At 66.0% G+C, this 57,671-nt stretch carries 48 protein-coding genes (2 of these 48 cut by a window edge); 22 read left to right on the top strand and 26 right to left on the bottom strand.

Going from position 1 to position 57,671, the window contains the following annotated elements; translation table 11 throughout:
• Positions 1–944 carry the 5' portion of an alkene reductase gene (locus tag C4S73_RS11850; RefSeq protein WP_103872700.1) on the bottom strand. Its footprint begins 166 nt before the window's first position, so only the first 944 of its 1,110 coding nucleotides appear in the window; it begins with the start codon at positions 942–944; its stop codon lies beyond the left edge, outside the window.
• Positions 945–1,124: 180 nt separating this feature from the next.
• Here C4S73_RS11850 and C4S73_RS11855 point away from each other — a divergent pair, with 180 nt between their 5' ends.
• The 4 genes from C4S73_RS11855 to C4S73_RS11870 all read left to right on the top strand — a co-directional run bounded on the left by C4S73_RS11855 (position 1,125) and on the right by C4S73_RS11870 (position 5,071).
• Positions 1,125–1,940 (top strand): ComF family protein, encoded by an 816-nt coding sequence (locus tag C4S73_RS11855; protein WP_103872701.1) that lies wholly within the window; start codon positions 1,125–1,127, stop codon positions 1,938–1,940.
• Positions 1,941–1,983: 43 nt separating this feature from the next.
• A complete protein-coding gene (gene grxC, locus C4S73_RS11860) occupies positions 1,984–2,241 on the top strand; it encodes a glutaredoxin 3 (protein ID WP_103872908.1) in 258 nt (85 codons plus the stop codon).
• Positions 2,242–2,390: 149 nt separating this feature from the next.
• Positions 2,391–2,882: a DUF1178 family protein gene (locus tag C4S73_RS11865; RefSeq protein ID WP_103872702.1), complete on the top strand. Its 492-nt coding sequence runs from the start codon at positions 2,391–2,393 to the stop codon at positions 2,880–2,882.
• Positions 2,883–3,043: 161 nt separating this feature from the next.
• A complete protein-coding gene (locus C4S73_RS11870; protein WP_103872703.1) occupies positions 3,044–5,071 on the top strand; it encodes a protein meaA in 2,028 nt (675 codons plus the stop codon).
• Between the two features lie 216 nt (positions 5,072–5,287).
• Here C4S73_RS11870 and C4S73_RS11875 read toward each other — a convergent pair whose 3' ends face one another.
• A complete protein-coding gene (locus C4S73_RS11875) occupies positions 5,288–5,905 on the bottom strand; it encodes a J domain-containing protein (RefSeq protein ID WP_103872704.1) in 618 nt (205 codons plus the stop codon).
• A gap of 112 nt (positions 5,906–6,017) precedes the next feature.
• On the opposite strand from C4S73_RS11875, the gene C4S73_RS11880 reads away from it, so the two are divergent.
• A complete protein-coding gene (locus C4S73_RS11880; protein ID WP_103872705.1) occupies positions 6,018–6,290 on the top strand; it encodes a BolA family protein in 273 nt (90 codons plus the stop codon).
• 170 nt (positions 6,291–6,460) lie between these two features.
• On the opposite strand, the gene C4S73_RS11885 is transcribed toward C4S73_RS11880, so the two are convergent.
• From C4S73_RS11885 to C4S73_RS11895, 3 genes are all read right to left on the bottom strand, one after another.
• Complete coding sequence (locus C4S73_RS11885; RefSeq protein ID WP_103872706.1) at positions 6,461–7,657, bottom strand: MFS transporter; 1,197 nt, start codon at positions 7,655–7,657, stop codon at positions 6,461–6,463.
• Positions 7,658–7,737: 80 nt separating this feature from the next.
• Positions 7,738–8,907 (bottom strand): acetyl-CoA acetyltransferase, encoded by a 1,170-nt coding sequence (locus C4S73_RS11890; protein WP_103872707.1) that lies wholly within the window; start codon positions 8,905–8,907, stop codon positions 7,738–7,740.
• A 144-nt stretch (positions 8,908–9,051) separates the two neighbouring features.
• Positions 9,052–9,957 carry a DMT family transporter gene (locus C4S73_RS11895; protein ID WP_244595568.1) on the bottom strand — a complete coding sequence of 302 codons (906 nt, stop codon included), beginning with the start codon at positions 9,955–9,957 and terminating at the stop codon, positions 9,052–9,054.
• A 207-nt stretch (positions 9,958–10,164) separates the two neighbouring features.
• Between C4S73_RS11895 and C4S73_RS11900 the strand changes: the two genes are divergently transcribed.
• The 4 genes from C4S73_RS11900 to C4S73_RS11915 all read left to right on the top strand — a co-directional run bounded on the left by C4S73_RS11900 (position 10,165) and on the right by C4S73_RS11915 (position 15,066).
• On the top strand, positions 10,165–11,751 hold the full coding sequence (locus C4S73_RS11900) for a D-alanyl-D-alanine carboxypeptidase family protein (RefSeq protein WP_160115749.1): 1,587 nt from the start codon (positions 10,165–10,167) through the stop codon (positions 11,749–11,751).
• Between the two features lie 43 nt (positions 11,752–11,794).
• Positions 11,795–12,658 carry an EamA family transporter gene (locus C4S73_RS11905; RefSeq protein WP_103872710.1) on the top strand — a complete coding sequence of 288 codons (864 nt, stop codon included), beginning with the start codon at positions 11,795–11,797 and terminating at the stop codon, positions 12,656–12,658.
• Positions 12,659–12,678: 20 nt separating this feature from the next.
• Positions 12,679–13,788 (top strand): CobW family GTP-binding protein, encoded by a 1,110-nt coding sequence (locus tag C4S73_RS11910; RefSeq protein ID WP_103872711.1) that lies wholly within the window; start codon positions 12,679–12,681, stop codon positions 13,786–13,788.
• Positions 13,789–13,917: 129 nt separating this feature from the next.
• The gene (locus tag C4S73_RS11915) at positions 13,918–15,066 is read left to right on the top strand and encodes a GNAT family N-acetyltransferase (RefSeq protein WP_103872712.1); all 1,149 of its coding nucleotides are present in this window, start codon (positions 13,918–13,920) and stop codon (positions 15,064–15,066) included.
• On the opposite strand, the gene C4S73_RS11920 is transcribed toward C4S73_RS11915, so the two are convergent.
• From C4S73_RS11920 to C4S73_RS11930, 3 genes are all read right to left on the bottom strand, one after another.
• Positions 15,035–16,651, bottom strand: a complete 1,617-nt coding sequence (locus C4S73_RS11920) for an acyl-CoA synthetase (RefSeq protein WP_103872909.1) — start codon at positions 16,649–16,651, stop codon at positions 15,035–15,037. The two genes, C4S73_RS11915 and C4S73_RS11920, sit on opposite strands and share 32 nt — an antisense overlap.
• A 111-nt stretch (positions 16,652–16,762) precedes the next feature.
• The gene (locus tag C4S73_RS11925; protein ID WP_103872910.1) at positions 16,763–17,827 is read right to left on the bottom strand and encodes an ABC transporter substrate-binding protein; all 1,065 of its coding nucleotides are present in this window, start codon (positions 17,825–17,827) and stop codon (positions 16,763–16,765) included.
• A 181-nt stretch (positions 17,828–18,008) separates the two neighbouring features.
• On the bottom strand, positions 18,009–18,464 hold the full coding sequence (locus C4S73_RS11930) for an Lrp/AsnC ligand binding domain-containing protein (protein ID WP_103872713.1): 456 nt from the start codon (positions 18,462–18,464) through the stop codon (positions 18,009–18,011).
• Between the two features lie 130 nt (positions 18,465–18,594).
• On the opposite strand from C4S73_RS11930, the gene putA reads away from it, so the two are divergent.
• Positions 18,595–21,714, top strand: coding sequence for a bifunctional proline dehydrogenase/L-glutamate gamma-semialdehyde dehydrogenase PutA (gene putA / locus C4S73_RS11935; RefSeq protein ID WP_103872911.1), 3,120 nt, complete (start codon positions 18,595–18,597; stop codon positions 21,712–21,714).
• Positions 21,715–21,772: 58 nt separating this feature from the next.
• Here putA and C4S73_RS11940 read toward each other — a convergent pair whose 3' ends face one another.
• Positions 21,773–22,873: an NADH:flavin oxidoreductase/NADH oxidase gene (locus C4S73_RS11940; protein ID WP_103872714.1), complete on the bottom strand. Its 1,101-nt coding sequence runs from the start codon at positions 22,871–22,873 to the stop codon at positions 21,773–21,775.
• A gap of 92 nt (positions 22,874–22,965) precedes the next feature.
• Between C4S73_RS11940 and C4S73_RS11945 the strand changes: the two genes are divergently transcribed.
• Both C4S73_RS11945 and C4S73_RS11950 read left to right on the top strand, forming a co-directional pair.
• Positions 22,966–23,271 (top strand): ArsR/SmtB family transcription factor, encoded by a 306-nt coding sequence (locus tag C4S73_RS11945; protein WP_103872715.1) that lies wholly within the window; start codon positions 22,966–22,968, stop codon positions 23,269–23,271.
• Positions 23,272–23,320: 49 nt separating this feature from the next.
• Entirely contained in the window at positions 23,321–23,836 is a 516-nt protein-coding gene (locus tag C4S73_RS11950) for an RNA pyrophosphohydrolase (protein WP_103872716.1), read from the top strand.
• A 103-nt stretch (positions 23,837–23,939) separates the two neighbouring features.
• On the opposite strand, the gene C4S73_RS11955 is transcribed toward C4S73_RS11950, so the two are convergent.
• From C4S73_RS11955 to C4S73_RS11975, 5 genes are all read right to left on the bottom strand, one after another.
• Positions 23,940–24,353 (bottom strand): F0F1 ATP synthase subunit epsilon, encoded by a 414-nt coding sequence (locus C4S73_RS11955; protein WP_160115750.1) that lies wholly within the window; start codon positions 24,351–24,353, stop codon positions 23,940–23,942.
• Between the two features lie 478 nt (positions 24,354–24,831).
• On the bottom strand, positions 24,832–26,304 hold the full coding sequence (gene atpD / locus C4S73_RS11960) for a F0F1 ATP synthase subunit beta (RefSeq protein ID WP_103872718.1): 1,473 nt from the start codon (positions 26,302–26,304) through the stop codon (positions 24,832–24,834).
• Between the two features lie 74 nt (positions 26,305–26,378).
• The gene (locus C4S73_RS11965; protein ID WP_103872719.1) at positions 26,379–27,248 is read right to left on the bottom strand and encodes a F0F1 ATP synthase subunit gamma; all 870 of its coding nucleotides are present in this window, start codon (positions 27,246–27,248) and stop codon (positions 26,379–26,381) included.
• A gap of 44 nt (positions 27,249–27,292) precedes the next feature.
• A complete protein-coding gene (gene atpA / locus C4S73_RS11970) occupies positions 27,293–28,822 on the bottom strand; it encodes a F0F1 ATP synthase subunit alpha (RefSeq protein WP_103872720.1) in 1,530 nt (509 codons plus the stop codon).
• Positions 28,822–29,391, bottom strand: a complete 570-nt coding sequence (locus C4S73_RS11975) for a F0F1 ATP synthase subunit delta (RefSeq protein ID WP_103872721.1) — start codon at positions 29,389–29,391, stop codon at positions 28,822–28,824. The genes atpA and C4S73_RS11975 overlap by 1 nt, the downstream gene beginning before the upstream one ends.
• Positions 29,392–29,730: 339 nt before the next feature.
• On the opposite strand from C4S73_RS11975, the gene C4S73_RS11980 reads away from it, so the two are divergent.
• Positions 29,731–30,078: a hypothetical protein gene (locus C4S73_RS11980; protein WP_103872722.1), complete on the top strand. Its 348-nt coding sequence runs from the start codon at positions 29,731–29,733 to the stop codon at positions 30,076–30,078.
• Between the two features lie 3 nt (positions 30,079–30,081).
• Here the strand turns inward: C4S73_RS11980 and C4S73_RS11985 are convergent, their stop codons facing one another.
• Positions 30,082–32,268, bottom strand: a complete 2,187-nt coding sequence (locus tag C4S73_RS11985; RefSeq protein WP_103872723.1) for a primosomal protein N' — start codon at positions 32,266–32,268, stop codon at positions 30,082–30,084.
• A 47-nt stretch (positions 32,269–32,315) separates the two neighbouring features.
• On the opposite strand from C4S73_RS11985, the gene C4S73_RS11990 reads away from it, so the two are divergent.
• Together C4S73_RS11990 and C4S73_RS11995 are read left to right on the top strand one after the other, a co-directional pair.
• A complete protein-coding gene (locus tag C4S73_RS11990; protein WP_103872724.1) occupies positions 32,316–33,254 on the top strand; it encodes a tyrosine recombinase XerC in 939 nt (312 codons plus the stop codon).
• Between the two features lie 85 nt (positions 33,255–33,339).
• Complete coding sequence (locus tag C4S73_RS11995) at positions 33,340–33,903, top strand: DUF4337 domain-containing protein (protein WP_103872725.1); 564 nt, start codon at positions 33,340–33,342, stop codon at positions 33,901–33,903.
• 7 nt (positions 33,904–33,910) lie between these two features.
• On the opposite strand, the gene C4S73_RS12000 is transcribed toward C4S73_RS11995, so the two are convergent.
• The 4 genes from C4S73_RS12000 to C4S73_RS12015 all read right to left on the bottom strand — a co-directional run bounded on the left by C4S73_RS12000 (position 33,911) and on the right by C4S73_RS12015 (position 38,790).
• Entirely contained in the window at positions 33,911–35,290 is a 1,380-nt protein-coding gene (locus C4S73_RS12000) for an amidase (RefSeq protein WP_103872726.1), read from the bottom strand.
• A 20-nt stretch (positions 35,291–35,310) separates the two neighbouring features.
• Complete coding sequence (locus C4S73_RS12005; RefSeq protein WP_103872727.1) at positions 35,311–36,171, bottom strand: ABC transporter permease; 861 nt, start codon at positions 36,169–36,171, stop codon at positions 35,311–35,313.
• Entirely contained in the window at positions 36,168–37,115 is a 948-nt protein-coding gene (locus C4S73_RS12010; protein WP_103872728.1) for an ABC transporter permease, read from the bottom strand. Before C4S73_RS12010 ends, C4S73_RS12005 begins: the two co-directional genes overlap by 4 nt.
• Before the next feature lie 184 nt (positions 37,116–37,299).
• Positions 37,300–38,790 (bottom strand): ABC transporter substrate-binding protein, encoded by a 1,491-nt coding sequence (locus C4S73_RS12015; protein ID WP_103872729.1) that lies wholly within the window; start codon positions 38,788–38,790, stop codon positions 37,300–37,302.
• A gap of 214 nt (positions 38,791–39,004) precedes the next feature.
• On the opposite strand from C4S73_RS12015, the gene uxaC reads away from it, so the two are divergent.
• The 3 genes from uxaC (at position 39,005) to C4S73_RS12030 (ending at position 42,943) form a co-directional block, all read left to right on the top strand.
• Complete coding sequence (gene uxaC, locus C4S73_RS12020) at positions 39,005–40,420, top strand: glucuronate isomerase (protein ID WP_103872730.1); 1,416 nt, start codon at positions 39,005–39,007, stop codon at positions 40,418–40,420.
• Entirely contained in the window at positions 40,417–41,889 is a 1,473-nt protein-coding gene (locus C4S73_RS12025) for a mannitol dehydrogenase family protein (protein ID WP_103872731.1), read from the top strand. Before uxaC ends, C4S73_RS12025 begins: the two co-directional genes overlap by 4 nt.
• Before the next feature lie 193 nt (positions 41,890–42,082).
• Positions 42,083–42,943, top strand: a complete 861-nt coding sequence (locus C4S73_RS12030) for a transporter substrate-binding domain-containing protein (protein WP_103872732.1) — start codon at positions 42,083–42,085, stop codon at positions 42,941–42,943.
• Positions 42,944–43,053: 110 nt separating this feature from the next.
• Here the strand turns inward: C4S73_RS12030 and C4S73_RS12035 are convergent, their stop codons facing one another.
• The 3 genes from C4S73_RS12035 to C4S73_RS12045 all read right to left on the bottom strand — a co-directional run bounded on the left by C4S73_RS12035 (position 43,054) and on the right by C4S73_RS12045 (position 47,885).
• Positions 43,054–44,646, bottom strand: coding sequence for a bifunctional aspartate transaminase/aspartate 4-decarboxylase (locus C4S73_RS12035; protein WP_103872733.1), 1,593 nt, complete (start codon positions 44,644–44,646; stop codon positions 43,054–43,056).
• A gap of 25 nt (positions 44,647–44,671) precedes the next feature.
• Positions 44,672–46,360 (bottom strand): aspartate-alanine antiporter, encoded by a 1,689-nt coding sequence (gene aspT, locus C4S73_RS12040; protein WP_103872734.1) that lies wholly within the window; start codon positions 46,358–46,360, stop codon positions 44,672–44,674.
• A 349-nt stretch (positions 46,361–46,709) separates the two neighbouring features.
• Positions 46,710–47,885: an amidohydrolase gene (locus C4S73_RS12045; protein WP_200827989.1), complete on the bottom strand. Its 1,176-nt coding sequence runs from the start codon at positions 47,883–47,885 to the stop codon at positions 46,710–46,712.
• A 170-nt stretch (positions 47,886–48,055) separates the two neighbouring features.
• On the opposite strand from C4S73_RS12045, the gene C4S73_RS12050 reads away from it, so the two are divergent.
• Together C4S73_RS12050 and C4S73_RS12055 are read left to right on the top strand one after the other, a co-directional pair.
• On the top strand, positions 48,056–49,765 hold the full coding sequence (locus tag C4S73_RS12050) for a lysine--tRNA ligase (protein ID WP_103872736.1): 1,710 nt from the start codon (positions 48,056–48,058) through the stop codon (positions 49,763–49,765).
• A 113-nt stretch (positions 49,766–49,878) separates the two neighbouring features.
• Positions 49,879–50,559 carry a nitroreductase gene (locus tag C4S73_RS12055; RefSeq protein WP_103872737.1) on the top strand — a complete coding sequence of 227 codons (681 nt, stop codon included), beginning with the start codon at positions 49,879–49,881 and terminating at the stop codon, positions 50,557–50,559.
• A gap of 17 nt (positions 50,560–50,576) precedes the next feature.
• On the opposite strand, the gene C4S73_RS12060 is transcribed toward C4S73_RS12055, so the two are convergent.
• From C4S73_RS12060 to C4S73_RS12070, 3 genes are all read right to left on the bottom strand, one after another.
• Positions 50,577–51,572 (bottom strand): DUF808 domain-containing protein, encoded by a 996-nt coding sequence (locus tag C4S73_RS12060; RefSeq protein ID WP_103872738.1) that lies wholly within the window; start codon positions 51,570–51,572, stop codon positions 50,577–50,579.
• Positions 51,573–51,675: 103 nt separating this feature from the next.
• Entirely contained in the window at positions 51,676–52,863 is a 1,188-nt protein-coding gene (locus tag C4S73_RS12065) for an acetyl-CoA C-acyltransferase (RefSeq protein WP_103872912.1), read from the bottom strand.
• 73 nt (positions 52,864–52,936) lie between these two features.
• The gene (locus C4S73_RS12070; RefSeq protein ID WP_425290340.1) at positions 52,937–55,021 is read right to left on the bottom strand and encodes a 3-hydroxyacyl-CoA dehydrogenase NAD-binding domain-containing protein; all 2,085 of its coding nucleotides are present in this window, start codon (positions 55,019–55,021) and stop codon (positions 52,937–52,939) included.
• A 222-nt stretch (positions 55,022–55,243) separates the two neighbouring features.
• Between C4S73_RS12070 and C4S73_RS12075 the strand changes: the two genes are divergently transcribed.
• Together C4S73_RS12075 and C4S73_RS12080 are read left to right on the top strand one after the other, a co-directional pair.
• The gene (locus C4S73_RS12075) at positions 55,244–55,987 is read left to right on the top strand and encodes an enoyl-CoA hydratase-related protein (protein WP_103872739.1); all 744 of its coding nucleotides are present in this window, start codon (positions 55,244–55,246) and stop codon (positions 55,985–55,987) included.
• 3 nt (positions 55,988–55,990) lie between these two features.
• On the top strand, positions 55,991–56,818 hold the full coding sequence (locus C4S73_RS12080) for an IclR family transcriptional regulator (RefSeq protein ID WP_103872740.1): 828 nt from the start codon (positions 55,991–55,993) through the stop codon (positions 56,816–56,818).
• 18 nt (positions 56,819–56,836) lie between these two features.
• Here C4S73_RS12080 and C4S73_RS12085 read toward each other — a convergent pair whose 3' ends face one another.
• Positions 56,837–57,671: the 3' portion of a tripartite tricarboxylate transporter permease gene (locus tag C4S73_RS12085; RefSeq protein WP_103872741.1), read on the bottom strand. It continues 668 nt past the right edge of the window; the window shows 835 of its 1,503 coding nt (coding positions 669–1,503); the start codon falls outside the window, past its right edge — the gene reads right to left on this strand; the stop codon is at positions 56,837–56,839.

Raw genomic sequence — 57,671 nt, forward strand, 5'->3', positions numbered from 1 at the left:
CCGGCCTCAATGGTCTCGATCGCGAGTTCGCGGTCGAAGCCGTTATTGGCGATGTAAGCGCCCTTGAAGGCCTTGCGCAGCGCGTCATAGTCGAAGGGCAGGAAGTCGCGCGCCTCGCGCGTCGCACCCTCGACAACATGGATGAAGGCGATGCCGGCCTGGCTCAACCGGCTGGCGAGATGCTCGAACAACGCCTGGGGATCGGAGTCGCGCGCATCATTGGCCGGGCTCACCGGGGAGATGCGGATGCCGACGCGGCCCTTCGAGAAAACCTTGGACACCGCCTCGACCACCTCCAGGGCGAAGCGCACGCGATTCTCGATCGAGCCGCCATAGGTGTCCGTCCGCTTGTTGGAATCGTCGCGCAGGAACTGGTCGATCAGATAGCCATGGGCGCCGTGCAGCTCGACCCCGTCAAAGCCGGCCGCCTTGGCGTTCTCGGCCGCCGCGACGAACTCGCCGATGACGGCCGGAATTTCGTCGATGCCGAGTTCGCGCGGCGTCGAGACATCGGCGAAGCCGGATTCGATATAGGTTTTGGTCTTGGCGGGGATCGGCGAGGGGCTGACGGGCGGCAGATTGCCGGGCTGCAGGGAGACATGGCTGACGCGCCCGACATGCCAGAGCTGCGCGACGATCTTGCCACCCTTGGCATGCACCGCATCGGTCACAGCCTTCCAGCCGGCGATCTGCTGCTGGCTGTACATGCCGGGTGTCCAGACATAGCCCTGGCCCTGCTGCGACACTTGCGTCCCTTCGGAGATGATCAGGCCCGCGCCGGCGCGCTGGCTGTAATATTCGACATTCAGCGGATTGGGCGCGTCATTGCCGCGCGTCGCACGATTGCGCGTCAGCGGCGCCATGACGACACGGTTGCGGATCGCAATGTCGCCGATCTTGAACGGGGTAAAAAGCGCGGGAACGGATTCGATAGGCTGGCTCATCGGAATTGTCCTTCGGATCGCATGGCCTGATGGTAGATGGATGGCAGTGCTGGCTTTGCAGGCTCGCCTCGCCGCGCCGGTCGGGGGAGTAGATAGGCGCGGGCAGGGCGCCATGGCAGGGGGGCGGATGCGCGCTTGCATCAACAAGGTCGAATATTCCCGCAAAAGCACCGAGGACAGATGATACCTGTCGAGCAAGACGGACCTCCGGAGCATAAATTCCCTTTTCGCGCCCTGCCCTTCCGCGCCGCCCGCTGGAGTGCCGCGGCGCTGCGCAGCGGTCTGCGCGGTGTGATCGGCATCGTCTATCCGCCCAGCTGCATCGCCTGCCAGGCCGCCACGGGAGAGGCTCAGGCACTCTGCGCGACCTGCTGGGGCGATATCGGCTTCATCGAGCGGCCCTATTGCGAGAGACTGGGAACGCCCTTCGCAGTCGACCTGGGCGCCGGCCTCCTCTCCCCCGCGGCCATCGCCGATCCGCCGGTGTTCACGCGGGCGCGGGCGGTATGCCGCTTCGACGGCACCGCGCGCGAACTCGTGCACCGGCTGAAATATGGCGACCGGGTCGAGCTGGGACTGACGCTGGGCCGGATGATGGCACAGGCCGGGCGTGAATTGCTTGGTGATGCCGATCTGATTGTGCCGGTGCCCCTGCATCGTACGCGGCTATGGAGCCGCCGTTTCAACCAGGCCGCCGTCCTGGCGAGGGTCGTGTCCAACGTCAGCGGCGTCGCGCTGTCGCCGCTCGCTTTGGCGCGCGTCAAACGCACACGTCAGCAGGTCGGGCTGACGCGGCCCCAGCGCGCCGACAATCTACAGGGCGCGTTCAAGGTCCCGGCCGGCGCGAAGCCGCAGATCGAAGGCCGTCGCATCCTGCTGATCGACGATGTGCTGACGACGGGCTCGACCGCCAACGCCGCCGCACGCGCGCTGCTGCGGGCCGGAGCACGCGATGTTGATATGCTCACCTTCGCCCGGGTCGTGACGGATGCATGACGAGTGACTACATAGGTTTCAGCGCAATCACATGGACGCCCCGATGCCTCCCGTCACGATCTACACCACCTCCTGGTGCCCTTATTGCACCGCCGCCAAGGCGCTGCTGACGAAAAAGGGCATCGCCTTCGACGAAATCGGTGTCGACGGCAAGCCGGAACTGCGCCAGGCGATGACCGCTAGAGCGGGCGGCCGGACATCGGTTCCGCAGATTTTCATCGGCGACCACCATGTCGGCGGCTCGGATGATCTTCATGCGCTCGAGGCGCGGGGCGAACTCGACACGCTTCTGGCGGCCTGAGGCCATCGGAACGCGTTCGCCAGTGCCAAAGCATCGGCAGGACGTCTCGGCATGCCCAGAGGGCGCAGCGCCGCGATACAGGACTTGTAGAGACCGGGCATGTGCTTATCTCCCGGAGTCGCGGCCTGTCGCCGCCCGGTTGAAGTGAGATGATCCGATACACCCTGATCTGCGACAACACGCACGACTTCGAAAGCTGGTTTTCGACCTCAGCCAGCTTCGAGGAACAGGCCGCGCGCGGTCTCGTGTCCTGCCCGGTCTGCGGCAGCGTCAAGGTCGAGCGTGCGATCATGGCGCCCAATGTCGCCCGTACCGATCGCGAGCGCCGGATCGCAGCCCCTGCCGCGCCCCCGGCGGCATCGGGGGACACGGCGGTAGCGGCGGGAGCGTCCGCGCCCGTCGCCCTGATCGGTGAGAAGGAGATCGCCTTCCGCGAGATGCTCAGCGCCCTGCACAAGCATGTCACCGAAAATGCCGAGCATGTCGGCCCGCGCTTTGCCGAAGAGGCGCTGAAGATCCATCATGGCGAGAGCGACGGTCGCGCCATCTATGGCGAGGCGACGCAGGAAGACGCCCGCATGCTGCATGAGGAAGGCGTCGAGTTCATGCCGCTGCCGCGCCTGCCGGGTGCGCGCAACTAGGGCTGCGGCGGACCGCAAGTTTGCATTTCGGTCGCTGACGTCGCGACATCGTCACACAACGACGCCCCTAGCCTAACGTCTCGTTCGACCTTTCGGCCGCTCTGGCGTTATTCTCGCCGCAGTGCAACATTGAGATTGCTTTGCGAAGAGGGTGGAACGGCATGAATGCGATCAACCCCGCCGGCGACACGTCCACGTCCCGCGAGAAGGCGGCGCCGCGCGACAAGCCCATTCCTCGCGATAAGCCCTGGATCTTCCGCACCTATGCGGGACATTCCGATGCATCGGAATCCAACAAGCTCTATCGCAACAACCTCGCCAAGGGGCAGACGGGCCTCTCGGTCGCCTTCGATCTGCCGACGCAGACCGGCTACGACCCCGACCATGTCCTGTCGCGTGGCGAGGTCGGCAAGGTCGGTGTCCCCGTCAGCCATCTCGGCGATATGCGGGCCCTCTTCGCCGACATTCCGCTCGCCCAGATGAACACCTCGATGACGATCAACGCGACGGCGGCCTGGCTGCTCTCGCTCTACATCGCGGTGGCCGACGAGCAGGGCGCACCGCGCCATCTCCTGCAGGGCACGACGCAGAACGATCTCGTCAAAGAATACCTCTCGCGCGGAACCTACGTGTTCCCGCCCCGCCCCTCGATGGCGCTGACCACCGATATCGTCGTGTTCACGGCTCGCGAACTGCCGAAATGGAACCCGACAAATGTCTGCTCCTACCATCTGCAGGAAGCTGGCGCCTCGCCGGTGCAGGAACTCTCCTTCGCGCTTGCCACCGCCATAGCCCTGCTCGATTCGATCCGCGCCCGGCCCGAGGTCAGCGCCGAGGAGTTTCCCGATGTCGTCGGGCGCATCTCCTTCTTCGTCAATGCCGGCATGCGCTTCGTCACCGAACTCTGCAAGATGCGGGCTTTCGTCGAGCTCTGGGACGAGATCACCCTGGGCAGATATGGCGTCGCCGACGATGCCATGCGCCGGTTCCGCTATGGCGTGCAGGTCAATTCGCTGGGGCTGACAGAGCCGCAGCCCGAGAACAATGTCTACCGCATCCTGATCGAGATGCTGGCGGTGACGCTGTCGAAGAAGGCGCGCGCGCGGGCCGTTCAGCTCCCCGCCTGGAACGAGGCGCTCGGTCTTCCCCGCCCCTTCGACCAGCAATGGTCGCTGCGCATGCAGCAGGTGCTGGCCTATGAGACCGACCTGCTCGAATTCGGCGATATATTCGACGGCTCGACCGTGATCGACGCCAAGGTCGCCGACCTCAAGGCTGCGGCTCTCGAAGAACTCGCCAAGATCGACGACATGGGCGGCGCGCTGGCCGCGATCGAGACCGGCTACATGAAGCAGGCACTGGTCGAGAACGGCGCGCGCCGCATCGAAGCGATCGAACGCGGCGAGCAGATCGTCATCGGCGTCAACAAATTCACCAACACGGAGCCCTCCCCGCTCTCGGCCGGCGAAGGCAATGTCGTCACCGTCCCGGATTCCGTCGAGTTGGAGGCAATCGGCCGGCTCAAGACCTGGCGCTCGGCCCGCGACGGCAAATCGGCCGAAGCCGCGCTGGCTGAACTGGCGTCGGCCGCCAAGGAGGCGCGCAATGTGATGCCGGCCTCGATCGCCTGCGCCAAGGCGGGCGTCACCACCGGCGAATGGGCGCAGACCCTGCGCGAGATTTTTGGCGAGTACCGTGCTCCCACCGGGGTCGATACGACGAAGCTCGGCGACGATGCCGGCCTTGCGACCGTCAAGGCTGCCGTCGCCCGCGCCACCGAAAAGCTCGGCCGCCCGCCACGCTTCCTCGTCGGCAAGCCCGGACTGGACGGCCATTCCAATGGCGCCGAACAGATCGCCGTCAGGGCGCGCGACGCCGGCATGGCGGTGAGCTATGGCGGCATCCGCCAGACGCCCGACGAGATCGTGACGCAGGCGCAGGAGACGAAGGCCGACATCATCGGCCTCTCGATCCTGTCAGGCTCTCATCTGCCACTGGTCCGAGACGTCACCGCGCGGCTGCGGGTCGCCGGCATGAATATTCCCGTGGTCGTTGGCGGCATCATTCCGCCCGATGATGAGAACGCGCTGCGCAATATGGGCGTGGCGGCGGTCTATACGCCCAAGGATTTCGCGCTGGACGGCATCATCGCCGATGTCGCGGGGCTCGCGGCCAAGGGGCGGGACTAGCCGTCATTCTCCGTGCCCATTTCCGTCATGGTCGGGCTTGTCCCGACCATCCACGTCTTCGTTGATCGAATGCGGTGTTCAAGACGTGGATGCTCGCCACAAGGGCGAGCATGACGGCGATAATCTCAGACCATGCTACTGTCTTGAGTTCCGTGAGCACCGGAAGCGCAGGCGGGCGCGTCAGGCGGCCGCCCCAGTAGAATTCGCGCCCTCGGCTCAGACCATACCCACCATCTTGAGCTGCTGATACGCCTTCAGGATCTCCTGCAGCGTGCCTTCGCGCGAGCGGTCGCCGCCATTGGCGTCGGGGTGGAAGCGCTTCACCAGCTCCTTGTAGCGCGCCTTGATCGCAGCGGAATCGGCGGTGAAGTCGAGATTGAGAGTTTCCAGCGCCTTGCGCGCGACGACACCGACGCGCGGCTCCGGATTGGCCGCTTCCTGGGTCCGGCGCGAACCGAAGATGTTGAAGGCGTCCTGCACGTCGGGAGCCTCGCCGCCGCCCGCCACGCGTCCGCGCTGCGCCATGCGCGCCGCCTTGGAATTGACGCCGAGCTTCCAGGTCGGGCGATGGCCGATCGCGGCATCCTTGGCGTATTCCGCCAGCGCCTCGTCGTTCATGCCCGCAAAATAATTGTAGGTCGCGTTGTAGGCCTTCACATGCTCCATGCAGAATAGGAAGAACTTGCCTTCGCGGCCGCGGCCCTGCGGCGCGCGGAATTCGCCCGGCCGCTTGCAGCCGGGATGGTCGCATGGCGTGGCATGCGTCTCCTCGACCGCTTCCGGTCCGGAAGGGCCAATTCTGATACGGTCGAATAGGCGTGAGTTGAAGTTCATCGTCGAATGGTTATGAGACGCAAGGGTTGAACCGGCAAGTGCGACGCAGCGCGCAATCGCCGGAATGACAAAAGTTCATCGCACCAGAGATCATCGGAACAGTGTCGCGATCATGACCGCAATGGCTGAACGGATCACCAAGAAACTGGAAGAGGCCTTATCGCCACAGCGCCTCGCCGTGATCGACGAGTCGCACCAGCATCAGGGCCATGGCGGCTGGCGCGAAGGCGGCGAAACTCATTTCAGGGTCGATATCGTGTCTGAGGCCTTCGTCGGCAAGAGCCGGCTGGAACGTCACCGGCTCGTCAACGCCGCCCTGGTGCAGGAATTGGCCGACCGGGTGCACGCGCTGGCGATCGTCGCGCGTACACCGAACGAGGCCTGAGCGCCCGTTTGAAAGTTCCTATAGCCCTCATCCTGAGGAGCCATTTCGTCAGGAATGGCGTCTCGAAGGATGTTCCAGATGGTTCGGGAGCCTCCTGAACCATCGTTCGAGACGTCGCTTCGCGGCTCCTCAGGATGAGGGCTGGATTATCAAACAGTCTCTGAGCGCCGTCAGGCCGGCTCCGGCCTTTCGGGCGTGAACACATAGATCGCGGCCGAGACCAGCAGCAACCCGGCGAAAGCCCAATGCAGATTGGCAAAGGTCGCGGCGACATCGAACCCGGCCTGCCGCTGCGCCTCGATGAACCAGCCCGAACCGGACTGGACCAGCGCGGCGCCGGCGATGAACAGGAAATTGAGGCAGGTCATGCCGCGCCCGAGCAGATGCGTTGGGAAAAACACCCGCGCATGCGCCATCAGAATCGCATAGGTGAAGCCAACTGCGCCGATCAGCGAGAATAGCCCGATCGCAGGCGCCGCCGATGCCGATCCCACTGCCGCCAGCAGCGCGAAAGCCAGAGCGGTCGCTATCGTTCCCCACAGCACCAGCGGCTTGACCCGGCCGACGGCCTTTTCCAGCCCGCCATACATGAAGGCCCCGATGACCATGGCCAGCGCCATGGCGGTCGCTGCATGGCCGCTGGAAACCGCGTCGAAGCCGTGGACGCCGCTCATGAACGGCGCAATCCAGAGCCCCCGCACCGTCGCGACGATCGCGTAGCCGACCAGCGTGATCGGAGCGAGAAGCCAGAGCTGGCGCAGTGCGAGGATGCTGCGCAGGCCTTCGATCAGCCCCTCGGATTTGCCCGACGCCTGTTCGGCGCGCGGCGGGTCGCGCAGCAGCACGGCCGCGAGCACGGTTGCGACCACGAAAGCTCCCGCCATCGCCAGCATCGAAGACCGCCAGCCGTAATGCGCGGCGGCGATCGCAAGCGGCCCGGCCCCGACGAGATTGCCGATCGAGCCCAGGCCGATGAACACCGAGGTCAGGAAGGCGAAGCGCGCCGGAGCCTGCGTCCGCGCGAACAGAAACAGCGAGGCCATGAAGATCGGCGCGCAGCCCAGTCCGATCAGCGCCATCGCGATGGTGCCGACCATGGCATCGCCGGCGCTGGCGAAGAGCAGCGCTCCCGCCGAGCCGATCGCCATCGCGACCGCGACGGTGCGCCGCGGTCCGATCCGGTCCAGCGCCCAGCCGATCGGGAATTGCGCCAGCGCGAAGGCGATGAACCAGGCCGCGCCGAGAAAGCCGAGTTCGCGCGGCCCGATGCCGAGATCTTTCATCACCGGCGTGGCGATGACGCTCAGGAACGAGCGGTAGAAGATCGAAAGGACATAGGCCGGCAGCAGCGCCAGAAAGACGATCACGGGGCGGAATTCATCGTCAAGGCGCTCACTTGGTCAAGCCGCTCACTGGGTCAAGCCGCTAACTTGCAGGTCAGTGCTCGTCACTTGATCCGCTCGAGCACCGAGACGTAATTCGCGACAGCCGCGCCGCCCATGTTGAAGATGCCGCCCAGGCGGGCATCCTCTAGCTGCATGCCATCGGGCGCCTCGCCGACCAGCTGCATGGCGCTGAGCACATGCATCGACACGCCGGTCGCGCCGATCGGATGGCCCTTGGCCTTCAGGCCGCCCGAGACGTTGACGGGCAGCTTGCCGTCCTTCTGGGTCCAACCTTCCTTGATCGCGCGCGCGCCGTCGCCTTCCTTGGTCAGGCCCATCGCCTCGTATTCGATCAGCTCGGCAATGGTGAAGCAGTCATGCGTCTCGACAAAGGAGAGGTCGTCCAGCGCGACCCCGGCCTGGGCCAGAGCCTGCTTCCAGGCGAGCGCCCCGCCCTCGAACTTCAGGATGTCGCGCCGCGACAGCGGCAGGAAATCCTGGACATGCGACATGCCGCGGAAGCCGACGGCCCGGCGCATGGTCAGAGCAGTCTCTTCATCGGCCAGCACGAGCGCGGCCGCTCCATCCGAGACCAGCGAGCAGTCAGTGCGCTTCAGCGGGCCGGCGACGTAAGGGTTCTTCTCGCTCTCCTCGCGGCAGAAGGCGAAGCCGAGGTCCTTGCGCATCTGCGCATAGGGGTTGGCGACGCCGTTCTTGTGGTTCTTCGCGGCGATCATGGCGAGCGCGTCGGACTGGTCGCCATGGCGCTGGAAATAGCTGGCGGCGATGCCGCCGAACACGCCTGCAAAACCGCCCTGGGTATCGCCCTCCTCCGGCAGATAGGACGCCTTGAGCAGGTTCTTGCCGATCTCGGGCCCCGGTGTCGTCGTCATCTGCTCGACGCCGACCACCAGCACGACCTTGGCGGCACCGGCCTTGATGGCGCGCACACCCTGATGCACCGCGGCCGAACCGGTGGCGCAGGCGTTCTCCACGCGTGTCGCCGGCTTGAAGCGCAGCGTCGGATCGGCCTGGAGGACAAGCGAAGCGGTGAAGTCCTGTGCCGAGAAACCGGCGTTGAAATGGCCGAGCACGATCTCGTCGACCTGGTCGGCGGTGATGCCGGCATCGATCAGCGCATCGGTTGCGACGCGAACGATCAGGCTCTCGATCGTCTCAGCGGAATGCTTGCCGAAGGGCGTGTGGGCCCAGCCAACGATTGCGGCGCTCATAGCCTGATCTCCCTATGATGTGCATATACACGTTATTTTTGCACGCCGGCCGCCATGGGCAAGCCGGCATGTGCGCATTCCCGCTTTGCGTGGAAAGGCTGACGGAAACGACGCGTTGCCAGCATCACTATCCGTCCCGCCCCGTCATCGCAACGCCAGCATCAGCAGCAGCCCGACGCCGCCGACGATCAGTGCCATGCCGATCAGTTCGCGCCAACTCGTGCCCTCCGCGAAGATGCGCCGGGAGGCGATCTGGGCCAGCGGAACCTCGATCAGGGCAAGCGTGCGCACATTGGCGGCACTGGTCAGCGAAAAGCCGATGAACCAGCATTGCGAGGCGGCTGCACCAAGAAAACCGGCCGACAGCGAACGCCGCCAGTTGCGCAGGCTCGACATCAGCGCCGCCCGGTTGGCGACGAGCATGTAAACCGTGAGGACCAGCGTCTGCAGGGCGAGGCCGAAAGCCAGGATCGTCGTCGCCCGGATAAAGAACCCGCCATCCGGCAGCGCCTGGATCGCGCCGCGATAGCCAATGGCCGACAGCGCGAAGAACGCCCCGGCCCCGACACCGAGCACTGCGGGGCGCAGACCCGCCCGACTCAGCTTTTCGCCTGGCTTCCAGGAAACCAGCACGACACCGAAGGTCGCGATCGCGATCGCCGCGAACTTGCCCGGCGTCAGGGCATCGCCGAGCAGCAGCGCCCCGAAGATCGCGACCTGGACCGGCTCGGTCTTGGTATAGGCCGTGGTGACGGCAAAGGACCGTTCGCGCATCGCAGCCAGCATCAGCGCCGTCGCCGCGATCTGCGTCAGCGCGCCCGCCACCGTATAGCCGAACACGGTCAGATCGATGCTGGGCGGAAGCCGATCCGCGACGAGGCAGACCACGACGAGGAAGAGCACGGCAAAGGGCAGGCCGAACAGAAAACGCACCTGCGTCGCGCCGACCACACCGATCACATCCGTAAGCGAGCGCTGCGTCAGGTTGCGTGCAGTCTGCAGCAGCGACGCCAGAATCGTCGCAGGAATCCAGAGAAGAGTGAAACTCACGCGATGCGCCCCGCGGCAAACTGGCCGATGCCCGGCTTGTGAACCGTAGCCCATGAACTGTTGCCGACGACTAGGCAAATCGCTGCGCTAGGGGTAGGTATGCGTTAATGGGCGGGCGCAATGTGCTGGCCGTCTCGAAAATGCCGCACGCGTCGCGTTGAACCCTGCGCCTTCAAGATCCCGTCAAACAGGTTCAAGACCCGCCCGATGATCGCATCCCGCTTCACCGCCGCCCTCGTCCTCGGCCTTGTTCTCGCCGGCTCGGCCTCCGCCGGCACCAGCCTCGTCATCGATGCTTCGAGCGGCGATGTGCTGTCGAGCGAAAACCCGAGCCAAGCCTGGCATCCGGCCTCGACGACCAAGATGATGACGATCTATCTCGCGCTCAAGGCTGTGCGCGAGCGGCGCATCGGCCTGGAGACCGCGATTCCGGCATCTAAACGCGCCGCCAGCCAGCCGCGCGTGAAGGTCTATATCAAGGCCGGCCAGGAGATCACGCTAGACAACGCGTTGCGCATCATGATGGTGAAGTCGGCCAACGACATCGCCTATGTCGTCGCGGAAGGCGTCGGCGGCGATGTCGAGACCTTTGTCGGCATGATGAACGCGGAAGCCCAACGGCTGGGCATGCGCGACACCCGTTTCGTCAACCCCAATGGTTGGCACCATCCCGACCAGCAGGTCAGCGCGCGCGATCTCGCCATCCTGGCCATGGCGCTGATGCGGGAATTTCCGGATTATTCCGACTACTGGAACACCGAGGCCGTACAACTCGGCAAGCAGGTCCTGCACAACACCAATGGTCTCGTCGGTCGTTATTCCGGCATCAGCGGCATGAAGACCGGCTTCGTCTGTGCTTCCGGCTTCAATGTGGTCGCGACCGCCACGCGCGGTGGACGCACGCTCATCGCCGTCGTGCTCGGCGCGCTGTCGGGCTCGGAACGCACAGTCAAGGCGGCGCAGCTGCTCGATGACGGCTTCAGCAAATGGGGTGGCACCGGCTACAATATCGCCACGCTGCCCTCGGGCAATGGCGGCCGCGCCTACAACATCTGCGATGATGTCCGTCACAAGGGTGGCGGTGTCGCGCTGGCCGATGACGCCGACAGCTCGGCACCCATCTCCGGGGCGTCGGCTCAGGGTATCGGCGGCAATGCGGAAGGCACGGGGGATCGCTTCATGGTCTCCGGGCCGCAAGCGCGCGTCGCCGGCGCGGTGACGACACGCACGCCGTCCGGCCGCGTCGTGCTGGGTCCACGTGCCCCGGTGACCCCCGTCGCGGTCGCCTTCGGACGCACCCCGGGCTCGGCCTCGGCCCCTCTGGCCGCCAATGTCTCGAGCCGTCCCGACAGCCAAGTCGCGCGCGGCGCGGCACCGACGATCACGCCGGGCGCGCCGGTTGCAGCCGGCCTCGTGCGCGGCAGCTCGACGCGCACGGTCTCGGGCAACGGCTCGATCCCGGGAGCGACCAGCGCTTTCGCGCCCGCCGATGCAGGACAGCCCTCGTCCGACACGTCGGAAGCTGGCCCGATGCGCCTGCAGGGCGCGCTCAAGCCCGGCGCGGCGACACCGACAAGCCTTCGGCCCGGCGCGGCCGCCGGCATCAAGCCGGCCGCACGGCAGCCGGCCAAACCGCTCCTGGTGAAGCCCAAAGCCGAGCCCGCCAAGGCCGAACCCGCCAAGGCAAAGCCCAAGCCCGCGCAGGCCGCAGCCAAACCGGCCCAGGCCGCCGCCAAGCCGCAACCGGCGAAGCCGGCCGCAAAGACCAAGCCCGCGCCGAACGACGACGCCTGAGCCCGATCTCTTGACCGGGGGCCGTGCCAGCGAGCGACAAGGCATGCTGCTGGCATTCGGCTCGGCAGCAGCCTACGGCACCAATATCGTCACCACGCAGATCGCGAGCCAGGCCGGTTTGAGCGGCTCGCTGGTGGTGTTCTACCGGGTATTCCTCATGTTGGCGCTCGTCGGTGCCGGCGCCCTGCTCTGGCGGTTTTCCCTGGCAGTGCCGCGCACGGAGCGGCGAGCAGTTGCGCTGTTCGGCCTCGCCAGCGCTCTGGTTGGCCTGGCCTATCTCTCCTCGGTCGCCTATCTGCCGGTATCGGTCGCCGCGGTCGTCTTCTACACCTATCCGGTGCTCATCGTGCTGGCGGAGCCGCTGCTGACACCGGCGCCGTTCAGGCCGGACAGGCTCGCAGTGGCGCTCGTCGCCTTCATCGGTGTCGCCCTGGTCGTGGGCCCCGACCTGCACGGCCTCGATCCGCGCGGCCTTGTCCTGGCGCTGCTCGCCAGCGTGGCTGCCGCCGCACAATTCTTCACGGCCGCCGCCAGCCCCGGAACCCTCCTCCCCGCAAAACTGTTCTGGTCGCATCTGATCATCCTGCCGGTCGCTGCGATGGTGCTGTCGCTGACCGGCGGCTTCCTTCCGCCGCAGGCGCTGGCATTGGCCCCTCTGGCGGTCGTGGTGACGATCGGCGGCTATCTGGTCGGCTTTCTCACGCAGCTGATGGCGCTGGCCCGCGTCGCGCCCGGTCCGGCCGGCCTGGCCTTCTGCGCCGAACCGGTCTTTGCCGTGTCCATCGCCGCCATCGTGCTGGGTGAGCGGCTCGGCTCCCTCCAATATGCCGGCGGCGCCCTTGTCGTGGCGGCGCTGATGATTAATGTAATACTGGAACAAAAGCGGCGCGCACCCGTGCCCGCCTGAAGGCAAGAAGCGTCCACCCTATGACCGGCCAGAGACCCAGCCCGATCCCGCTCACCCTCCTGACCGGCTTCCTCGGCGCCGGCAAGACGACATTGCTCAACCGCCTGCTGAAGGACCCGGCGCTGACGGACACCGTCGTGATCGTCAACGAATTCGGCGAGATCGGCCTCGATCACCTCATGGTCGAGGGGGTCGAGGAGAACATGATCCTGCTGGAATCCGGCTGCCTCTGCTGCACGATCCGCGACGATCTCATCGTCACGCTGGAAGACCTGCTGCGCCGCCGCGACAATGCCCGCATCGGCGCCTTCTCCCGCGTCGTGATCGAAACGACCGGCCTGGCCGATCCCGCCCCGATCCTCAACGTGTTGATCAACCACCCCTATCTCGCCATGCGCTTCCGGCTGGACGGCGTCGTGACACTGGTCGACGCGGTCAACGGCATGGCGACGCTGGACGCGCATGAGGAAGCCCGCAGGCAGGTCGTCGCCGCCGACCGCCTCGTCCTGACCAAGGCCGATCTCGTATCCGGCCTCGGCACGCTGGCCCCCCTGCGGCAGAGGCTCGCCGAACTGAACCCCGGCGCCGCGCTGCTTGGACCAGCTGCCGCGGCGGGCTCCCTGCTGGGAGCGGGCCTCTATGATCTCGCGCAGCGCCCGGCCGAGCTCCGCCAATGGCTGGCGCGCGACACGCTGCCCGACGCCCGTCACGACCACCATCACGGCCATGACCATAACCATGGCGATCATCATCATGGCCACCATCACCACCATGATGTGAACCGCCATGACGAGAGCATCCGCGCCTTCGCGCTGACAGCCGATGCCGCAATTCCGCAAGCGAGTTTCGAGTTGTTCTGGACCCTGCTGCGCTCGGTACATGGGCCGAAACTGCTGCGGTTGAAGGGGCTGGTCCGCGTCGCCGAGCACCCGGAGCAGCCCCTGCTCGTCCATGCCGTGCAGCAGATCCTGCACCCCCCTGTCGTCCTCGACGCCTGGCCGGACGCGGACCAGCGTTCGCGCCTCGTCTTCATCGTCAAGGATATCGAGGAAACCCTGGTCCAACGGCTCTGGGCAGCATTTCTCGGGCAGATTCCCGATCGCGCGACGGACGAAAGCCTGACCGCCTGAACGCTCGCAATGTCCCGGCTTGCCTGGCCCCGTTCTTGAACCCTGCACCCTGATCGATCGCATTCGGCATCCGGGCTCGCCAATCTGGCACAGCCCCGCGCCAGATCGATCCAGCGAAGGCAGGATCAGATGAACCAGATCATGGCTTTGAAGGGCGTCCCTTCCGGCGGCTTCGCGCCGGCGAGCCTGGATCTGACACGACACCGGCCCGATGCCCCCATCACCATCGAAATCCGTCCGCTCGCGGGTTGCGGCGACATCGCGCAGGTCTGGAGCCAGCTTGCCGCACGCGCGACCGAGCCGAATCCGTTCTTCGAGCCCGGCTTCGCCTTGGCCGCAGCCCAGCATCTCGTCGCCTTCCGGGACGTCACCGTCATTCTCGCCTGGCAAGGCCAGGCGACCGAACCCAACCGCAGGCTTGTCGGCCTGATCCCCTGTTTCCCGCGAAACCGCCTGTTCACACCAGACGCCTTGATCGGTTTCGCCGATCGACGTGTCCTGAACGGCGCTCCGCTGCTCGACGCCCGTCAGGCCGGCGCGATCATCGAAACCGTCCTCGCGATGCGCAGCGACCGGATGTTCGAAGGTCGCGGCTTGATCCTGCGCGCGATGAACCTCGAAAGCCCGCTGGTTGCCGAAGCCTTGCGCGCCGCGGAACGCCTGGGCCTGGCGGCGACCCTGCGCCCAGCGGCGCTTCCCCTGCTGCCGGATCGCCCGTCAGCCAGCGCCATCTCGGCATCCAGGCAAAACCTGGCGCGGCTGGGCAAGCTGACCTTGCTCGAACCGACAACCCAGGTCGGACTTCGCGACGCGGTCGAGGTGCTGCTGGCCATGGAGGCCTCCGGCCCACGCGCCCGTGCTGGAAGCGCGACCTTGCAGGACACCCGCGAGGTCGGTTTCCTGCGCGCCATGACACGCAGCCTTGCTCATGTGAAGCAGTGTCGCGTCAGCCTGCTGATGCTGGACGACCAACCCATAGCCGGAGCGATCGTACTCGGCCGAGCCCGGTCCGGCTGGCTTTACCTCACGGCCGAGGATGCCGCCCATGCAGCCTCGACCCCCACGCGCGTCCTGCTCGCGATGATCAGCCAGAGCGCACCGTCGCGGCAGATTCTCCAACTGGAAGGCCTGCCCGGCCTCGGACCGGCAGCAGCGCGATACGGAGAATTGCATTTGACCCCGCGTCCGGCGCGGAAGCCCGCCGATATCGCCGCGCGGATGCGCAACGCATTTCGAAGCTCGATGTTCAGGCCTCGTCACGCAGCAGGCGGCGGATGATCTTACCCGTGGTCGTCAGCGGCAACTCGTCGCGAAAGGCGATTTCGCGTGGATATTCATGGGCCGCAAGCCGCTGTCGCACGAAGTCCTGAAGCTCGGAAATGAGCGCGTCCGAGGGCTCCCGTCCGGGCTTCAGCACGACGAAGGCCTTGACGATCTCGGTGCGCAGAGGATCGGGCTTGCCGACCGCAGCCGCCAGCGAGACGGCCGGATGCTTGAGCAGGCAGTCCTCGATCTCGCCTGGCCCGATACGGTAACCCGATGAGGTGATGACGTCGTCGTCGCGCCCGATGAAGCGGACATAGCCGTCCTCATCCTGCACGCCCTGATCGCCGGTCGTCATCCAGTCGCCGATGAACTTCTGAGCCGTCGCCTCGGGATTGCGCCAGTAGCCCAGGAACATCACGGGGTTGGGACGCCGCACCGCGATCTGCCCCTCCTCCCCGGCTGCGCAGACCGCGCCATCCGGGCGGATGATCGCGACCTCATGGCCCGGAACGGCCTTGCCAATGGATCCCGGCCTGCTGACGCCGATCGCGGCGCAGGAGGCCAGCACGAGATTGCACTCGGTCTGGCCATAGGCCTCGTTGATGGTGAGGCCGAGCGCCTCCTGCCCCCATGACAGCGTCTCGGCGCCGAGCGTCTCGCCGGCCGACGCGATGGTCCGCAGGTTCAACGCGAAATGCTCGCGCGGCCGGTCGACACTGCGCAGCATGCGAAGCGCGGTCGGCGGGATGAAGGCGTTGCGGATCGAGAGATCCGCCATCAGCCGGAACGCCTCTTCGGCGTCGAACCTGGCATGGCCGCGCGCCACGACGGGCACGCCGAAATGCAGCGCCGGGAGCAGCATGTTGAGCAGGCCGCCGGCCCAGGCCCAATCGGCCGGCGTCCAGGCAAGATCGCCGGGTTGCGGCAGGAATTCATGCGGCATCTGCACGCCCGGCAGATGGCCGGGCAGGACACGATGACCGTGCAGCGCTCCCTTGGGATTTCCGGTCGTGCCGGAGGTGTAGATCATCAGGGCGGGATCGTCGGGGCCGGTATCGACAGGCGTGAAATCGGCACTTGCCCCGGCCAGTAGGCGCTCCCAGTCTTCCGCGCCGGTCTCGGCCCCATCCGTGGAGATCGCCAGCGCAAGATCAGGCAGTGGCTCGGCGATCTGGCGCGTCTTGGCCAGACCGGCCGCATCTGTGATCAAAACCTTCGCGCCGGAATCGCCGAGCCGATAGGATAGGGCATCGACCCCGAACAGGGCCGCCAGCGGCACGGCGATCGCCCCGAGCTTGTAAGCCGCCAGATGCGCCGTCAGCACGCTGCGGCCCTGCGGCAGCAGGATCGCGATCCTGTCGCCCACACCGACACCGCGCGCCCGCAACGCATTGGCGAGCCGGTTCGAGCGCTCGCGCAGCAGGCCAAAGCTGACAGGCGTCACGCGCCAGTCGGGCGCGACTTCGAGGATGGCAGTGCGTTGCGGCTCCGCGGCCGCCCAGCGATCGCAGATATCGGCGGCTATGTTGTAGCGTTCGGGGATGCGCCAGCGGAAAGTCGAACGCAGGCGGTCATAATCACGCAGGTCTGGCAGTATCAAAATCAACGGTCCGGCGGAAAGGCGCGGCACGATAGGCACCGCGCCCCGTCCTGTCACCCTGCCGGAGGGTCAGCCGTTCATTGGGTCCCCGAACCGCGACAAGCGCGGCTAGAACGTCCGTTCCGCCGCCGGCGGCAGGAACGCGTCGGTAAAGGCATCGCCCGCCCTCGCCTTGTCCCTGAAGGAGAGGTTCAGACCGATCTGGTCGAGTGCGCGCTCCCAGCGCGCCTTGTCGACATTGCCGAAGCCATTGGCCTTGACCCAGGGCGTCATCACATTCTGATCGAGCGTCATCTTGAGGCGCTCCAGCTCGACCTCGACCCTGGCGACATCGTTGCGCTTGATCACGAGCTGCGCGCCGAGTTCGGGATTGGCCGCGGTGTCCCTGACGCTTTTCGTGATGGCCCGTAGCAGGCCTCGCACGGCCTCAGGCTTCTCGGCCAGGAACTTGGGCGAGACCATCACGACATTGCCGTAGAGCTCGACCCCAAAATCCGCCATCAGCATGACGACGATGTCGTCGACGGGGACGCCGCGCGCCTTCAGATTGATGTAGGAGGTATTGGCGAAGCCGAAGACGGCATCGACCTCGCCCGAGGCCAGCATCGGCTCGCGCACCGGAAAGCCGATATTCTCCAGCCGGATCTTGCTGTCGTCGAGCTTGTTGACCGATTTGAAGATCGGCCATTGCGCGAAGGCGGCATCGGCTGCGGGCGCGCCGAGCTTCTTGCCCTCGAGGCTCTTCACATCCGCCGTCACGCCACGGCTTTTGCGGCCGACGATCGCGAAGGGCGGCTTGTCATAGACCATCATCACCGCTTTGAGATCTACGCCGGGGTTTTCGTCGCGGAAGCGGATCAGCGAGTTCACATCGCCGAAGCCGACATCAAAAGTGCCGGCGCCCACCCGGGGAATAGCTTCACGCGAGCCGTTGCCGGTCTCGATGGTGACGTCGAGCCCCTCGGCTTTGAAGTACCCCTTTTCGATCGCCATCAGGAACAGCGCTGAGGGTCCCTCGAAACGCCAGTCCAGGGTGAAGCGAACCGGCGTCTGAGCCTGCGCCGACTGCAAGCCGGCAAACAAGGCCATGGCACCCAGCGCCGAAGCTGTGACCGCGCGAACCAGGCCGCGCCGGAACGGCGAGGCGGCAAGGGCGGAAAAAGCGTTGAACATCTCGGGCTCCGGATCGGCGGGCAAAGGACATGGCCTGGGATTTTTTGGACCGGCCGAGCAAACATCATGCCGGAAAGTCGCCAATTCAAACTGGCCGAACGCCGCGGCAGGTCAAGCCGAAAGCGCTGTCCTCATGCGCCGCTCGTGCGAAAAAATCGCCGGTGGGTTGTCCTGGCAACCATCACAGCGGCAGCGCTCCGTCAGCCTTCACCTCCTCCATCACAGCATAGGTCCGCGTCTCCCTCACGGCCGGCAGCGCCAGCAAGACCTCGCCGAGAAAACGGCGATAGGCGTTCATGTCGGCGACGCGCGTCTTGACCAGATAATCGAAGCCGCCCGCCACCATATGACACTCCAGCACCTCCGGCGCGCGCTTCACGGCGGCGGCAAACCGTTCGAAAGCATCGGGTGTCGTCTTGTCGAGATAGACCTCGACGAAGACGAGCAGATTGAGCCCGAGCTTCAGCGGGTCGAGCGTCGCGCGATAGCCGGTGATGAAGCCCTCGCGCGACAGACGCTTCAGGCGCTCGCCCGTAGCTGTCGGAGACAAGCCGACCTTCTCGGCGAGCTCGACGCCGGCGATGCGGCCGTCTGACTGCAGCAGTGACAGGATGCGACGGTCGGTTCGATCGAGCACGGGACAATTCTCTGAATTCTATCTCTTTGACAATGATTTATACGGCATTTTCCGAAAGATGACCATTGAAATGCGGCTTCTCCCGGATGATTCTGGAGATCATCCCGACGACATCCAGCTGGAGCCGTTCATGGCCGCCCCCGCCCCCCGCCGCATCGACGCAGTCCCCGTTCCCGCTTTCCGCGTGGCCTATGCCGAGGACGATGCGGCAGTAGCGGCGCGGCTTCTGGCGGAGGCCAGGCGCGAGCCTGCCGCCAAGGCACGGATCGACGCGCGCGCCACCGATCTGATTGACGCCATCCGCACCCGCAAGGTCGGATTCGGCGGCATCGAGGAATTGCTGCGCGAATATTCGCTCTCCACCAAGGAGGGCCTGGCCCTGATGGTGCTGGCGGAAGCGCTCCTGCGCGTGCCCGACGCCGCAACCGCCGACAGGCTGATCGAGGACAAGCTCGGCCAGGGCGATTTCGCCAATCACGAATCTAAATCGGACGCCTTCCTGGTCTCGGCCTCGGCCTGGGCGCTCGGCATCACCGCTCGTGTCATCCAGCCCGGCGAAACCCCGACGGGGATCATCGGCGGCCTTGCCAAGCGCCTCGGCGTACCCACGGTGCGCACCGCGACGCGCCAGGCGATGCGCGTGATGGGCAATCATTTCGTGCTCGGCCAGACGATTCAGGAAGCGCTGAAGCGGGCGGGTTCCAAGACCGGCAAGCTCTATCGCTATTCCTTCGACATGCTCGGCGAGGGCGCGCGCACGCAGGACGACGCCGACCGCTATTTCGCTTCCTACGCGGCCGCGATCGACGCGATCGGCCGCTCTGCCGGCAACGAGCCCCTGCCGAACCGGCCGGGCATCTCGGTCAAGCTCTCGGCGCTGCATCCACGCTACGACGCGACGAACCACGAGCGCGTGCTCGCCGAACTGACGCCCAAAGTGATCGAGCTCGCCCGGCAGGCCAAGGGCTACGATCTCAACTTCACGGTCGATGCCGAGGAGGCCGACCGTCTCGAGCTTTCGCTCGACGTGATCGACGCGGTCGTGGCCGACACGTCGCTCGCGGGCTGGGATGGCTTCGGCCTTGCGATCCAGGCCTATCAGAAGCGCGCCTCGGCCGTGATCGACCACATCGCGGCCCTCGCGGAGGCACATGACCGGCGCCTGATGGTCCGCCTCGTCAAGGGCGCCTATTGGGACACCGAGCTCAAGCGCGCCCAGGAGCGCGGCCTCGCCGACTATCCCGTCTTCACCCGCAAGGCGATGACCGACCTGAACTACGAGGCCTGCGCCGCGCAACTGCTGCGCTTGCGCCCCCGCATCATCCCGCAATTTGCCACGCACAACGCCCAGACCGTCGCCAGCGTCGCCGAAATGGCGGGGGATGCCGAGAATTTCGAGTTCCAGCGCCTGCATGGCATGGGCGAGTCGCTCTATGAGCGCCTGTTGGCCGACAAGGCCGGCTACGCCTGCCGCACCTACGCTCCCGTCGGCGGTCATCAGGATCTGCTGGCCTATCTCGTCCGCCGGCTCCTGGAGAACGGGGCGAACTCGTCCTTCGTCAGCGTCTCCGGCGACCCCGACGTGCCGGTCTCGCAATTGTTGGTGCCTCCAGCCGACATCATCGGCAGTCCCGGCGCTGCACGCCATCGCCGCATACCCTTGCCGGCCGATCTTTACGGCCCCTCGCGGAAGAACTCGGCAGGCGTCGAACTCGGCCATGACGAAAGCCTCGACGGGCTGCTGGCTGAGATCGCAGCCGCGAGCGGAAAGCCTTTCCCCGCAGCCAGCGCGATCGTCGACGGGAAGCCGGTCGGCATCGCAGCACGGCCGGTTCTCTCCCCGATCGACGGCAAGTCGATCGGCACCGTCGCGGAAGCCGACGCCGCGATCGCCGAGCAGGCCATGAAGGCGGCCAAGGCCGGCTTCCCCAATTGGAACCGGACGCCGGCCCGCATTCGCGCCGCGGCGCTGCGCAAGGCCGCGGACCTGATGGAAGCCAGGCGCGGCCTGCTGCTCGCTCTGCTTCAGGCCGAGGCCGGCAAGACGCTCGACGATGCGATCTCCGAGGTTCGCGAAGCCGTCGATTTCTGCCGCTATTACGCTGCCGAGGCCGAAGCCAAGTTTGCAACGCCCAGCGTCCTGCCTGGCCCCACCGGCGAGGACAACCGGCTGATCCTGCGTGGACGTGGGCCCTTCCTCTGCATCGCGCCCTGGAACTTTCCGCTCGCCATCTTCATCGGCCAGGTCGCGGCCGCGCTCGTCGCGGGCAACAGCGTCATCGCCAAGCCGGCGCCGCAGACGCCCCTGATCGCGGCGGTCGCGGTGCGCCTGCTGCACGAGGCGGGCGTCCCGAGCTCCGCCTTGCATCTGACGCCCGGCGACGGCGCACTCGGCGCAAAGCTCGTCGCCCATCCCGATGTCGCCGGCGTCGCCTTCACCGGCTCGACCGCGACGGCGCGTGCGATCAACCGCGCGCTAGCCGCCAAGGACGGCCCGATCGTGCCGTTGATCGCCGAGACCGGCGGCCTCAACGCCATGATCGTCGACGCCACCGCACTGGCCGAACAGGTCGCCGACGACGTCGTGATGTCAGCCTTCCGCTCCGCCGGCCAGCGCTGCTCGGCGCTGCGCCTGCTGGTGGTCCAGGAGGATGTCGCCGACAAGATGATCGAGATGATCACAGGCGCCGCAAAAGAGCTCAAGCTCGGCGACCCCCGCGCCATCGACACCCATATCGGCCCGGTCATCGACGCCGCCGCCCGGCAGCGTCTGGACGGCCATGTCGCCGCCATGCGCAAGCTCGGACGCGTGACCTGGGCGGGCGAGACGCCTGCCCTCGACGGAACCTTCGTCGCGCCCCATGTCATCGCGCTCGACGGTATCGCCGATCTCACGCAGGAGCATTTCGGCCCGATCCTGCATGTCGTTCGCTGGAAGGCTGGCCAGCTCGACGAAGTCATCGACGCCATCGAGGCGACCGGCTATGGCCTGACGCTGGGCGTCCATTCCCGCATCGAGACCACCGTCGCCCGCGTGACGGAACAGCTCTCGACGGGCAATATCTACGTCAACCGCAACATCATAGGCGCGGTCGTCGGCGTGCAGCCCTTCGGGGGCCATGGCCTGTCCGGCACTGGCCCCAAGGCCGGCGGCCCGCACTACCTGATGCGCTTCGCCAGCGAGCAGACCGTTACGGTGAACACTGCCGCAGCTGGCGGCAATGCCAGCCTGATCGCAATGGGCGAATGAAGCGAGGGGCCGGACGGCCCCTCTTTCATATGCCTGGCCGCTCGGGGATGTCGCGCCCTCAGGCGGCGCGGTAGCGCGACAGCCAATGGGCGTAGGGCGCCGGCAGCGTCGTCCAGGCTGGATTCTCGACGCCAAGCGCCTTTGCCGCCGCATAAGGCCAATGCGGATCGGCCAGCAGCGGCCGACCGAGGGTCACAAGATCGACCTTGCCCTCGCGCACCAGCGCATCGGCCTGCCCGGGCTCGCTGATGTACCAGCTCGTCGAGGCTGGCAGGCCAGTCTCGCGGCGCACCCGCTCGGCGACCGGCGCGAGGAAGGCCGGGCCCCACGGAATTTTCGCCTCATTGGTCGAGAAACCGACGCTGACATCGATGAAATCGAGCCCTTCCGCCTTGAAGCGTTTCACCAGCGCGATCGCCTCGGACAGCGTCTCCTCATCACGTCCGTCATATTCGAGCACGCCAAGCCGGGCCGAGAGCGGCCGGTTCTCCGGCCAGACCTTGCGGACGGCAGCCAGCGTCTCGACCAGGAAGCGGCTGCGATTCTCGAAGCTGCCGCCATAGGCGTCATCGCGCTTGTTGGCATGCGGCGAGAGGAAGCTCTGCGCCAGGTAGCCATGGGCGAAATGCAATTTAAGCCACTGGACGCCGAGATCGCGGGCCCGTTCCGCTGCCGAAACAAAGTCGTTCCGCACCCGCTCGATGTCAGCCAAACCCATCGCGCGGGGCACTTTCCCGAGCCCGCCGCCCTGGGCCACGGCGGACGGAGCGATCGTCTCCCAGCCCCTGGCGTCCCCCGCCGGAATATGGTCGTCGCCCTCCCATGGCAGGTTGGCGCTCGCCTTGCGACCGGCGTGGCCGATCTGGATGCCGCTGGCCGCGCCGGCCTTGTGCATCTCCGCGACGATCGGCGCCAGCGCCTGCGCCTGCCCATCGTTCCAAAGCCCGAGGCAGCCGGGTGTGATGCGCCCCTCCGGCGAAACGCCGGTGGCCTCGATCACGACAAGGCCGGTACCACCGCGCGCCAGCCCGGCGAGATGCGCACGGTGCCACTCGTTGGCGATGCCATCCTGCGCCGAATACTGGCACATCGGCGAGGCGACGATGCGGTTGCGAAGGGTAATGTCCTTCAGACTGAAGGGATCGAACAGGCTAGGCATGATCTGGCTCCGCGCGGGTGCAATTGATAATTCGATAGTTCGATATTTTTCGAACTTTGGCAACAGCAAAACTCTGTGATAGGCTTCCTCACATGCGCCATGCCCGCCTGCCCGCCCCCGAAGAGATTGCGCTCGAAGATGTCTTCCATGCGCTGAGCGACCCGTTCCGGTTGGACGTGGTACGCCGCTTGGCGGCCGAGGGCGAAGCCAGCTGCCAGGCTCTGGAAGGCGACCGGCCCAAATCCAGCGTCTCGCATCATTTCCGCGTTTTGCGCGAGGCCGGGCTGATTCGGACCCGCAACGAGGGGGTGACGCGCATGAACGCCTTGCGCCGCGACGACATCGAACGCCGCTTTCCCGGCCTTCTCGCCTGCATCCTGACGGCAAAGGAAGATTGAGCCGTCGCGAAATGTTTCGCCCGCCTCGGCCCGACCCTATGCTCCCGGCATGAGCCTGCCCTACCGTCCCAATGTCGGCATCGCCCTGTTCAATGCGCAGGGACTCGTCTTCGCCGGCCGCTCTCATAGCGCCGGCCCCGAGATCGTGTTGCCCGGTCTCGACTGGCAGATGCCGCAGGGCGGTATCGATGCCGATGAGGACATCGTCGCGGCAGCCCGGCGCGAACTCGCCGAGGAGACCGGCGTGACCAGCGCAGCCTTCCTGGCTACGACCGAGGACTGGTGGCACTATGACTTCCCGCCCTACGCAGGCGCGCCGCACAAGCTCTGCGCGTTCCGGGGCCAAAGGCAGCGCTGGGTCGCCTTCCGCTTCACGGGCCGCGACAGCGAGTTCGATATCACGCAGCCAAATGGCGACGAGCCGGCCGAGTTCGACGAATGGGCCTGGACGCCTCTGGCGGAATTGCCGGCCCGCGTGGTTCCGTTCAAGCGGGCGGTCTATGAAAGGGTGGTGGCGGCCTTCGCGCCCTTCGCCGCGCCCTGTTCGACAGGCGGGAGCCACTGACCGGCTCCAAGCCCATCGATTCAGGCAGCAAAAAGGGCCGCTCGCGCGACCCTTCGGTTATCCGCCTGCTCCGCAAGCGGCGTTCACCGCGAGGCGAACAGCTCTAGGCGGCCTTGCGTTCGGCGAAAACATGCTTGAATTCGCGCAGCTGGACGAGCGTGTCGTGCAGGCGCTTCTTCTCGTCTTCATCATGCGAACCGGCATATTTCGTCTCGGCCGTCAGGATTTCCTGATCGAGAACAGCGTTGTCGACATCCTCCAGGAAACGACCCTGCTCGGCCAGGATCGTCGTCGCCTCGGCATTGATCTCGACGAGACCGCCATTGACGAAGAATTCCTTGCCATTGCTCTCGGTCGTCTGGACGAAGACGATGCCGGCCTTCAGCGTCGCGACCAGCGGCGCATGGCCGGCCAGCACGGTCATTTCACCCTCGGTCGAGGGAACGATGACGCTGACGACATCGCCCGAGAACAGGATGCGCTCAGGCGAGACGAGTTCGAATTTGAAAGTGGCCATTGTCATCCCTTAGCGTCTGAAGTCGAGCAGCCTGCCGGCTTTCGCTCGAAGCTCATCCGAACATTCAGTGCCTTGCCAAGTTTGTTGCATGTAGCCGTGCAACGCACCAATGAGCGCCATCTGCCGCTCTGTCTTACTTTGTGCTCTCCAGTAGCGCATCATCGGCTGAAAATTCCGCTGCCGCCAATCTAGCTTACAGACCTCAGCCAATCCGCTGATAAATCCTCGTTCGAGGACGGTCTTCGCTTCTGGAACAGTGATTGGCGGATTTCTCAGCTCGTCTGGCGTCGGCGGGGAGCACCGCGCCATACTAGCGCACCAAAGCCCACTATAATTTTCTACAAGTTTGCGAACCGTGCTCGCAACTTTGTCATCACGCAAATAGCCACCGAGACTTTGTCCATGCGCTGGCGCGCAAAACATGAGCACGGCGGCGAAGGCGCTTACCGAAGTGCCCCCGCCCCACACTGAAGACGCCTCAGGCCGCTTCGGCGGCCAGACGCTGCGCCTTCTCGATGGCTTCGTCGATCGAGCCGACCATGTAGAAGGCGGCCTCCGGCAGATGATCGTACTTGCCTTCGACCAGGCCCTTAAAGCCCTTGATGGTGTCTTCGAGCGCGACGAGCTTGCCCGGCGAGCCGGTGAATATTTCAGCGACGAAGAAGGGCTGCGACAGGAAGCGCTCGATCTTGCGGGCGCGGGCGACCGAGATCTTGTCCTCTTCGGAAAGCTCGTCCATGCCCAGGATCGCGATGATGTCCTGCAGGGCCTTGTAGCGCTGGAGGATCTGCTGGACCTGGCGGGCGATGGCGTAGTGCTCCTCGCCGACGATCGCGGCCGAGAGCATGCGCGAGGTCGAGTCGAGCGGGTCGACGGCCGGATAGATGCCCTTTTCCGCGATCGAACGCGACAGCACGGTCGTGGCGTCCAAGTGAGCGAACGAGGTCGCGGGCGCCGGGTCGGTCAAGTCGTCGGCCGGCACGTAGATCGCCTGCACCGAGGTGATCGAGCCCTTGTTGGTGGTGGTGATGCGCTCCTGCAGGTTGCCCATGTCCGTGGCGAGCGTGGGCTGATAGCCCACCGCCGACGGGATGCGGCCGAGCAGAGCGGACACTTCCGAGCCTGCCTGCGTGAAGCGGAAGATGTTGTCGACGAAGAACAGCACGTCCTGGCCCTTGTCGCGGAAGTCTTCCGCGACGGTGAGGCCCGACAGCGCGACGCGCATGCGGGCGCCCGGAGGCTCGTTCATCTGGCCGTAAACCAGGGCGCACTTGGAGCCTTCGCCGCCGCCCTTCTTGTTCACGCCCGACTCGATCATCTCGTGATAGAGGTCGTTGCCTTCACGCGTGCGTTCGCCGACACCGGCGAACACCGAGTAGCCGCCATGGGCCTTCGCGACGTTGTTGATCAGCTCCATGATCAGCACGGTCTTGCCGACGCCGGCGCCGCCGAACAGGCCGATCTTGCCGCCCTTGGCGTAAGGTGCCAGCAGGTCGACGACCTTGATGCCGGTGACGAGGATCTGCGCGTCCGTCGCCTGATCGGCATAGGACGGGGCCGGCTGATGGATGCCGCGGGTCGCGGTGGTGAGGATCGGGCCGGCCTCGTCGACGGGCTCGCCGATGACGTTCATGATGCGGCCAAGGCACTCGTCGCCGACCGGAACCATGATCGGGGAGCCGGTATCGGTGACCGACTGGCCGCGAACCAGACCTTCGGTCGAGTCCATCGCGATGGTGCGGACCGTGTTCTCGCCGAGATGCTGGGCGACTTCGAGAACCAGGCGGTTGCCGAGGTTCTGCGTCTCGAGCGCGTTCAGGATTTCCGGCAGCGCACCATCGAACTTCACGTCGACGACGGCGCCGATGACCTGCGCGACGCGGCCCGTGCCGGTGTTGGCGGGCTTCTCGTCGGTCTTGGTCTTGGTGGTCTTGGTTGCGGCTTTGGCCATGGGAAAACCTCGGATAGCGCGGTTAGGCGTTTCGGACGAGCCTGCGGGCGAGTGCCGCGCCGGCCTTCAGGCGGTTAAAGCGCTTCCGCGCCGGAGATGATCTCGATCAGTTCCTTGGTGATCATCGCCTGACGCGAGCGGTTATAGAGCTGCGTCTGCTTCTTGATCATTTCGCCGGCATTGCGCGTGGCGGAATCCATTGCCGACATGCGCGCGCCCTGCTCGGAGGCAGCGTTCTCAAGGATCGCGCGCAGCACCTGAACCGTGAGGTTGCGCGGCAGCAGCGTCTCCAGGATCTCGCTCTCGTCGGGCTCGTAATCGTAGACGGCGTCGGTCACCTTCGTGCCCGCCGGGATCTCGGCGGGAATGATGCGCTGCGCCGTCGGGATCTGCGAGATCACCGACTTGAACTTCGAGAAGAACAAAGTCGCGACGTCGAACTCACCCTCGGCAAAGCGCGCCAGGATGTTCTGGGCGATCGCCTCGGCGTTGACGTAGCCGACCTGCTTGAAGGCACGCAGGTCGATCAGCTCGATGATGTCTTTCTCGAACTGGCGGCGCAGGACATCATAGCCCTTCTTGCCGACGCAGATGATCTTGACCGTCTTGCCCTCGGCCTTGAGCGCATTCGCCTTGTCGCGCGCCAGACGCGCGATCGAGGAGTTGAATGCGCCGCAAAGCCCGCGCTCAGCCGTGCAGACCACCAGAAGATGGACCTTGTCGGCCCCTGTTCCGGCGATCAGCCTCGGCGCGCTCGAACCCGAGACGCCCGACGCCAGATTGGCCAGCACCGTCTCCATGCGCTCGGCATAGGGACGCGCCGCTTCGGCCGCAGCCTGCGCCCGGCGCAGCTTTGCAGCCGCCACCATCTGCATGGCCTTGGTGATCTTCTGCGTCGCCTTGACCGAGGCGATGCGGTTTCGCAGATCCTTCAAGGAAGGCATCGACGATCCTCATATTGGCAGAGCGCTGAGCGCCCCGCGCGGCCTCAGGCGAACGACTTGGCGTAGTCCGTGACGAGTTCTTTCAGTTTCGCGGCATTCGCGTCCGAAAGATCCTTGGTCTTGCCGATCTCGTTGAGAAGATCGACATGCTTGCCGCGCACCAGCGCGAGCAGGCCGTCCTCGAAGGCGCGGACCTTGTTCACCGGCAGCGCGTCGAGATAGCCGTTCACGCCGGCGTAGATCACGACGGTCTGCTCTTCCATCTTCAGCGGCGAGAACTGCGCCTGCTTCAGAAGTTCGGTCAGGCGCGCGCCGCGGTTGAGCAGGCGCTGGGTGACCGCGTCAAGATCGGAACCGAACTGGGCGAAGGCCGCCATTTCGCGATACTGGGCGAGCTCGCCCTTGATCTTGCCGGCAACCTTCTTGGTCGCCTTGGTCTGCGCGGCAGAACCGACGCGCGACACCGACAGACCGACGTTCACCGCCGGGCGGATGCCCTGGTAGAACAGGTCCGTCTCAAGGAAGATCTGGCCGTCGGTGATCGAGATCACGTTGGTCGGGATATAGGCCGACACATCGTTGGCCTGCGTCTCGATGACCGGCAACGCGGTCAGCGAACCGTTGCCGGCCTCGTCGCCCATCTTGGCGGCGCGCTCGAGCAGACGGGAGTGGAGATAGAACACGTCGCCGGGATAGGCTTCGCGACCCGGCGGGCGGCGCAGCAGCAGCGACATCTGGCGATAGGCGACGGCCTGCTTGGAAAGGTCGTCATAGATGATGACGGCGTGCATGCCGTTGTCGCGGAAATACTCACCCATGGCGCAGCCGGCGAAAGGCGCCAGGAACTGCATCGGGGCAGCGTCCGAGGCGGTCGCTGCAACGACGATCGAGTACTCCAGCGCGCCGCGCTCTTCGAGCACCTTCACGAACTGGGCGACGGTCGAACGCTTCTGGCCGATCGCGACATAGACGCAATAGAGCTTCTGGCTCTCGTCCGTGCCTTCGTTATTGGCCTTCTGGTTCAGGATCGTGTCGAGCGCCACGGCGGTCTTGCCGGTCTGGCGGTCGCCGATGATCAGCTCGCGCTGGCCGCGGCCGATCGGGATCAGGGCATCGATCGCCTTGAGGCCGGTCGCCATCGGCTCATGGACCGACTTGCGCGGGATGATGCCGGGCGCCTTGACGTCGACGCGCGAGCGCTGCTTGGCCTTGATCGGCCCCTTGCCGTCGATCGGGTTGCCGAGCGCGTCGACGACGCGGCCCAGCAGTTCCTTGCCGACCGGAACGTCGACGATGGCGCCGGTGCGCTTGACGGTCTGGCCTTCCTTGATCTCACGGTCAGAACCGAAGATCACGACGCCGACATTGTCGCTCTCGAGGTTGAGCGCCATGCCGCGCACGCCGGTCTCGAACTCGACCATCTCGCCGGCCTGGACCTTGTCGAGGCCGTAGACGCGGGCGATGCCGTCGCCGACGGAGAGAACCTGGCCGACCTCGGTGACGGAGGCTTCAGACCCAAAGTTTGAAATCTGGGCCTTCAGGATCGCGGAGATTTCAGCGGGGCGGATTTCCATCAGCCGACCTCTTTCATGGCAAGACGAATTGAATTGAGTTTGGTTTTCAGCGAGGCGTCGACCATGCGGGAGCCCATCTTGACGACGAGCCCGCCGATCAGCGCCGGATCGATCTTGATCGCGACATCGACATCCTTGCCGGCGACACTTGCGAGCGCGGCGCGGATTTCCTCGACACGCTTTGCGGTGGGCTGTTCGGCGACCGTGACTTCGGCGCTGACGATGCCCTTGGCCTCGGCGACGAGGTTCTTGTAGCCCTGGATCATCCCCGGCAGCGCGAAAAGGCGGCGCTTGCTGGCGACGAGACCAATGAAGTTTCCGGCGATGCCGGAGATGCCGGCCTTGGCGAGAACGGCGTTGACCGCGCCGGTCTGCTCCTCGACCGAAAAGGCAGGGCTCTCGATCAGCCGCCGAAGATCCTCGCTCTCGGCCAGCATCGCGCTGAAGGCGTTGAGATCCGCGGAAACGGCGTCGACGGCATTGCCCTCGCTGGCCAGTTCAAAGAGAGCCGTGGCGTAACGCCCTGCGACGCCCGAAACCAATGACCCTTGCGATCCGCCTTCAGCCACGCGTCATGTCTCTCGTTCAAAGGACCGCCCCGGCGACCCTCTGGCGAGGGCGGAGTGCATCGTCCTGGCGCTGCAATGTATCCGCGGACGGTGAGCTGCAATCCCGCTCAGCGACCGAAATGTGGCGGTGCACTAGCATGTGGTTTTGGGAGGCGCAACCGCGCTTCGCCCCTTGGTAGCCAGTTGAGCCCCTGCTTCGCCCAACCAAGGCCGTTGCAGAGGAGCCGGGAGGCGCCGGACCTGCGGACCCGAGCACAATTCCGACCCGGATTCCTGTCGCATCATTGACGCAACCATTTGTTGTATTTGCGTCGACATGCAACATCGGGGGAAGGCATTATGAAGCGCGTGAAACTCGCGGCGGCGGGCCTGACGGCGCTTGCCGGCCTGCTGGCGGCGGAATCGTCCGTGGCGCAGTTCGAACGTTCGCGCCGCTCCGTGTCCGCCGACAGGCCAACACTCATCTACAGCTATTGGAACTGCCGGACCGGCATCATCCAAGCGGTCAATGGCGAGGCCGAAAAAGGGCGCATCACCACCCGCGAAGCCACCCAGAAACGCTGCGGCAATCGCACGCAGCCCGTCATCGAGGTGATCTACACGCCGCCCGCAAATTTCAGGGGCGAGGACGACGTCTATATCCACTCAGGCAATGGGCAGAAACGGATTTATCTGACGGTCAGGTAGCCGTCACAGAAAGCTCTGCGGATCGACATCGACGGCGACGCGCACGGAGCCCTTCGGCTTTGGCGCCCGCTTGAGCCAGGCGCGCAGGTAGTCCTGCAGGTTCACGTCGCGCGTCGTCTTGACGATCAGGCGCATGCGATGGCGGCCGCGCAGCACTGCGAGCGGCGCTTCTGCCGGCCCCAGTACGAAAACACCCTCTGGAACCTCGGCGCAGCGCGCCAGTGCGCGGGCATGACTTTCGGATTCCGGCTGGCTGTTGGCCGAGATGATCAGCCCGGCGAGCCGGCCGAAGGGCGGCAGGCCTGCAGCCTCCCGCGAGGCCGTCTCTGCGGCATAAAACCGCTCCGGATCGCCGGAGATCAGCGCCTTCAGCACGGGGTGGCCGGGGTCATGCGTCTGCAGCAGAGCGCGGCCGGGTTTCTCGCCGCGTCCTGCGCGGCCCGTCACCTGTCGCAACACCTGGAAGGTGCGTTCGGCCGCCCGCGGGTCGCCCGAGGTCAGGCCGAGATCGGCGTCGATCACCCCGACCAGCGTCATGCCGGGGAAATTATGGCCCTTGGCGACGAGCTGCGTGCCGATGACGATATCGAATTCACCCTCGGCAACGGCCATCAGCTCCTGTTTCAGCCGCTCTGTACCCCCCGGGAAATCGCTGGAGAGCACGATCGAGCGCGCCTGCGGAAACCGCGTCGCGACCTCCTCGGCCAATCGCTCGACGCCAGGACCACAGGCAGTGAGGCTTTCGGGCGCGTGGCAGGCCGGGCATTCATGCGGCCGGCGCTCGACATGGCCGCAATGATGGCAGACCAGCGCGCGACGGAAACGGTGATCGACCAGCCAGGCCGAGCAGTTCGGGCATTGGAAGCGGTGGCCACAATCGCGGCACAGCGTCAGCGGCGCATAGCCGCGCCGGTTGAGGAAGAGCAGCGACTGCTCCTTGGCCTCCAGATTGACCTGGATCGCCTTGACCAGCGCGTCGGAAATCCAGCGCCCGCGCTCAGGCTTGTCACGACGCAGGTCGACGAGACCCAGCGTCGGTAATTGGCGCCCGCCGAAACGCTCCGGCAGCTTGAGATGCACATAGCGCCCGCGCTCGGCATTGATGCGCGTTTCCAGCGAGGGCGTCGCCGATGTCAGGATGACCGGGGCGTTCTCGATGCGCCCGCGCACCACGGCCATGTCGCGGGCATGATAGCTGACACCGTCCTCCTGCTTGTAGGCGGCCTCGTGCTCCTCATCGACGACGATCAGCCCGAGCGTCCTGTAGGGCAGGAACAGCGCCGAGCGCGCGCCGGCCACGACCTTGGCCTCGCCGCTCGCGATCGCCGCCTGCAGGCGCTCGCGCTTGCGCCCTGTCACCGCCGAGTGCCACAGGCCCGGCCGCACGCCGAAACGCGCCTCGAACCGGTCGATGAACTGTGCCGTCAGCGCGATTTCCGGCATCAGGATCAGGCTCTGCCGGTCCTGCCGGATCGCCTCGGCGACCGCTTCGAAATAGACCTCGGTCTTGCCCGAGCCGGTGACGCCTTCGAGCAGGGTCACGCCGAAACCATTCGCCTGCACCGAGGCGACGAGCGCAGCGGCAGCGCTCGACTGCCCCTCCGACAGCGTCGGTTTGGCATGATCGGGATCCGGCAACGCCGCAATCGCATCGCGCGGCAGCGGCTCAACCGCGAAGGTGCCGGCATCGACAAGGGAATCGATCACCGCCGCACTGACCGAGGCAGCCTCGGCAAGAGCCGATTTGGCAATCAGCAGACCGCCCTCGGCCGCCGCGATCGCCCGCATCCGCGCCGGCGTCATCCGAGCAGGTGGTGCGCCGACGAGCCTGACGCCGAGCCTGGGACGCTCCGGCGTATCGTCGGGCGGGCGCCTGAGCGCCAGTGCCAACACCGACCCCTTCGGGGCGAGCGTGTACCACGCCACCCAGTCGACGAGCTTCATCAGGGCCGGATCGAGCGGTGGCATGTCGAGCCGTCCGGTGACGCGCTTGAGATTGCCGCCGCGTCCGGCGCCCCGGCTCCAGACCACGCCGGTCGTCTCGCGCGGGCCAAGCGGCACCTGCACGACATCGCCGAGCTTCAGGACGAGTCCGGCAGGCACCGCATAGCTGTAGGCCTGATCCAGCCCGAGCGGAATCAGCACATCGACCGTGCCGCCCTCTTCCAACTCGATCGGCTGTTCATTCATGCGCCCGTGTCTAGCATCGATTCGGGCCCTGTTAAGGCAGTGGCGTCATGCTCTCGATCATGACCGATTTTGAGACCCTCCGCCGCGACTGGCTCAACCATCTTGCTCACGAGCGCCGCCTCTCGCCGAAGACCCTCGAAGCCTATGGCCGGGATCTCGGCCAGTTCAGTGCTTTTCTCGACGGCCATCTCGGCGGCACGGCGTCGCTGGCAGACATCGCAGCGCTCAAACCGGTCGATCTGCGCGCCTTTCTCGGCCAGCGCCGCCGCGACGGGGTCGGCAACCGCACCTTGATGCGCCAGCTCGCGGCGCTGCGCTCCTTCGCCCGTTTCGGCGAGCGCACCGGCAAGCTGACGGCCGCGGCTTTTGCGGCGACACGCGGCCCGCGCATCGGCAAATCCCTGCCCCGCCCCCTCGATGCCCAGGCGGCGAAGGCGGTGACACGCGCCGACACCCGCGCCGGCGAGGAGCGCGAGGCCTGGATCCTGGCGCGCGACGCCGCCGTTCTAGCACTGCTCTATGGCTGCGGGCTGCGCATTTCGGAAGCCCTGTCGCTCTCCCGCGCCCAGGCCCCCAAAAGCGCCGGCGACACGCTGACCGTCATCGGTAAGGGGCAGAAGACCCGCATGGTGCCGGTCCTGCCCGTCGTAATCACCGCAATCGAAGAATATCTTGCACTCTGCCCCTGGCGCCTGCCGCTAGACGGGCCGCTCTTCTTGGGAGCCAAGGGCGGGCCGCTTTCGCCGCGCATCATCCAGCTCGCAGTGGAGGGCCTGCGGGGCGCGCTCGGCCTGCCGTCCTCGGCGACGCCGCACTCCCTGCGCCATTCCTTCGCGACGCATCTGCTCGGGCGCGGCGGCGATCTGCGCGCCATCCAGGAATTGCTCGGCCACGCCTCCCTCTCGACGACGCAGATTTATACACGCATCGACTCGACCCGGCTGATGGCGGCCTATGACGCGGCGCATCCGCGCGCGAGCCGTTGATTGCGGTTCGCCGAAAAAGCCGTCTTGATTTCGTCATGCAACACGGTCATCCCCGCCCTGCGATTCCAGGGGAACGAACCAAATCATGACGTCAGCAACGCCCGACATCACTGATGGCAAGAACAAGCGCATCGGTCTGCTCATTGCCATATTGGCCTTGCTGCTCGCTTTTTCGGAGATCGGCGGCAAGAACGCCGAGCAGGACGCGCTGGCGAAGAATGTCGAAGCCTCCAATCTCTGGGCGTTCTTCCAGGCCAAGACGATCCGCGGCACGACATTGCGCACCGCCGCCGAGGCGATGGAGGTCGATTTGGCCGGTGTCACCGATCCCGCAGCCAGAGACCGTATGCAGAAGCGCATCGCGTCCTGGCAGGCCACCTTCGCGCGCTATGATTCCGAGCCGGAAACCAATGAAGGCCGCAAGGAACTGATCGTGCGCGCCAAGGCAGCCGAAGCCCAGCGCGATATTTCGAGCGCTCGCGACGACAAATACGACATCGTCTCGGGGCTCCTCCAGATCGCGATCGTGATCTCGTCTGCCGCCATTATCACCGGCGTGAGCCTGCTCGCATGGACAGGCGCCGGCCTCGGCCTCGCCGCGCTCGCATTGATGTTCGTGGCGCAACTCGCACCGACCGCGCTGTTCTGAAGCGAACTCAGCGCGGCCAGGGCACCTCGCCGCCGCGCAGGCTCTCCCAGGCCCTGGCCATCCTGAGGACGCCGAGATCGTCGAAGCGCCGGCCGGTGATCTGCAGCCCGATCGGCAATCCACCCGCAGTCAGACCGGCATGGACCGAGACCGAGGGCTGGTCCGACATGTTCGCCGCCACGGTGAAGCAGATATGCTCGAAGGGGCGCTGCGGATCGTGGATCGGCGACGCGAGTTCGGCTGCAAAGCTCGGTACGGGCGATACCGGCGAGAGGACGAAGTCGAAGGGCGCGCTCGCTTTCAGGGCCGCATCGCGGATCGCCAGCATCTGGCTCATGCCGCGATAGACGCGTTCGCCGCTCAGGGCCCGCCCACCCTGCGCCCAGGCGTAGATATAGGGCAGGACCTTCGCCTGCCTCGCCTCGGACAGCCTGCCAATATCGGCCCAGGCGCGCTGGCGCCAGAAATCGTCGAGACCATCGAGCATCTCGCGGGTCAGAAACGGTGCTGCGGGCTCGACGCTCGCTCCAGCCGCGGCAAACGCCTTCGCCGCGGCCTCGATCGCAGCGCGAACCTCAGGTTCGACCGGCAGGCCGATGCCGGCATCGAGCTGCAGCCCGAGGCGCAGGCCCTTCACATCCATTTCCAGCGCGAGCCAATCTATGTCCTGTGGTGGAAGGCTCATGCCGTCGCGGGCATCGGGCTTGGAGAGCTCCCGCATCATCCGGGCCGCATCCGCCGCGTTGCGCGTCATCGGTCCGGCCGCCCGACCGTAATAGCTCGGATCGATCGGCACCCGCCCGAAGCTTGGTTTGAGGCCGACAAGCCCACACCAGCCCGCCGGCAGGCGGATCGAACCGCCGATATCGGTACCGACATGCAGCGGTCCGTAGCCGGCAGCTCCAGCTGCCCCCGCCCCGGCCGAAGAGCCGCCGGGGTTCTTCGAGAGATCCCACGGATTGCGCGTCAGCGGGTGGAAGCTGGAGAGGCCCGACGACAACATGCCGTAATCGGGCATCGTCGTCTTCGCAAGGATGACGCAACCGGCCTCGCGCAAACGGGCGGCAGGCGGCGCATCCTCGGTCGCGGGCACCAGATCGCGCGCCGCCGTCCCCAGCGGAACGGCCACGCCGCGTGTCGCGATATTCTCCTTGATCGTGCAGGGAACGCCGTCGAGCGGGAGGGGCTGGCCGGCACGCCAGCGCCCTTCCGAGGCTTTCGCGGCCACGCGTGCGCCGGCCGGGTCGTAGGCGTAGAGCGCCCGCAACTCAGGCTCCCGCGCCTCGATCCGCGCGATCACGGCCTCGGTCACCTCGACCGGAGACAAGCTCCCGTCCGCATAGGCCGCCAGCAGCGCGACGGCACTCAGATCGGCGATATCGGTCATGGCGTATCCTTCTTCTGATCTTACCGGGCCCGCCGCAGGCGCGGGTCGAGCGCATCGCGCAGGCCGTCGCCCAGCAGGTTGAAACCGAGAACCGTCACCGCGATCGCAGCGCCCGGAAACACAGCGAGCCAGGGCTGCATCGCCATGAAGGTCTGGGCCTCGTTGAGCATGCGCCCCCAGGAGGGATTGGGCGGCTGCGTGCCCAATCCCAGATAGGACAGCCCGGCTTCGGCCAATATGGCGAGCGCGAATTGGATCGTCGCCTGCACCACCAGGACCCCGGCAATATTGGGGAGCACATGGCGCCCTGTGATCTGCCAATTGTCGAGCCCGGCAGCCCGCGCCGCCTGAATGTAATCCTGCGTCCAGATCTGGAGCGCCGCCCCGCGCGCAAGACGCGCAAAATAGGGCAGGTTCAGCACGCCGATCGCGACCACCGCGTTGAGCATGCCCGGCCCCGCAATCGCGGTGATCATGATGGCGGTAAGCACGGCGGGAAAGGCGTGCGTGAAATCGGCCGTCCGCATGATCAGATTGTCCAGCCAGCCGTCGCGGCGGATCGCAGCGAGCAGGCCAAGCGTCGCGCCGAGGATCATGCCGATCCCGACCGCGCCCAGGCCAACGGCAAGCGAATTGCGCGCACCGACCATGATCATCGAGAGCACGTCGCGGCCGAACTGGTCGGTGCCGAACCAGTTGGCGCCAGATGGTGGCTTCAGCCGGTTCAAAATCATCATCTGCGTCGGTGGATACGGCGTCCAGAGCCAGGAGATCAGCGCCAATCCAACGATGAGACCCGTCAATGCCGCCCCGAGCAGGAAGGACGGTCCCGTCCACCAGGGCCTCTGACGAGCAGGGATCGGGGCTTGCGCAAGCGTCATGACACTTGCCGCAGGCGGGGGTCGATGACGCCGTAGAGCAGTTCCACCGCAAAGTTGAGCAGGATCGCCAGCGCCGCAAACAGCATGACGAGGTCCTTGACCACGATCAGATCGTGCTGGGCGATCGACTGGAAGACGAGCCGCCCCAGCCCCGGCAGCGCAAAGACATTTTCGATGATGATGGCGCCGGCGATCAGCACCGAAAATTGCAGGCCGAGAATGGTCACCACGGGGATCAGCGCATTGCGCAGCGCATGACGCAATATGGTGACACGCTCGCTCAGCCCCTTGGCGCGGGCGGTGCGGACGAAATCCTCCTGCAGCGTGTCGAGCATCGAGGAGCGCGTCACCCGCGCCAGAATGGCAGCTTGAGGCAAAGCGAGCGCCAGCGCTGGCATCGCGAGCGCCTTGAACCCGGGCAGGAGCCCGGCCTGCCAGCCCGGAAACCCACCGGCCGGCAGCCAGCCAAGTCCGATCGCGAAGACGAGCACGAGCAACAGCCCGAACCAGAAATTCGGAATGGCAAGCCCTGCCTGTGCGAACACCATTACCGCCGCATCAGCCGGCCGGTTGTGCCGCGCCGCCGCGAGGATGCCGAGCGGCATGCCGATCAGCGTCGCCAGCGCGATCGCCAGCAGCGCCAGCGGCAGCGTCACCGCCATCCGTTCCGCGATGAGCTGCGCGACCGGAACGCGATAGGTGTAGCTCAGCCCGAAATCGCCCGTGAGCATCCCGCCGATCCACAGGACGAAACGCAGCGGCGCCGGCCGATCGAGCCCCATCTCGGCTCTCAGCGCGGCCAGCGCTTCAGGCGCGGCATTGAGGCCGAGCGTCACCGCAGCCGGATCGCCCGGCAGAACCTCCAGCATCAGGAAGATCACCAGCGCAGCGCCTGCCAGCGTGGCACCGAGCGCGAAGAGGCGGCGTCCGATGTAGGGAATCACGCGTCAGCCCGCTTCACGACGGTGTTTTGCGGGGACCTTCCCACGCCCGCGCCGTCATCCTGGGCGCAGCGAAGCGAAGACCCGGGATCCATCGTAGAGCGCAGCGCGCTGTGATGGGTCCCGGGTTGACCTACGGTCGCCCAGGATGACGGCGAGAGTGTCATGCTTCGCTTTCCGAACGACCTCAGCGCCAGCGCACCTCGGCCAGCGGCGTGATCGGCAGCGGCCAGTCGGTCCACATGCCCTCGAGAGCGGCCGCCGTCACGGTGATCTTCGGCAGAATGAACAGGAAGCCGTTGACCGCATCGCGCGCCAGCATGCGCTGCGCCTCGCCATAGAGCGCGTTGCGCTCGGCATCGGGCAAGGTCACCGCGATCTTCGCCATCAGCGCCTTGAACTCGGGGTTCTTGTACTGGAAATAATAGTCGTCGCGCGCGTAGATATCGATGTCGAGCGGCTCTGTATGGGCGATCACGCTGAGATCGTAATCCTTGCCGCGGAAGACGCGCTCCAGCCATTGCGGGAATTCGAGCGGCTCGATTGCGGCATTGATCCCGATCTGCGCCAGCAGCGCCGCGATGATCTCGCCCGAGCGCCGGGCATAGGCCGGCGGCGGGAGTTTCAGCGTGCAGTTGAAGCCGTTCGGGAAACCGGCCTGCGCCAGCAGCGCCTTGGCCTTGGGGATATCGACCGGATAGGTCCCGGTCAGATCGACATAGGCCGGGTGCAGCGGCGAGAAATGGCTGCCGATCAGATCGACATCGAAGCCGTAGACGCCGAGCGCAATCGTCTTGCGGTCGAGCACATGGGCGATGGCCTGACGGACCCGCAGATCGTTGAAAAGCGGCTTGCCGTTGTTGATGGCCAGCACGACCTCGCCCTCGGTCTTGCCGATAGTGACTTTGAGCTTCGGATCGGACTTGAGTTGCGCCACCGCCTCTGGCGCCGAGAGATTGGTCTGGGCATCGACATCGCCGGCACGCAGGGCGGCTACCTGTGCCTGCGGATCGGACATGAAGCGGAAGACCGCCTTCGCCAGAGCGGGCTTTTCGCCCCAATAACCGTCGAACCGCGCGAGTTCTAACCGATCGCCGCGATTCCAGCGCATGAACTTGAACGGACCAGTGCCGACCGGGCTGGTCTTGTTGCCAGCGGCAGTTGCCGGCGCGACGATGACCGCATCGCCCCAGGCGAGACCGTAAAGGAAATTTGCCGTCGGCTGCTTCAGCCTGATCACCACTGTCGCCGCATCGGGCGTGGCGATCTCGGCGATCGGCGCGAAGAGCTGACGCTGGGCATTGGTCGAATCGGGCGCGACGGCGCGATCGAACGAGAATTTCACCAGTTCCGAGGTGAACGCCGTGCCGTCATGGAAGCTGGCGTTGGTCCTCAGCTTGAACGTGTAGGTCACATTGTCGGCTGCGACCGCCCAGCTTTCGGCGAGACAGGGCACGATCTTGCCCGTCCGGTCCATCTTGACCAGGCCTTCGAAGATGTTCTGCAGCGTGACCTCGCGGATCGCCTGCGCCGCGCCCGATGTCGGATCGAGCGTCGGCGGCTCCAGCGTCATGGCGATCGTGACGCTGTCCTTGCCCTGCGCCCGCGCCACGGCCGGCACATGCGCGGCAAGCGCCGCCAGTCCCGCACCCGCCAGCAGATCACGCCGCGTTGTCATCTCGTCCGCTCCAGGCCACGACCTATCGGGTCGCCATGCGGCGGAGGATGGCGCGGGAGGCGACGCCAGCGCAACCCCGGAAAGCCTGTTATCATGGCCGGCAAGCGACCGCCCGCCTGCGCGCTCGGCACGCCGCGCTGGCGCACTAGTATACCAGAAGATTGACCCAAGCGGCCCCCGGCACTAGACATCATCAGATAGCCCGGAGCTGACAATGCTGCTGCATGATGACCGCCTGTTTCCTGCCGACCCGGTGACGCGCGGGATCGCGCGCAGGCTCTATGCCACGATCCGCGACCTGCCGATCATCTCGCCCCATGGCCATACCGATCCACGCTGGTACGCCGAGGACAACGCGTTTCCCGATCCCGCGGCGCTGTTCGTCAAGCCCGACCATTACATCTTCCGCATGCTATATTCGCAGGGCGTCCAGCTCGAGCAGCTCGGTATCGCCCGCAAAGATGGCGGCAAGGATGGGGGCAAGGTCGAGACCGACCCGCGCGCCATCTGGAAGCTCTTCGCCAGCCACTGGCACCTGTTTCGGGGAACACCGACACGGCTCTGGTTCGAGCACGCCGCCTCGGCCAGCTTCGGCATCAACGAGCGCCTGACGCCGGACAATGCCGACCGCATCTATGACCGCATCGCCGAGAAGCTGGAGCAGCCCGAGTTCCGGCCGCGCGCCTTGTTCGAGCGCTTCAACATCGAGGCGATCTCGACCACCGAAGGCGCGCTCGACGACCTCAGATGGCACGACATGATCCGCGCCTCGGGCTGGGGCGGCAAGGTCGTGACCGCCTATCGGCCCGACAGCGTCGTCGATCCGGAGTTCGAGGGCTTTGCCGACAATCTCGACCAGTTCGGCGAGCTGACCGGCGAGGATGTCACGAGCTGGACCGGCTATCTCGCCGCGCACCGCCAGCGCCGGGCCTATTTCAAGGAGCGGGGCGCCACCTCCTCCGATCACGGCCACGCCACGGCCCGCACCGCCAACCTCTCGCAGGCCGACGCCGAAAAGCTCTTCGCCAAGGTGCTGAAGGGCAAGGCCTCTGCCCAGGATGCCGATCTCTTCCGTGGGCAGATGCTGACCGAGATGGCCAAGATGAGCCTCGATGACGGGCTCGTCCTGCAGATCCACCCCGGCTCCTATCGCAACCACAACCCGCATCTCTTCGCGGAGTTCGGCCGCGACATGGGCGCCGACATTCCGCGCCAGACCGAATATGTCTCTGCGCTGAAGCCCCTGCTCGATGCGGTCGGCAACGAGCCGAACCTGACCGTCATCGCCTTCACGCTCGACGAGACCAGCTATTCGCGCGAACTCGCGCCGCTCGCCGGGCACTACCCGGCACTGAGGCTCGGGCCGGGCTGGTGGTTCCTCGATGCTCCCGAGGCGATGCTGCGTTTCCGCGAACTGACCACCGAGACAGCGGGCTTCTACAACACCGTCGGCTTCAACGACGACACCCGCGCCTATCTCTCGATCCCCGCCCGCCACGACGTCGCCCGCCGCTGCGACTGCGCCTATCTGGCAAAACTCGTAGCCGAGCACAGGCTCGACGAGGATGAGGCGGCCGTGGTGGCCCATGATCTCGCCTATCGCCTCGCCAAGGAAGCTTACCGCCTGTGACGCGCCTCTCCTCCTCCACGCTCGGCAGCCTGCCGGCCTCCGTCCGTCGCCCGGGCTATGACCGCGCCGCCCTCACCCCCGGCATCGTGCATCTCGGGCTCGGCGCCTTTGCCCGCGCCCATCTCGCGGAATACACCGACGATGCCCTGGAAAAGCGCTTCGGCGCCTGGGGCATCATCGGCGCAAGCCTGCAGCGCCCAGACCAGCGCGACAGGCTCAAGCCGCAGGACGGGCTCTATGCCTTCCTCAAGCGCGCGCCGTCAGGCCCGGAGCTGCGCATCATCGGCGCGGTGCTCGACGTGCTGGTCGCGCCGGAGAACCCTGCCGCGCTGGTGGCCCGTCTCGCCGCGCCCGAGACCCGCATCGTCTCGCTGACCGTGACCGAAAAGGGCTATTGCCACGATCCGGCGACTGGGCGGCTCAAGGCCGACCATCTCGATATCGTCCATGATCTTGCAAACCCCGATGCACCACGCTCCGCCATCGGCCTGCTCGTTGCAGGCCTGCGCGCCCGCAAGGCTGCCGGACTTGGCCCCTTCACCGCGCTCTGCTGCGACAATCTCCCCTCCAACGGCCAGGTCCTGCGCGGCCTTGTGCGCGATTTCGCGGCATTGACGGACGACAACCTGGCCAGTTGGATCGAGGCGAACGGCGCCTTCCCGGCGACGATGGTCGACCGCATCGTGCCCGCGACCACCGATGGCGATATCGCCGAGGTCGCAGGCCTGCTCGGCCTCGACGACGCCGCCCCTGTGATCGGCGAGCCCTTCCGGCAATGGGCGATCCAGGACGTCTTCGTCGCTGGCCGGCCCGATTGGCACGAGGCCGGTACGCAAATGGTCTCGGAGGTCGCGCCCTTCGAATTCATGAAGCTGCGCATGCTCAACGGCGCGCATTCCTCGCTCGCCTATCTCGGCTATCTCGCTGGCCATGAGACGGTCGCCGAGGCCAGCGGCGACCCGGTCTTCGCCCGCTTCCTGCAGGGCCTCTGGTCGGAAATCATCCCGACCGTCCCGGCACCGCAGGGCGTCGCGCTGACCGATTACGCCGATGCATTGCTTGCCCGCTTCCAGAACCCGGCGATCCGCCATCGCACTTGGCAGATCGCCATGGACGGCTCGCAGAAGCTGCCGCAGCGCCTGCTCGGCACCATCCGCGAGCGGCTCAAGGCCGGCGCGCCGATCGACCACCTTGCTTTGGGCGTCGCCGCCTGGATGGCCTATGTTTCCGGCACCGACGAGAAGGGCGCAGCGATCGACGTCCGCGATCCGCTCGCAGCCGAGTTCAAGCGGCACGCGACGCAGGCAGGCCGCAACGCGCAGGCCCTGAGTGCAGCGCTGCTAGGGATCGAGGCGATCTTCGGCACCGACCTGCCGCGCGAGGAGCGCTTCACCAAAGCGGTCTCCGGGCATCTCGACACCCTCTTCGCAAAGGGCGCGAAGGCAACGGCGGCCGCGCTCGCCTCGTAGCACACGCCGGAACCACCCCGTCATTCCGGGCGCAGCGAAGCGAAGACCCGGCATCCATCGTAATGCGCACCGCCCTTCGATGGATTCCGGATCAGCGCCGCTGACGCGGCTTGTCCGGAATGACTGCGCTTGGGAAACGACAACGCGGCACGGGGCGCTTGATCCCGCGCCCAACCTCGCGCCAGATGCAGCGATGAGCCGTCTCTTCGCTGCCCTGACCCGTATTGCTCTGATCCTTGTCATTCTGACGTCGGCCGGCGTTCACCCGGGCGCCCGTGCGCAGGACGCCTCGCGCGTCGTCGTGCCTAATTTCTGGGACCCGCGCATCAGGGTCGACAGGCCCGAGCCCGGCCCGCCACGCGTGGTCCGGTTCCTGACCGATGACGACTACCCGCCGCTGCATTTCACCGGCCCTGACGGCAACCTGACCGGCTTCTCGGTCGAGCTCGCGCGCGCCGCCTGCGAGAGGCTGGCCTGGACCTGCACGGTGCAGGCCCGCCGCTTCGACACCCTGCTCGACTCGCTCAGTGAGGGACGTGGCGACGTGCTGGCGGCAGCGATCAATCTGACGCCACAGATCCGCGAGCGCTTCGCTGCCAGCAACCTGTATTTCCGCGCGCCCGCCCGCTTCGCCACGACCCGCGGCAACGCGAAGGCCGAACTCGATACGCGCACCCTTCAAGGCAAGCGCGTCGCCGTCGTTGCCGGAACGGCGCATCAGGCTTTCCTCGAACGGCTGATGCCCTTCATCCAGCGCCGCGAAAGCGGCTCGCTCGCCAGCGCCGTCACGGCGCTGCGCAGCGGCGACGCCGAATACATCTTCGCCGATGGCGTCGCACTCGCGCTCCTGCTCGCAAGCACTGGCGGCAACGAACTCGCCTTCTCCGGCGGCCCGTTTCTGGAAAGCCGCTATTTCGGCGAAGGCGTCGCCTTTCTCACGCGAAAGGACGACGCCGGCCTCAAGCGCGCGCTAGACTATGCGCTGCAATCGCTCTGGGACGACGGCAGCTATGCGCGGCTGTATCTGCGCTTCTTCCCGGCGAGTCCGTTCTGAGCCGGCACCGGTCGCCGGCCTTCACTGCGCCGCACTGTCCCGGTCGCCGATACTCTCGGCGAGGCGCAGCAGATATCCATCCGGGTCCTGCTGGTCGAACCCGGTTGGTATCAGCCGTGCTTTTTCATGAACTTGGCGTGGTACTGATCGATCATGCCACGCAGCGCCTTGCCGATATTCGCGTATTCATACTCGTTCAGATTGGCCAGCGAGGCCCGGCCGGCCGGCTGCTTGGTCCCGAAGCCACGTCCCGGCAGCAGAACGATGCCGGTCTCGTCGGCGATGCGGAACAGCAGATCGTCGGGGCTGACATGCTTCTTCACCCAGGCGGCGAATTCGGCTCCATAGGTCCGCAGTGCGACGTCCTCGAGATCGAGCAGCGTATAGTAGTCGACCGCGTTCGCGTCCGACTCGACGGGAAGGCCGAGCTCGCGATAGAGCGCGGCTTCTCGCCGGCGGATCAGCTTCTTCAGCTCGGCCTTGTAGCCGTCGCTCTCATCCATCAGGGCAAAGAGCGAGAACAGCACCATCTGCACCTGCTGCGGTGTCGAAAGGCCGGCTGTGTGATTGAGCGCCACGGCGCGGCTGTCAGCGACGATCCGGTCGATGAAGCTGAGCGAGCGCACATCGGGCAGGAGCGAGCCATAGCGCTTGTCGAGTGAGGCCTTCGCCTTTTCCGGCAAGGCCGCGAGCGCCTTGTCGAAGATGTTCTGCTGGTAGGTCGCGATCACGCCAAGCCGCCAGCCGGTCGCCCCGAAATATTTCGAGAACGAATAGACCAGCATCGTGTTCTGCGGGCAGATCGCGAACAGCGAGCGGAAATCATCGGCGAAGGTGCCGTAGACATCATCGGTGAGGATGAAGAGATCAGGCCGGTGGTCGCGCACGATCGCGGCGACCTTTTCGAGGCTGCGGTCGTCCATCTTCACCGATGGCGGATTGCTCGGATTGACGCAGAAGAAGATCTTGATCGCCGGGTCCTTCAGCTTCTCCAGCTCGGAATCCGGATACTGCCAGCCTTGCTTGGGATCGGCATTGATGGCGACCTCTTCGAGCCCGTACTCCTCGAGCTCGGGAATCTCGATATAGGGCGTGAAAACCGGCATGCCGATCGCGACCTTGTCGCCGCGCTTGACGAGCCCGTTCTGCTTCAGAGTGTTGAAGATGTAGGCCATCGCCGCCGTGCCGCCCTCCACGGCGAAGAGGTCGACATTCCCGGCCGTGACGTAACCGCCGATCATCTCCTTCACGATGTACTGGCGCACGATCTGCTCGCTGAGCCGGAGCATGCGCGGCGGAACCGGATAATTGCTGCCGAGGATGCCCTCGACCATTTCGTGCAGGAAGGCCGAGGCCGAAAGACCGAGCTGGTCGCGGACGTAGCTGAGCGCGCGGCCGAGGAAGACGACGCCGGGCTGCTCGCTGTTTTCCGCCACGAAGCGCTCGAAACGGCCCTCGATCCCCTCGATCTTCGGCAATCCGCCGATGCCGTTGGGCATATAGGAATAGGACAGCTCGGCCTCGGCCGTGGCGAACAGGCCGAGCCGGAAGAAGGCGCGCCGGGGCAATGTCGCCAGGAAGTTCGGGTTGCCGCGCCCGGCATTCAGCATCAGGCGGTTTTCCTTGCCCGAGGCGAGCTTGATCAGCTCATCCTTCAACTCGAACGGGCTGAGCTTGGCGTACTGGCTGTAATCGACGGCCATGGCAGGCATCTCCTTGGGTTGTCTTTTACGCGAAGGCCACGACCAGCGGGCCGAGCAGGGTCAGGAACACATTCGCGAGCGCATAGGTGATCGCGAAGGGGGTCGTCGGAATGGAGTTGCCGGCCTTGTCGAGCACCTCGCCGAAGGCAGGATTGGCGCTGCGCGAGCCCGACAGCGCACCGGCGAAGATCGCCGTGTTGTCGTATTTCAGGATGTAACGCCCCACGAGCATGGTGATGATCATCGGCAGGATCGTCACCACGACGCCGATCAGGAAGATCGACAGGCCACTGCTGGCAATCGTGCTGACCGCCTGAAGCCCCGATTGCAGGCCGACGACGGCGACGAAACCGGCAAGGCCGAGGTCGCGCAGCAGCGTCGAGGCTGCGGTGGGCATATTGCCGATGGCGAGGTTGCGGCTGCGATACCAGCCGAAGGCCAGGCCCGACAGCAGCGCGCCGCCGCCGCTGCCGAGCGTCAGCGGGATCGAACCGATGCGGACCACGAGGAGGCCGATCAGCAGGCCGACGACGAGGCCGAGGCCATGGAAGACGAAATCGGTCTTGTCGCTGGGAACGATGACCGTTCCCACTGTCTTGGCCGCGCGCTGCACGTCCTGCGCCGTGCCATAAAGCGTGACCACGTCGCCCGCCTCGATCACGGTCTCGGAGACCAGCGGCAAGGGCTTTCCGGCTCGCTTCAGCGCGGTGACATAGATGCCGTGGCGCATGTCCCCCGCCGTCGCCTCGCGCACCTCCCCAACCGTCCGCTTGACGAAAGCGGCATTCGCGATCGCGACGTCGCGGGTCAGCATGATCAGATCCATGCCCTCGGACGACTGGAGTTCGGAGCCGATCTGCGGGGCGACGCCGACGACACCGGCGCGGCGGCCGACGATCAGCACGACGTCGCCGGCCTTCAACGTCAGCGTCGGCTCGACGCCGATCAGAGATCCATCGCGCTTGACGCGCTCGACACTGATCGTCGCTCCGGTTGCAGCAGCTTCGAGTTCGGCGACGGTGCGGCCTGCCATGCGCTCGACGCGGAAAATGCGCCCGACCAGATCCGGCGCTGCGGGATATTCGCCGGCACCATAGACCCGGGCCCCGGCCAGCATCGCCGCCTCCGCCTTGATCGCATCGTCGCGAATGCTGCGCCCCATCAACCAGGGCAGGATATTGACGCAGACGATGATCGCGCCGAACGAGCCGAAGATGTAGGTCACGGCATAGCCGACCGCGACATTGCCCTGCAGGCGCTGCACCTCCTCGGCCGCGAGGCCGAGCTTGCCGATCGCCGCGCTCGCCGTCCCGATGATCGCCGATTGCGTCAGGCCGCCGGCCGCAATGCCTGCCGCGAGCCCCTTGTCGAGCCCGAAGACGCGGGCAAGGATGACGACCGTGGCAAGCCCGCTAATGGCGAGCACGGCCGCCATGACGATCTCGCGGATCGACTGTCGGCCGAGTGAACGGAAGAATTGCGGGCCGCTCTCGAAGCCGACCGCATAGATGAAGAGTGCGAAGAGGACGGATTTGATGCCGTTGTCGATCTGCACGCCGACCTGGCTGATCAGCACCGCCACCAGTAGCGAACCCGCCACGCCGCCGAGCTGGAACTTCCCGAACTGGAACTTCCCGAGCCAGTAACCTCCGGCCAACGACAGAAACAACGCGATTTCGGGCGATTGATTGAGGATTGTGTGGAGCCAGGACACGCTTTGCCGCCTTTGTTCCGAACGATCGACACTCTGCAGGGAGCATCCACCAGAACCAGTCGAGGCTCAAGCAAAAAACAGCATAGCCGGCAGCGATAACTTGCGCAGATATATTACTACACAGATGATATTTAATTCAATTTCAAAAAAAGTGAGATACAATAACCCTGAGGCAGCTAATTACTGTTTTCCCTGATGCGCCTCTCGGTAATATCCCCGAGTTATTCCGGGCCGGATTTCCGCCAGCGACCAGCTCCGCCGTGGAGACCGCGCCGAGATCGCGCGATCCAGTCCAAAGAACCGCGGCACGTGTCGCATTTCGGCCCCCTCGCGGCAGCCCGCGACCTGATCAGGCGCGGTTGCCCTGAACATTCGACAGTTCGCCTTCCAGCGCCTGCCGGGCGACCGCCGCAAGCCAGCCCGATGTCGCCGGCAGGATCGCATCGTTGAAATCATAGCGGTCATTGTGCAGCTCGCCGCCATCCCTGACCGGTCCGTTGCCGACCCAGACATAGGCGCCCGGGCGGTGCTGGAGGAAGAAGCTGAAATCCTCTCCGGTCGTGCTGGCGGGAACATCCCGTCGCACCTCGAGCCCGGCGGCGCGGCCGGCAGTTGCGGCAATCTCCTCCTCGAGCGGCGTGTTGATCGTCGCGAGACCGCCGGTGATGAAGGCGACATCGACCGCCATCTCATAGGTCGCCGCCATGTTCTCGGAGATGTCGCGCAAACGCTGCATCACCCGGTCCCGAACAGCCGGCTTGAAGGTGCGGAAGGTGCCCTCGATGAAGACGCTGGTTGGAATCTGGTTCGACGCAAGCCCGCCATGGATCTGCCCGATCGAGACCACGGCCGAGTCCATCGGATCGACATTGCGCGCCACAATGGTCTGCAGCGCGACGATCAGATGGCCCATTGCGGTGATCGGATCGCGCGTCAGATCGGGCTTGGCGCCGTGACCGGCCGTGCCGTTGAGCGTGATCTTGAAGCGTCCGGGCTCGGCCATGACCGGGCCGCGATGCACCGCGACTGTGCCGGCTTCCAGCCCCGGCCAGTTGTGCAGGCCGAAGACACGCTCCATCGGGAAGCGCTCGAACAGCCCATCGGCGATCATCGCCCGCGCGCCGGCTCCGATTTCCTCCGAAGGCTGGAACAGGAACTGGACCGTGCCGCTCCAGCTCTCATCTTGCGCCAGCAGCGCGGCCGCGCCCAGCAGCGAAACGGTGTGGCCGTCATGGCCGCAGGCATGCATGACGCTGGCCTTGCCCGATTTATAGGGCAGGTCATTGGCCTCCTGGATCGGCAACGCATCCATGTCGGCGCGCAAACCCACCGAGCGATCCGAGGCTCCCCGCGTCAGCGTCGCCACGACGCCATGCCCGCCGACCCCCGCGACGAACGGCACGCCGAGTTCGGTCAGCTTCTCCTGCACGAAGGCGCTGGTCGCGCTTTCTTGCAGCGAGAGTTCCGGATGGGCATGCAGGTGACGTCGCCAGGCAGTCAGCTTATCGAGGAGATCACGATCCAAGGCGGAATCCTTTTGAGGCAAATCTGCACTCAGCCTATACCCGTGCCGGGCGTCGGCAAGGCGCCGCAGAGGGTGCCGCGTCCCAGCACCATGCATTGACGCGCCCCTTGCCGATCTGCGAAAGCCCGTGACTCGCTTTTTCAAGTTCACCGGAGAGGACCAACGCCGCCATGCCCGCCTTCGATCCCGCCCTTGTTGACGCCGCCCAGCGTTCGGCCTCCTGGCCGTTCGAGGAGGCACGCAAACTCGTGGCCAGGATCGAAAAATCGGGCAAGAAAGAGGTGCTGTTCGAGACCGGCTACGGCCCGTCGGGCCTGCCCCATATCGGCACTTTCGGCGAAGTCGCGCGCACCTCGATGGTCCGCCACGCCTTTCGCGTGCTCACCGACGATGCCATCCCGACCCGGCTGATCGCCTTTTCGGACGACATGGACGGCCTGCGCAAGGTGCCCGACAATGTCCCCAACAAGGAACTGCTCGCCGCCAATCTCGGCAAGCCGCTGACCGAAGTGCCCGATCCCTTCGGCACGCATGACTCCTTCGGGCGGCACAACAACGCCCGCCTGCGCGCCTTCCTCGACCAGTTCGGCTTCGACTACGAGTTCAAGTCCTCGACCGACGCCTACAGGGCCGGCGAATTCGACGCGACCCTGCTCAAGATCCTCGCCCGCTACGACGCGGTGATGAAGATCATGCTGGCGACGCTGCGCGAGGAGCGGGCGGCGACCTATTCGCCCTTCCTGCCGATCCATCCGCGGACGCGGGTGGTCATGCAGGTGCCGATCGAGGCACGCGACGTCGAGGCCGGCACCATCACCTGGCGCGACCCTGCCACTGCCGAGAGCTTCGTCACGCCGGTCACCGGCGGTCACGTCAAGCTGCAATGGAAGCCGGACTGGGCCATGCGCTGGGTCGCGCTCGGCATCGACTACGAGATGGCCGGCAAGGATCTGATCGACTCGGTCAAGGTCTCGTCGGCGATCGCCCGCGCGCTCGACGCCAATCCTCCCGAGGGTTTCAATTACGAGCTCTTCCTCGACGATCTCGGCCAGAAGATCTCTAAGTCCAAGGGCAATGGCCTCACCATCGAGGACTGGCTGTCCTACGGACCGCCGGAAAGCCTGGCGCTCTACATGTTCCAGCGTCCGCGCGAAGCCAAGAAGCTGCATTTCGACGTCATCCCGCGCGCGATCGACGAATACCTCCAGTTCCTCGGCGGCTATGAGCGCCAGGACTGGAAGAACCGGCTCGGCAATCCCGTCTGGCACCTGCATGGCGGAGAGCCGCCACAGCCCGAGGTGATCGCGGCGGGCGAAGGCGACAACGCCCCGCGCACGCAGATCACCTTCGGCCTGCTGATGAATCTCGTTGCCGTCGCGAACTCCGAGGACAAGGCCGTGCTCTGGGGCTTCCTCCAGCGCTACGCACCCGGCATCTCTCCCGCGACCCATCCGCGGCTCGATGCGCTTGTCGGCTACGCGATCGCCTATTTCCGCGATTTCGTGAAGCCGGCAAAAACCTACCGCCTCGCCGACGAGACCGAGCGCGCGGCCTTCCTGGCGCTCGACGCCGCCATCGCTGCCCTGCCTGCCGACGCCACCGCGGAGATGGTTCAGGACACCGCGCTCGACGTCGCCCGCGCGATCCCGCGCTACCAGAATCTGACGGCGAAGAACGCGACGCCCGAACGTCCCGGCGTCTCCGGCGACTGGTGGAAGGCGATCTATCAGGTGATGTTCGGCGAAGACCAGGGGCCCCGTTTCGGCTCCTTCGCCGCGATCTACGGCCTCGGCAACACCCGCGCGCTGATCGCCAAGGCGCTGGCGGGAGAACTCGCCAGCGAGCACGCCGCCTTCGTCGAAGCGCGCAAGGCGGGATGACAGTCTCACCGTCATTGCGAGCGCAGCGAAGCAATCCAGGAGCGGCGGAACTCTATGCCCCTTGGATTGCTTCGCTGCGCTCGCAATGACGGGTTGTGATGGGACGTACAGACATGACTGAAGCAAAAGCCGTCGAGCGCGCCATCCTGAACCGCCGCGCCGTGCGCGCCTTCCTGCCCGATCCGGTCGACCCAGTGCTGCTGCGCCGCCTGCTGGAACTGGCCGCACAGGCGCCCAGCGGCACCAACATGCAGCCCTGGAAGCTGCGCGTGCTTGGTCCACAAAGCCGCGCGCGGCTGGAAACTGCGCTGATCGTGGCGCTCGATTCGCCCGATCTGCCGGCGGAGGAAGAATATCGCTACTATCCCCAGACCTTCCGCGAACCCTATCTGTCGCGTCGCCGCAAGGTCGGCTGGGACCTCTACACGCTGCTCGGCGTCACCCGGGGCGACACCGAGGGCATGAAGCGGCAGACCGCAGCGAACCTGCGCTTCTTCGATGCGCCGGTGGCGCTGATGCTGACGATCGATCGCGATCTCGAAATCGGCTCCTGGCTCGATCTCGGCATGTTCCTGCAGAATCTGCTGATCGCCGCCCAGGGGCACGGGCTCGATTCCTGCCCGCAGGCGATCTTCGCGCGCTTCCACCCCGTGGTGCGCCGCGAACTCGCCATCCCCGAGGATGAGGTTGTGGTCTGCGGCATCGCCATCGGCCATGCCGATCGGACCGCCCCCGCCAACCAGCTCGTACCGGAGCGCGAGCCGGTCGAACGCTTCACGACATGGCTCGACTGAAGCGTCAGCTTGAAGCGTCAGCCCTTGCCGGCGTCGAGCGAAGGCTTTGCCCCGCCTTTCCTGAAAAGCTTCAGCAGCGGCTCGACGACATAATGCATCGCGACGATCGCGATGCCGCCCACGACCAGGCCGAAGACGGCCGAGAGCGCCGCGCCGATCAGCCATTCGAGCAGGCCCCCGACAGCCGGCACCACCTTGCCGCCGGCAACGCCGAGATCGTGCACGAAGTGGCCAAGCCAACCGAAGCCATAGCCCTCGAAGCCGTGAATGATGATGCCGCCGCCGACCCAGAGCATCGCGGCCGTGCCCACAGCGCCCAACGCGGTCAGGAAATAGGGCATGCCGATGACGAGCCCCCGGCCCAGCAGGCGCACGGGTGCAAATTGCCGCCTGGCCAGCGCAACGCCGGCATCGTCGGCCTTCACGATTAGCGCCACGACTCCGTAGACGAGCACGGTGATGCCGATGCCGACCACCGCCAGCACGAAGGCCTGCGTCCAGAAGGACGAAGTCGAAACGCTGGCCAGCGTGATCGCCATGATTTCGGCCGAGAGGATGAAATCGGTCTTGATCGCACCCGCGATCTTCTGGTCTTCGAGTTGTTTGCTGTCGAGGATGGCGACGCCGGCTGCCGTATCATCAGCCGGCGCAGCATGGGGCATGACGAGTTCGAGAACCTTCTCGGCGCCCTCATAGCAGAGATAGACGCCGCCCAGCATCAGCAGGGGCGTGATCACCCAGGGCGCGATGAAGGCCAGCAGAAGCGCGCCCGGCAGCAGAAAGAGGAGCTTGTTCCGGAAGGAACCGAGCGCGATCCGCCAGATGATCGGCAGTTCCCGGTCGGCCGCGAAGCCCACCGCATAGCGCGGCGTCACCGCCGCATCGTCGATGACGATGCCGGCAGCCTTGGCGCCTGCCTTGCCCGCCTGCGCCACGACGTCATCCACAGAAGCAGCCGCAACCTTCGCCAGGCCGGCGATGTCATCGAGAAGGGCAAACAGTCCTGAGCTCACAAGCGGTCTCCCAAGCCGCCTTGCGGCGTGGCTGCAAAGCTATGCCATTATCACGACAGGACAATGGCTTCCGGGAAACTCCAACGACGAGCGGATTCCCGCCCTACCCGTGGTTGATCTCGAACAGGCCGGCGCAGCCCATGCCGCCGGCGACGCACATCGTCACCACCGCGTAGCGCGCCTTGCGGCGACGGCCCTCGAGCAGCGCATGGCCGACGAGCCGCGCCCCGCTCATGCCGAAGGGGTGGCCGATCGCGATCGCACCGCCGTTGACGTTGACCTTCTCGGGATCGATCTTGAGCGTATCGCGGCAATAGAGCGACTGCGAAGCGAAAGCCTCGTTCAGCTCCCAGAGATCGATATCGTCGACGGTGAGTCCATTGCGCTCCAGCAGGCGGGGCACGGCAAAGACCGGCCCGATGCCCATCTCGTCGGGCTCGCAGCCCGCCGAGGCGAAGCCGCGGAAGATGCCCAGCGGCGAGAGGCCGCGCCGTGCCGCTTCCTGCGAAGACATCACCACGCTGGCCGCAGCGCCATCCGAAAGCTGGCTCGCATTGCCCGCGGTGACGAACTGATCCTCACCCCGCACGGGCTTGAGCTTCAGCAGCCCTTCCAGTGTGGTCTCGGGCCGGTTGCCCTCGTCCTTCGACAGCGTGACCTGTTCCTGCCGCACCTCGCCGGTCGCCTTGTCGGTGACGGCCATCATCGCGCTCATCGGTACGATCTCGTCGTCGAACAGCCGGCGCTGCTGGGCCGATGCCGTGCGCCGCTGGCTCTCCAGCGAGAACGCGTCCTGCGCCTCCCGCGAAATGCCGTAGCGCTGCGCGACGATATCGGCCGTCTCGATCATCGAGGTGTAGATCGTCGGCTTATGCGCCATCAGCCAGTCGTTCTGGGTGAGGTCGCGCCGCACCACCGGCTGCACTAGGCTGATCGATTCCACGCCGCCGCCGAGCGCGACCGGCACGCCGTCCATCACCACGCGCCGCGCCGCATGCGCGATCGCCTCCAGCCCGGAGGCGCAGAAGCGGCTGACCGTGACCCCGGCCGATTGCACGGGAATGCCAGCGACGAGCGCGGCATGGCGCGCGACATTGCCCCCCGTCGCAGCCTCGGGGTAGCCGCAGCCCAGCACGATCTCCTCGATCGCCTCCGGCTCGATATTGGCGCGAGCCAGCGCATGCCGGATCGCATGCCCAGCCAGATCGGCACCGCGAACCTGATTGAAGGCACCGCGATGGGCCTTGCCGATCGGCGTGCGGGCGGTCGAGACGATGACGGCTTCAGTCATGGATTTCGAAGTCATGGGCCGGATACGTCCTCTGCGGCTGGAACTCATTTTGTCGACTACGGTGCCTCCCCGCTCAGGCGGCGGCATCCTTCAAGCTCGAAAAGCTCTTGCCCTCGGCGACCAGCTTGCGCAAGAGCGGCGCCGGCTGGAGCGAGACATCGCCGGTCTCGGTCGCCTGGGCTTCGAGACGCCTCACGATGACGTCGAGCCCAACCGCATCGGCCCAGTACATCGGCCCGCCCCTCCAGGCCGGCCAACTATAACCGTTCAGCCAGATCACATCGATATCGCCCGGCCGCGCCGCAATGCCCTCTTCGAGAATGCGGGCGCCTTCATTGACCATCGGATCCATCAGGCGCGAAACGATCTCCTCGGCCGTGAACGACCGCCGCGTCACGCCCTTCTGCGCCGAAACATGTGCGATCAGCGTCTCGACCTCGGGATCGCGCTGGCCGGTGCGGGCGCCCTCCGGATACAGGAAATAGCCCTTGCCGGTCTTCTGGCCGAAGCGACCGGCCTCGCACAGCGCATCCGCCACCGCAGCCTTCCGCCCCAGCGCCTTGCGCGTGCGCCAGCCGATATCGTTGCCGGCCAGGTCCGACATGGCGAAGGGCCCCATCTTGAAACCGAAATCGGTCACCGCCGCATCGACCTCATGGGGCAGTGCGCCAGCGATCAGCAGCCGCTCGGCCGCGCGCGTGCGCTGCGCCAGCATGCGGTTTCCCACGAAGCCGAAACAGTTGCCGACGACGACCGCAACCTTGCCGAGCGTCCGCCCGAGCGTCACGGCCGTGGCGATGGCATCAGGGGCAGCCCCGGCGGGCCTGACCACCTCGAGCAATTTCATGACGTTGGCGGGGCTGAAGAAATGCATCCCGATCACATCCTGCGGCCGCTTGGTCACGGCCGCGATGGTGGGAATATCAAGATAGGAGGTGTTGCTGGCGAGAATCGCACCGGGTTTGGCGATGCCGTCGAGCGCTCCGAATATCTGCAGCTTGACGCCCATCTCCTCGAAGGCGGCCTCGACCACGATATCGGCGTTCGCGGCGGCCGTGAGCCCGACCGCGCCTGAGATCAGCGCCATGCGCCTGTCCCGCAGCTCAGGCGTCAGCGAGCCTCGCGTCACCGACATCTCGTAGATCGCGGCGACGCGATTCATCCCGTTGTCGATCTGCGCCTGCTCGGTCTCGATCAGCGTCACCGGGATGCCGGCATTGGCAAAGCACATCGCGATGCCGCCGCCCATCGTCCCGGCACCGATCACGGCCGCGCTCTCGATCGGGCGCGGCTTCACTTCAGGCCCGATACCGGGCACGCGCGCCACGTCACGCTCGGCGAAGAAGACATAGCGCAACGCCTTCGAACGATCGTCGGCGACCAGCGCCGTGAACAGGGCGCGCTCCGCCACCAGAGCCTGCGCGAAATCGAGATCGAAAGCATTGCGTACAGACGCGATCAACGCCTTGACGTTCGGGAGATCGCCCGATTTCGCCGCCGCATTCATCGCCTGCGCCTCGAAGGCCTCGCGGTCGACCTGCGTCAGGCGGACGGCCCGTTCGCCCGTGCGTTCCCAGGCGCCCTTCGCGGCAAGTCCGCTCGCCAGCGTGACGGCCGCCTCGACGAGATCGCCGGAAACGACCTCGTCGACAAGCCCGAGTTCCAGGGCTTTCCCCGCCGAGATCGGCTCGCCTCCCAGCATGATCGGGAACGCCTTGGCTGCCCCGATCAGCCGCGGCAGGCGCTGCGTGCCACCTGCGCCTGGAATGAGGCCAAGCTTGATCTCCGGCAAGCCGAGCTTGGCGCCGGGCGACGCCACCCGCCCATGGCAGGCGAGCGCGACCTCAAGCCCGCCACCCAATGCGACACCGTGGATCGCAGCGACGACCGGCTTGGCCGCATTCTCGATCACGTCGAGCACCTCGGGCAGGATCGGCGCGACCGGCGGTTTGCCGAACTCGCTGATATCGGCGCCTGCGATGAAGGCCCGCCCGCTGGCGGCGATGACGATGGCGTCGATTGCAGGATTCGCGACCGCATCGCCGACAGCGCGCGCCAGATCGGCTCGCAGGGCCGCGCTGAGTGCATTGACCGGCGGGTTGTCGATCGTGAGGATCGCGATCCTGCCACGGTGCGCGAGACGAACGGTCTGCATCAGCATGCTCCTAGGGCGCAACCAGCGGCCAGTCTGCAATGCAGAACGCATTTCTGCATATGCCGCGCTTAGGAAGGGTGACGAACACACGTTGTCAAGCCGTTCCACCGCATTAGGACAGGCCACTCGAGGCTCATGCTGCAATGCAGAACAAACACCCTGCTTGACCACGCTCGAAGGCGCATGCGATCCCATTTCATGGGGCCGACAAGGAGCCGGGGCGAGATGACCGAAACCATTCTGACCGAGATCGTCGCCCCCGGGATCAGCCAGATCACGATGAACCGGCCAGAACGCCGCAATGCGCTGGACCGGGCAAGCTATGCCGGCCTGATCGCGGCGATCGCGGCAGCAGAAGCCGATGAGGCCATCCGCGTCATGGTCCTGACAGGCGCCTCCGGCTGTTTCACCAGCGGCAACGACATCCGGGACTTCGCGGCTGCTGCCGGCGACGGCCCGCGCATCGCCATGGATTTTCTCACAGCCATATCGACGGCGAAGAAGCCGATCATCGCCGCCGTCGAGGGGTTCGCGGTCGGTATCGGCACGACCATGCTGCTGCATTGCGACCTCGCTTATGCCGGCCGGAGTGCGAATTTCCGCATGCCCTTCGTGGCGCTGGGCCTCTCGCCCGAGGGCGCATCGAGTTATCTGCTGCCCCTGATCGCCGGTTCCAAGCGCGCGGCCGAACTGCTGATGCTGGGCGAGGCCTTCGGAGCCGACGCGGCGGCCGAGGCCGGCCTGCTCAACGAAATCGTGGAGGAAGGGGCCGCACTGGCGAAGGCGCTGGACAAGGCAAGGGCGCTGGCGGCACTGCCGCCGCAATCCGTAGCGCTGACGAAGATGCTGCTGAAGCGCGGCGGGGCCGCGATCGTGACTGAGACGATCGCAACCGAGGCTCGCCATTTCGCCGAGCGTCTGCAATCGGCCGAGGCGATGGCAGCCTTCGCCGCCTTTCTGAAGCGCTGAGCGATGGACCCTCGCCCGCAGCCAACGGATCAGACCTCCCCGGTGGAGGAGACCGGGCCGGCCGGTGCGAAGGAGGATCGTCACTTCGTCACGGCGCTGGCGCGCGGGCTGGATCTGTTGACCTGCTTCAAGCGCGGCGAGGGCACGCTCGCCAACTCCGAGATCGCCGCGCGCTGCGGCCTTGCCCGCTCCACCGTTTCGCGGCTGAGCTATACGCTGACCCGCCTCGGCTACCTGCATCATGTTCCTGAAGCGGGCGGTTACCGGCTGGGCACGGCGCTGATGGCGCTCGGCGCGACGGCCCTTGCGGGGCTCGATGTCAGCCATCTCGCCCGGCCCGGCATGCGCGAACTCGCCGCCTTCTCCAACGCCTCGGTCGGGCTCGGCGTCCGCGACCGGCTCAGCATGCGCTATATCGAATGCTGCCGGGGCGAGGCCGCGATCGCGCTCAACATCGATGTCGGCTCGCGCGTCGCGATGGCCCGCAGCGCCATGGGGCGCGCCTATCTCGCACGCTGCGACGAGGTCGAGCAGACCGCCATCATGGAGGACCTCCGCTCGGTCGACGACACCACATGGCCCGGCCAGCGCGCCGGCATCGAACAGGCGCTCGACGACTATCGCACGCTCGGCTGCGCGCGCTCCTTCGGCGATTGGCAGCCGACGGTGAATGCGATCGCGGTTGCATTCCGCCCCGGAGGCGGCCTGCCGCCCATGGCGATCAATTGCGGCGCGCCCAGCGTCATCCTCGATCCCGATTTCCTGATGCGCGAAGTCCGCCCGCGGCTGATCGCACTGGCCGCGAAGCTGGAAGGCGTGATGGGCTCCTGAGCGAGCCTGCTCGCTGCGTCACGCCGCGACCGCTCGCCGCGCCCTCAGCTTCTCCATCGACCAGGAGAACACCGGCCAGAGCAGCGCCGCAAAGGTCATCGCCGCCAGCACGCCGGAGACCGGCCGGCTCAGGAAGGGCAGCACGCTGCCATCCGACTTGATCAGCGAGGTGACGAAGCTCTGCTCGACCATCGTGCCCATCACGATGCCCAGCACCAGCGCCGCGACCGGAAAACCGTTCTTCTCCATCACAAAGCCGAGCACCCCGAAGGCCGCGACACAGTAGACTGCGAACAGGTTGTTGCCGGCGGTCGCGAAGGCACCGACCGCGCAGAACACCATGATCACCGGCATCACCGCCGAGCGGGGCGCACCGACGACGCGGCTCGCCAGCCGGATCATCACGATGCCCAACGGGATCATGATGATATTGGCGAGGATGAAGATGATGTAGAGCGCATACATGCTCGACGCCTGCTCGCTGAACAGCGTCGGGCCGGGGTTCAGCCCCTTCATGTAGAGCACGCCGATGGCGATGGCCGTGATGGTATCGCCGGGAATGCCGAACAGCAGCGCCGGCACCCAGCCGGAGGCAAGGGACGCATTGTTGCTGGCCCCGGCCTCGATCAAACCCTCGGGATGGCCTGTTCCGAATTTCTCGGGCGTCTTGGAGAAGCGTTTCGACATCGCATAGCTGACCCAGGCCGCCATGTCGGCGCCCGCGCCCGGCAGCACGCCGATGATGATGCCGACGATGTTTCCGCGCGCCTGCTGCTTGGGATACTGCTTGGTCAGCGCGATCTGGCCCTTGAGAATGCTGCCGAGCCGGCGATGCGGCATTTTGGGCGGCTCG

The organism is Allobosea lathyri (genome assembly GCF_900108245.1).
Classification (GTDB): Bacteria; Pseudomonadota; Alphaproteobacteria; order Rhizobiales; family Beijerinckiaceae; genus Allobosea; species Allobosea lathyri.

Excerpts from the sequence above, each read along its gene's own strand:
- C4S73_RS11855 (WP_103872701.1), top strand. The coding sequence starts at position 1,125 with ATGATACCTGTCGAGCAAGACGGACCTCCGGAGCATAAATTCCCTTTT.
- grxC (WP_103872908.1), top strand. The coding sequence starts at position 1,984 with ATGCCTCCCGTCACGATCTACACCACCTCCTGGTGCCCTTATTGCACC.
- C4S73_RS11865 (WP_103872702.1), top strand. The coding sequence starts at position 2,391 with ATGATCCGATACACCCTGATCTGCGACAACACGCACGACTTCGAAAGC.
- C4S73_RS11870 (WP_103872703.1), top strand. The coding sequence starts at position 3,044 with ATGAATGCGATCAACCCCGCCGGCGACACGTCCACGTCCCGCGAGAAG.
- C4S73_RS11875 (WP_103872704.1), bottom strand. The coding sequence starts at position 5,905 with ATGAACTTCAACTCACGCCTATTCGACCGTATCAGAATTGGCCCTTCC.
- C4S73_RS11880 (WP_103872705.1), top strand. The coding sequence starts at position 6,018 with ATGACCGCAATGGCTGAACGGATCACCAAGAAACTGGAAGAGGCCTTA.
- C4S73_RS11890 (WP_103872707.1), bottom strand. The coding sequence starts at position 8,907 with ATGAGCGCCGCAATCGTTGGCTGGGCCCACACGCCCTTCGGCAAGCAT.
- C4S73_RS11900 (WP_160115749.1), top strand. The coding sequence starts at position 10,165 with ATGATCGCATCCCGCTTCACCGCCGCCCTCGTCCTCGGCCTTGTTCTC.
- C4S73_RS11905 (WP_103872710.1), top strand. The coding sequence starts at position 11,795 with ATGCTGCTGGCATTCGGCTCGGCAGCAGCCTACGGCACCAATATCGTC.
- C4S73_RS11910 (WP_103872711.1), top strand. The coding sequence starts at position 12,679 with ATGACCGGCCAGAGACCCAGCCCGATCCCGCTCACCCTCCTGACCGGC.
- C4S73_RS11915 (WP_103872712.1), top strand. The coding sequence starts at position 13,918 with ATGAACCAGATCATGGCTTTGAAGGGCGTCCCTTCCGGCGGCTTCGCG.
- C4S73_RS11925 (WP_103872910.1), bottom strand. The coding sequence starts at position 17,827 with ATGTTCAACGCTTTTTCCGCCCTTGCCGCCTCGCCGTTCCGGCGCGGC.
- putA (WP_103872911.1), top strand. The coding sequence starts at position 18,595 with ATGGCCGCCCCCGCCCCCCGCCGCATCGACGCAGTCCCCGTTCCCGCT.
- C4S73_RS11940 (WP_103872714.1), bottom strand. The coding sequence starts at position 22,873 with ATGCCTAGCCTGTTCGATCCCTTCAGTCTGAAGGACATTACCCTTCGC.
- C4S73_RS11945 (WP_103872715.1), top strand. The coding sequence starts at position 22,966 with ATGCGCCATGCCCGCCTGCCCGCCCCCGAAGAGATTGCGCTCGAAGAT.
- C4S73_RS11950 (WP_103872716.1), top strand. The coding sequence starts at position 23,321 with ATGAGCCTGCCCTACCGTCCCAATGTCGGCATCGCCCTGTTCAATGCG.
- C4S73_RS11955 (WP_160115750.1), bottom strand. The coding sequence starts at position 24,353 with ATGGCCACTTTCAAATTCGAACTCGTCTCGCCTGAGCGCATCCTGTTC.
- atpD (WP_103872718.1), bottom strand. The coding sequence starts at position 26,304 with ATGGCCAAAGCCGCAACCAAGACCACCAAGACCAAGACCGACGAGAAG.
- C4S73_RS11965 (WP_103872719.1), bottom strand. The coding sequence starts at position 27,248 with ATGCCTTCCTTGAAGGATCTGCGAAACCGCATCGCCTCGGTCAAGGCG.
- atpA (WP_103872720.1), bottom strand. The coding sequence starts at position 28,822 with ATGGAAATCCGCCCCGCTGAAATCTCCGCGATCCTGAAGGCCCAGATT.
- C4S73_RS11980 (WP_103872722.1), top strand. The coding sequence starts at position 29,731 with ATGAAGCGCGTGAAACTCGCGGCGGCGGGCCTGACGGCGCTTGCCGGC.
- C4S73_RS11985 (WP_103872723.1), bottom strand. The coding sequence starts at position 32,268 with ATGAATGAACAGCCGATCGAGTTGGAAGAGGGCGGCACGGTCGATGTG.
- C4S73_RS11990 (WP_103872724.1), top strand. The coding sequence starts at position 32,316 with ATGCTCTCGATCATGACCGATTTTGAGACCCTCCGCCGCGACTGGCTC.
- C4S73_RS11995 (WP_103872725.1), top strand. The coding sequence starts at position 33,340 with ATGACGTCAGCAACGCCCGACATCACTGATGGCAAGAACAAGCGCATC.
- C4S73_RS12000 (WP_103872726.1), bottom strand. The coding sequence starts at position 35,290 with ATGACCGATATCGCCGATCTGAGTGCCGTCGCGCTGCTGGCGGCCTAT.
- C4S73_RS12005 (WP_103872727.1), bottom strand. The coding sequence starts at position 36,171 with ATGACGCTTGCGCAAGCCCCGATCCCTGCTCGTCAGAGGCCCTGGTGG.
- C4S73_RS12015 (WP_103872729.1), bottom strand. The coding sequence starts at position 38,790 with ATGACAACGCGGCGTGATCTGCTGGCGGGTGCGGGACTGGCGGCGCTT.
- uxaC (WP_103872730.1), top strand. The coding sequence starts at position 39,005 with ATGCTGCTGCATGATGACCGCCTGTTTCCTGCCGACCCGGTGACGCGC.
- C4S73_RS12030 (WP_103872732.1), top strand. The coding sequence starts at position 42,083 with ATGAGCCGTCTCTTCGCTGCCCTGACCCGTATTGCTCTGATCCTTGTC.
- C4S73_RS12035 (WP_103872733.1), bottom strand. The coding sequence starts at position 44,646 with ATGGCCGTCGATTACAGCCAGTACGCCAAGCTCAGCCCGTTCGAGTTG.
- C4S73_RS12050 (WP_103872736.1), top strand. The coding sequence starts at position 48,056 with ATGCCCGCCTTCGATCCCGCCCTTGTTGACGCCGCCCAGCGTTCGGCC.
- C4S73_RS12055 (WP_103872737.1), top strand. The coding sequence starts at position 49,879 with ATGACTGAAGCAAAAGCCGTCGAGCGCGCCATCCTGAACCGCCGCGCC.
- C4S73_RS12065 (WP_103872912.1), bottom strand. The coding sequence starts at position 52,863 with ATGACTGAAGCCGTCATCGTCTCGACCGCCCGCACGCCGATCGGCAAG.
- C4S73_RS12075 (WP_103872739.1), top strand. The coding sequence starts at position 55,244 with ATGACCGAAACCATTCTGACCGAGATCGTCGCCCCCGGGATCAGCCAG.
- C4S73_RS12080 (WP_103872740.1), top strand. The coding sequence starts at position 55,991 with ATGGACCCTCGCCCGCAGCCAACGGATCAGACCTCCCCGGTGGAGGAG.